We start from the raw sequence: 55,559 nt of genomic DNA, 5'->3' as shown, positions 1-55,559 counted from the left end.
TGCCACGGCGGAAAGCGTCGCGTAGCGCCAGTCTCGAAATGCAGCCAATCCCCAAACCTGACTCCACCGCGCGCTTGATCGCTTCGGTGTGTTCCAGTTCCAGGCGGATGTTCAGCGCGCTGCGATGATGACGCATGGCCTGGTCAAAGGTCAGCCGCGTGCCCGAACCTTGTTCCCGCAGAATCCAGGCCTCGTGGGTCAGTTCTTCCATGGTCGCCGTGCCGCGTTTGGCCAGTGGATGCTGGGGGGCGCAAAACACCACCAGCTCATCCTCGACCCAGCTCTGCACTTCGATGTCCGGGTGGCTGCAATCGCCTTCGATTAGACCCAGATCAATTTCATAGTGGGCGACTTGTTGCACAATGTTGGCAGTGTTCTGCACGTGCAGCTTCACCTGGCTTTCAGGATGGCGCTGCATGAAGCTACCGATCAACAACGTCGCCAGATAATTGCCGATGGTCAGGGTCGCGCCGACCGCCAGAGAACCGAAACCGGTCTTGCCGTTGAGCAGGTCTTCGATTTCCTTGGACTGGTCAAGCAACGCCACCGCTTGTGGCAACAACTGTTTGCCGAGGGCGTTGAGGCTCAGCCGTTTGCCGGCGCGGTCGAACAGCTGACAGCTGGACTGACGCTCTAGCTCGGTGATTGAGGTGCTCGCTGCCGATTGTGAGAGGTTGAGCAGACCCGCAGCACGGGATACGCTTTCCTGCTGGGCGACGGCGACGAATACTTGAAGTTGACGGAGAGTAAATCGCATATCTATATAACCGATAACCCTTATCTTAATAATCCAGTTAACAGATATTGTGGCTGCCATTAGAATGCGATGCAATTGCGCACGGCTGGTTCTATTTTCGTAGAGCAGGCGCAGACCAAATCTCCAGGAGTCCCACGTACATGAGCAACATGAACCACGAGCGTGTCCTCAGTGTTCATCACTGGAACGACACTCTGTTCAGCTTCAAGTGCACCCGTGATCCGGGCCTGCGCTTCGAGAACGGTCAGTTCGTGATGATCGGCCTGCAACAGCCCAGCGGCCGGCCGCTTATGCGCGCTTACTCGATTGCCAGCCCGAACTGGGAAGAGCATCTCGAGTTTTTCAGCATCAAGGTGCCTGATGGTCCACTGACTTCCCAACTGCAGCATTTGAAGGAAGGCGACGAGATCATCATCAGCAAGAAGCCTACCGGCACGCTGGTGCTGGATGACCTCAAGCCTGGTAAACATTTGTACCTGCTCAGCACCGGTACCGGCCTGGCGCCATTCATGAGCGTCATTCAGGACCCGGAAACCTACGAGCGTTTCGAAAAAGTGATCCTGTGCCACGGCGTGCGTTACGTCAACGAAGTCGCTTACCGCGAGTTCATTACCGAGCACCTGCCGCAGAACGAGTTCTTCGGCGACGCCCTGCGTGACAAGCTGATCTACTACCCGACCGTGACCCGCGAGCCGTTCGAGAACGAAGGTCGCCTGACCGACCTGATGCGCAGCGGCAAGCTGTTCAGCGACATCGGTCTGCCACCGATCAACCCGCAGGACGACCGCGCCATGCTGTGCGGCAGCCCGAGCATGCTCGACGAGACCAGCGAAGTATTGAACAGCTTCGGCCTGAAAGTTTCGCCGCGGATGCGCGAGCCGGGTGATTACCTGATCGAGCGTGCGTTCGTCGAGAAGTAAGCAGTTGTTTGGGTGACGCAGAGCGTCACTGGATGCATTCCCACGCGGAGCGTGGGAACGATCAGCCCGCGTTGCCTGAGAAGGCAGCGCGGGCTTTTTCGTTTTCGGCGTTCAAGCATTCACGGGGATAACTTCGAGGACGCGAATTACCCCGGCTTCGGGGTAATGCCAACGCACGTCCAGATCCCAGAACTGCGCACCGTATTCCCGTTCCGGTGCAGGATTCTGATACGCCGGACGTGGGTCTTGTGCCAGGCATTGCTCGATCAGTTCAACCAACGGCTCCTCAAGACGCTGAGCATGGGCATGAGCCTGTTGCAGCGCTGTATCCGTCCACTGCACGGGAATCAATTGTGGCGCGGCGCTGGCGATGCTGTTGGACGCTGTGTCGATGATGTCGGCATAGGGAACGTAGGGTTTGATGTCGAGAATCGGCGTCCCGTCGAGCAGGTCTATGCCCGATATCCACAGCCGATTGGCTTCGACCTTGTCCAGTTTCACCACTGACTGGCCGATGCCATTGGGCCGATGGGTCGCGCGGGTGGCGAACACGCCCATGGATTTGTTGCCGCCGAGGCGAGGCGGGCGAACTTTCAGCCGTGGCTTTTCTTCCAAAGCCTGATGGAACAGGAACAGCAGCCAGACATGGCTGACCTGCTCCAGCCCCTGCACCGCATCACCCTGATCGAACGGCGCCACCAGCTCCAGCACGCCGCGAGCGGCCGGAGCCAGTTGCGGTTGTCGCGGGATGGCGAATTTCTCCTTGAAGCAGGAGCGCACGAAGCCGATGGGGGAAACGCTGTAGGTCATGGTCTTGGTCGAAGCGGGATGAGGGCGGGCATGATAACCCGATCGACCGGAAGACCGGTGGCGCCTGACAATCCGCCATCGCGAGCAGGCTCGCTCCCACATTTGATTTGTGGCGGGCACAAATGTCGTGGTCACAGCAGACCCCTGTGGGAGCGAGCCTGCTCGCGATGGCCGCACCGCCAATCTCAGAGACTAAACCCACCATCCAGTGGAATGATGTTCCCGGTCATGTAAGCCCCGGCCTTGCTCGCCAGACTGATCGCCAGCGCCGCCATCTCTTCCTCCCGGCCCCAGCGTTTCATCGGAATCAGCGCCGTGTCGTCGGCCAGCGCCTGCTCATCATTGCCGATGTGCTGTGTCATCTTGCTCGGGAAGCGCCCCGGTGCAATGACGTTGACGTTGATGTGCTGGCTCACCAGTTCCCGCGCCAGAATCCGCGACAATTGATGCAGGGCGGCCTTGCTCGGCCCGTAGGCATAAGCCTGTTCGCCAAAGGAGGAAATGCCCGCCACCGAGCCGATGTTGATGATCCGCGCCGGATTGGCGTCGGAACCAGCCTTGCGCAACAGCGGCAAAAATTGCTGGATGCAGTTGAACACCGACGTCACGTTGAGCTGCATGACCTTCTCCCAGCCTTTGACCGGGTAACTCTCCAGCGGCGCGCCCCACGTGGTGCCGGCGTTATTCACCAGAATATCCAGATGAGTGATCTGCTCACCCAGGCGCGTGGCCAGTTGCTGCACCCCTTCTTCATGGGCCAGGTTGGCGGCCACGCCGTGGCAAACCCCGAAGGCGCTCAGCTCATTGGCGGTTTGCTGACAGGCTTCGGCATCCCGGGCGCAGACGTACACGGTGGCGCCGGCCTCGACATAGGCCTTGGCGATCATTTTGCCGATACCGCGAGTGCCGCCGGTCACCAGAGCGGTGCGGCCTTGCAGGGAAAAGTAGGAGTGCATGGCGAGTCCTGAGGGCTGAGGGTCAATACACCCTAGTCGTCAGCCGCCGGAAGCGGAGCCACTATTTTTGCGAGGAATGAGGGTCTATACGGCCAGGCCTTGAGCTGCATGTTGCAGCTTCAAGGCCGGCGCGCACTTATTGCGGGCGTACGCGCAGGGTCAGGCCCTTGAGGAAGTTGCGCAGCAACTGATCGCCGCACGCACGGTAGTTGGTGTGGCCGAACTTGCGGAACAGCGCGCTCAGCTCAGGCTTGGACACCGGGAACTCGGAGGCCTTGAGGATCGCGTGCATGTCGTCTTCCTTCAGTTCGAAGGCCACACGCAGTTTCTTCAGGATTATGTTGTTGGTCACCGGGGTTTCTATCGGCTGCGGCGGACGGCTTTCGTCCTTGCCGCGCTTGAAGATCACCAGGCCATCGAGGAAGTGCGCCATGACTTCGTCCGGGCAACGTACGAAGCCTTCCTCGTCTTCCTCTTTCTTGTCGAGGTACGTCAACAGGTCTTCCAGGCTGACGTCCATGCCGCCGAGCTTGATGATCTCGATGACTTTCTTGTCGCTGATGTCGAGCATGTAGCGCACGCTGCGCAGTACGTCGTTATGAATCATGGTGTGCAATCCTGGTATTCAGCAGTGGGCGCCGCATAAGCAGCGGCGCCGAAATGTGTGGCGGCGTGAAAAGTTCTTAAAACTTCTCTTTGCCGGACAGGTAGCGCCATTGCCCCAACGGCACTTTGCCGATGGACACGCCACCGATGCGGATGCGACGGATGGCGACAACCTTCAGGCCGACGGCCTGGCAGAACAGGGCGATCACGCCCGGTTGTGGGTTCTTCATCGCAAAACGCAGGCGGTTTTCGTTCTGCCAGCTGGCTTTGACCGGTGGCAGTTCCTTGCCCTTGTAGGTCAGACCGTGGTTCAGGCGGTTGAGGCCGTGAGCCACCATGTCGCCTTCGACCTCGACCACATACTCTTGCTCGATCTTGGCGGAGTCGGCAGTGAGTTTGCGCAGGATCTTCCAGTCCTGGGTGAACACCAAAAGACCGCTGGCGTTGGCCTGCAGGTCGGTGCTGGCGGTCAGGCGCAGGAAGTGGCCCTTGAGCGGACGTTTGCTGAAGCGGTGTTCTTCGCTCAGGGTCTCGGCGCTGATGGTCGCCATGGCGGTGTCCGCATCCATGCCCACCGGAACGTTGAACAGGATGGTCACCGGCTCCGGCGCGGTGGCTGTGGCTTGCGGATCGAGCTCGACTTTTTGGCTGTCGACCTTGAACTGCGGCTCGTCGATGACCTCACCGTCCACGGTGACCCAGCCGCCCTCGATGAACAGCTCAGCCTCCCGACGGGAACAGCCGACGAGTTCGATGAGGCGTTTGGAGAGACGAATCGGGTCAGTCATGACAGGGCCGTAACAAAAAAGGGGTGTGCATTGTACCTGCCTGGCGCCGGTTAATCGCGGGTCCATTTGCGCCAGGCGGCTTTTTGTGGGAGCTGGCTTGCCTGCGATGGCATCACCCCGGTACAAATGACACACCGCGTCGTCTGCATCGCAGGCAAGCCAGCTCCCACATTGTTCCGCGTTGTGTCAGCCATGTTGTGAATGCTGCTGGTTTTGGCGCAAGCGCATATGCAGCAGCGGATAAGGTTGGCCCATGCCGTCATGCTCGGAGCGACCGATCACCTCAAAGCCCTGTTTGAAGTAAAACCCCAGCGCTTGCGGGTTCTGTTCGTTGACGTCCAGTTCATTGGCATTCAGGTGTTCCATGGCATAGCGCAGCAACTGCTTGCCCAACCCCTGGCCGCGATGAGCCGGGTCGATGAAGAGCATTTCGATCTTGCCCGCCGCGACCCCGGCGAACCCGGTGATGCGCTGGCGCGGGTCTTTGGTGCAGATCAGCATCACCGCATCGAGGTAGCGCGTCAGCACCAGGTTCTTCAACAGTTCGATGTAGCTGTCCGGCAGAAAGTCATGGGTGGCGCGCACGGAGGCTTCCCAGACCTGAGTCAGTTCTTCGTAGTCGCTCTGTTTCGGCGTGAGGATGACCGAATGTTGGCGCATGGCCGGCTGCCCCTTTTCCTGTGAATGTCGAGAATCCTTTCCTCACAAAACGATAGACGTAAAAAAGCCCCGCATCTCGTCAAGAGAGCAGGGCTTTTCGTATTTTTTGCGTTTAGATCTGTTCAGCCCACAGGTCGTATTCGTCGGCGTCGGTCACTTTGCACCAGACTTTATCGCCTGGCTTGAGGTTGCTGCCGTTGTCGATGAATACGTTGCCGTCGATTTCCGGGGCATCGAAGAAGCAGCGGCCGACCGCGCCTTGCTCGTCGACTTCATCGACGAGCACTTCGATTTCACGGCCGACGCGCATTTGCAGGCGTGCCGAACTGATGGCTTGCTGGTGCGCCATGAAACGGTCCCAGCGGTCCTGCTTGACGTCATCCGGCACGATGGCTGCGTCCAGCAGGTTGGCTGGTGCGCCTTCGACTGGCGAGTACTGGAAGCAGCCAACGCGGTCCAGTTGGGCTTCAGTCAGCCAGTTCAGCAGGTACTGGAAGTCTTCTTCGGTTTCGCCGGGGAAGCCGACGATGAAGGTCGAGCGGATGATCAGGTCCGGGCAGATTTCGCGCCAGTTCTTGATGCGCGCCAGAGTCTTGTCTTCGAAGGCCGGGCGTTTCATGGCTTTCAGGACTTTCGGGCTGGCGTGCTGGAACGGGATGTCCAGGTACGGCAAGATTTTCCCGGCGGCCATCAGTGGAATCAGCTCATCGACGTGCGGGTACGGGTAAACGTAGTGCAGGCGAACCCAGACGCCGAGGGTGCTCAGGGCTTCGCAGAGTTCGGTCATGCGGGTTTTCACCGGCGCGCCGTTCCAGAAACCGGTGCGGTATTTCACGTCGACGCCGTAGGCGCTGGTGTCTTGCGAGATCACCAACAGCTCTTTGACGCCGGCCTTGACCAGGCGCTGGGCTTCGTCGAGCACGTCACCGACCGGGCGGCTGACCAGTTTGCCACGCATCGACGGGATGATGCAGAAGCTGCAGCTGTGGTTGCAGCCTTCGGAAATCTTCAGGTAGGCGTAGTGGCGCGGGGTCAGCTTGATGCCTTGCGGCGGCACCAGGTCGATCAGCGGGTTGTGATCCTGGCGCGGGGGCACGGCGTCGTGCACGGCGTTGACCACTTGCTCGTACTGCTGCGGACCGGTCACGGCCAGCACGCTCGGGTGAACTTTGCGAATGTTGCCTTCTTCGACGCCCATGCAGCCGGTCACGATGACCTTGCCGTTTTCCTTGATGGCTTCGCCGATCACTTCCAGAGACTCAGCCTTGGCCGAGTCGATGAAGCCGCAGGTGTTGACCACCACGACGTCAGCGTCCTGATACGTGGACACAACGTCATAGCCTTCCATGCGCAGCTGGGTAAGGATGCGCTCGGAGTCGACCAGTGCTTTGGGGCAACCCAGGGATACGAAGCCAACCTTTGGATTGGCCGGCGCAGGAGTGGTGGACATGTCTAACCTCGGTATTTGTGACGCCTCCAGCCGAGATCGGCAAGGCGACTGACGGGCGCTTTACTGCGCCTCTGATCAAAAAGTGCGCAATTCTAGCGATGAGAGGCGCACTTGACCAGCTTTATGCAGGGAAATACGACGAGTGCTGCGCTATGCTTCGCGCCGTTACGCTTTACCGATTTTTTACAGTCAATGAAACGTCTGTAACGTGATGTAAAACAGCGCATGCTGCACGGCAAAGCATAGTGCTTCTTATATGAGTAGTGGGAGTGGTGGATGGGTCAGGCAAGTAGTCACGCGGCGGGCGCCGAGCATTCGGCGGCGAAGCCGATCGGCATGCTGGTCGCGGCGGTCGGGGTGGTTTATGGCGATATCGGCACGAGCCCGCTGTACACCCTCAAAGAAGTGTTTTCCGGTGGCTATGGTGTGCCCGTCAATCATGACGGGGTGCTGGGAATTCTGGCACTGATCTTCTGGTCGCTGATCTGGGTTGTGACGATCAAGTACATGATGTTCGTGCTGCGCGCCGACAACCAGGGCGAAGGCGGGATCATGGCCTTGACCGCCCTCGCTCGGCGGGCTGCGGCCGGGCATCCGAAGTTGCGCACTTTGCTGGTGGTCTGCGGGCTGATCGGCGCGGCGCTGTTCTATGGCGACAGCATGATCACTCCGGCGATCTCTGTGCTCTCGGCGATTGAAGGCCTGGGACTGGCTTTCGAGGGTATCGACCATTGGGTGGTGCCACTGTCGTTGATCGTGCTGGTGGCACTGTTCCTGATTCAGAGTCACGGTACCGCGCGGATCGGCATCCTGTTCGGCCCCATCATGGTCACTTGGTTTGTGGTGCTGGGGGCGCTGGGTGTCTACGGCATCATGCAGCACCCGGAAGTGTTGAAAGCAATGAACCCGGTGTGGGGCGTGCGCTTCTTCATCGTGCACCCGGGCATGGGCGTGGCGATTCTCGGCGCGGTAGTGCTGGCATTGACCGGTGCCGAAGCGCTGTACGCCGACATGGGCCACTTCGGTCGCAAGCCGATTGCCCGTGCGTGGTTCATCCTTGTGCTGCCGGCGTTGGTGCTGAACTACTTCGGCCAGGGCGCGTTGCTGCTCGGTGACCCGGAAGCCGCGCGCAACCCGTTCTACCTGCTGGCACCGAGTTGGGCGCTGATTCCGTTGGTGGGGTTGTCGACCCTGGCCACGGTGATTGCTTCTCAGGCGGTGATTTCCGGTGCGTTCTCCCTGACCCGTCAGGCGATTCAGCTCGGTTACATTCCACGCATGCACATTCAGCACACCTCCAGTGCCGAGCAGGGTCAGATCTACATCGGCGCGGTGAACTGGGCGCTGATGGTCGGCGTCATCCTGTTGGTGCTGGGCTTCGAGTCCTCCGGCGCGCTGGCCTCGGCTTACGGCGTGGCCGTGACGGGCACGATGCTAATGACCACCGTCCTGGTGTCGGCGGTGATATTGCTGCTGTGGAAATGGCCACCGATCCTCGCGGTTCCGCTGTTGATCGGTTTCCTGTTGGTAGACGGTCTGTACTTCGCTGCCAACGTGCCGAAAATCGTTCAGGGTGGGGCGTTCCCGGTGATTGCCGGTATTGCGCTGTTTGTGCTGATGACCACCTGGAAACGCGGCAAGCAACTGCTGGTGGAACGCATGGACGAAGGCGGGCTGCCGCTGCCGATTTTCATCAGCAGTATCGCCGTGCAACCACCGCATCGCGTCCAGGGCACTGCAGTGTTCCTGACCGCGAGGCCAGACGCCGTACCTCACGCGTTGTTGCACAACCTGCTGCATAACCAGGTGTTGCACGAGCAAGTGGTGCTGTTGACGGTGGTGTACGAAGACATCCCGCGGGTGCCGGCATCAAGGCGTTTCGAGGTCGAATCCCACGGCGAAGGCTTCTTCCGGGTGATCCTGCACTTTGGCTTCGTCGACGAGCCGGACGTGCCGCAAGCGCTGAAGCTGTGTCATCTCGATGACCTGGACTTCAGTCCGATGCGCACCACCTACTTCCTCAGCCGCGAGACGGTCATCGCCTCCAAGCTTGAAGGCATGGCCCGTTGGCGCGAGGCGTTGTTTGCCTTCATGTTGAAGAACGCCAACGGCAATTTGCGCTTCTTCAACCTGCCGCTGAACCGGGTGATTGAGCTGGGTACTCAGGTAGAGATGTAAGCCACAACAAAAAGCCCCCGCTGCCTTGAGGTAGCGGGGGTTTTTTTGTGTCTGATGACTTGAATCCACTTGCTATCCCCCTGTGGGAGCAGCCTGCTCGCGATGAGGACCTGACATTCAACATTGATGTTGACTGGCAGAGCACTATCGCGAGCAGGCTCGCTCCCACAAGGGCTGTGGTGTTATTTGCTTTCGGGCCGCTATTTTTTAGATTCGGCTTTTGTCCGGGCAGGTGGCGGTGGCGGCGTCAGTACCTTCACCACATCATCAATCACGGCCTTACTCATTGCTGTCAGGTAATGCGCGGCCCAGGCATGTCGGTCGGTGTCTCGGGCGTAGGCAGCATCTTTGGTCAGCTCCTTGGCAAGGAACAGAAAATCAGAGGCCATGGCTAGCGCATTGCCGAGGGGTACGTCTCGACTGACACGGAACAGTGCCTGGTTCGAGCAGTAGATGAAGGGGGTGAGGCCTATGGTTTTCAGTTCGTCAGGTTCTGATGGATTTGTTTTGGTCATGGTTTTATTCCTGGGTTCGAGGAGCTGCCATTTCCGTTACCACACGGAAGGGAGGCAGCTGTACGCAGGGTGGTAAACCGGGAACCAAGGAAACCGGCACGCCCGAGGGCGTCCCACGCACAGCCGCCATAACTCGAGATCGCAGACATTAAAAATGCCTGTGTTCGGGATGAAGGCGCTGTTGCGCTGGTTTCGCCGGGTTACCACACCCGATCGCTGAATGGTCAGCGACGTCCGGAGAGTATCCCGTCGAAGAAAAGCGCAACAAGGCATCAAAGTGCCCAAAAGCGAAATTCGGAGTTTGCCTACAAGGTCTGCGGGTGTCATCCGATATGCGACACCTTGAAGTAAACAAAACAAAACTAAACGCGGCGGGGCAGGTTTCCCGGTGAAACCTGATAAATATCGGAAGGTCTTGACGGCTCGATATTCTCAATGAGACAAATGTCCACGTTTTATGGAATGTGGACACTTGGAGTTTTTAGCTTCATGAAGAGTCAAGATATTTTGCTTTTGTTTAAAATGGCCAGCCTGCACGCCCGGGAAGAAAACCTCTTTGGGAAGATGGAATCTGAGTCGAATTCGAACAGGGTTGAGGAATTGTTGAAGCCCCAGCAGATAAATCGAATGACGGCAGGGGGGCGAGTAGGGGAGTCGCTAGCCACCTACCTTACTGGTGGTGAAGACATGGTATTCCACCGCCGGGAGTTCGACTCACCCTTGGGCGAGGAGGATGGATGGGAGGGGTGGTCGGAATCCGTCCCTTCTGCGCCGCTGACGGGCTGGAGTGAAGCTTACTCGTTGCGTGCGTTGTCAGCGTCTCTTGGGCTAAGCAAAAGTGAGATTTCCAACTCCATGGCAAGATGTCGCGAGTCTGGATTGCTGACCAATGACTACGACACCGGGCTTGCGAAAGTTAATCGGCGAGAGCTGCTGAAAATCACCGAGCACGCTCTGAAATACTTTTTTCCCGTGAAGCCGGGCGCAATGGTTCGCGGTATTCCAACAGGCTTCGCAGCACCAGCGCTGTCCAAAAGCATCAAGAGCGCGGGCGGGCTGATTCCGGTTTGGCCTGATGCACTCGGAACTGAGCGTGGTCAGGCGATAGAGCCGCTCTACAAAACTGTGCCGGAAGCGGTGAAGAAGGACAGAATCCTTTATCACTATCTAGCGCTTGTTGATGCGATCCGTCTTGGCGGCCCGCGAGAGTGTGGTGTGGCGGTTGGCATTCTAAAAGCAGGGATGGGGCTGAAATAACATGTCATCAAATGCTGATCACAACTATGAGCTCATAGAGTTTGTTGCAGACGGCTTGGGGGAGGAGTTTCTCGCTGAGGTTGCCTTCGTCGGCGGTTGCACCACGGCCATGCTGGTTACTGACGCTTCTGTGCTGGACGACATTCGTTTCACCGATGATGTTGACTTGGTGATCGAGCTGGCAGGTATTGGCGCCTGGCAACACCTCACAGAACGGCTAGCGGCCAAGAACTTCAAGATCACCGGTGAGGATGAAGTTAACTGTCGTTTCCGCTTCAACGACGTCGTCGTTGACGTGATGCCTTCTGATCCCGAAGTTCTCGGATATGCCAACCGTTGGTTCGTGGAGGGGCTGTCGAGGGCTGATAAATTTACGTTGCCCAGCGGTACGGTCATCCAGATATTCAAACCGACTTACTTTCTTGCGACGAAGCTAGAGGCCTTTAGCGGTCGCGGTGAGGGCGATCCGTACCACAAAGACGTCGAAGACATCATCATCTTGATTGATGGTCGTACAGAGCTTTTGGAAGAAGTTCGCCAGGCTGAGTCTGAGCTCAAGGACTTCATCACCACTGGAATTCGAGAACTCACGGCGCTCAGTGGTATCGACTACGTGATTGAAAGCTCGGGCTCGGTGCAGGCTAATCCGGGTAGAGGGCGAATCATCCACATGCGCATGAAAGATCTGGGCAACGCATGAGATACGCCACCAGATCAGTAATCGGACGGAGCAGGAAAGCCAATCATGACTGTGCTGGAGCTCTCTGCGACGGCGACAGAGGGCTGTTCGTCATCACGGACGGTACGTCGAAGTCCGGCAGTGGCCAATTGGCTGAATATTTCGTAAAAGGTGTTTTAGCGGCCTACCCGAAACACATAGATCAGGGAGGCGATATCACTGAGCATGGATCAGTTGAGCAGGTTCTTGGTTCAGTGCTGGCCGAGCTTCACCCCACTTTGTTTGCGGACCAGACAGGGACCACGTGTTACCTGATCGGTTTCGCTGCTCATGGAAAGCTCACGCTTGCGTATGAGGGTGACTGTTCTTGCGGTGTAGTGACACCGGCAGGCACGATCGAGTGGATTACGCCGCCCCACTGCAAGACCAATTGGAGGCGCGACCGTTCGCACCGCGAGCTGGCGCAAGATCCGGCTCGAAACCGGGTAACCCGATGCCTGAAGGTTAATCGTGCCCCGGACCCTGACTTTGTTTTTCATCCATTGGCCGTCGGTGAGCGACTGGTGTTCGTAACCGATGGCTTCTGGGCGGAGTTGACGGAGTCGCAGCAAAGCAGCTTGCTGGCAGCATCGGATAGCGACTTTATCGCTGTTGAAGATGACGTAACGTGGATAGATGTTCAGCTTTAGCCTTGGAAGCACAGAGCATCGACATGAAGTCCGGCTAGCTGGTAGCACTTCATGTTTGTACATGTAAAAAAGCCCCCGCAGCCTTATGGCTGCGGGGGCTTTTTGTGGGCGGCGTTCAGATCACTCTTGAGCCGCCGTCTCCTTCGCTTGACGCTTCTCGATCACATCCACCAACCGCTGGGCCAGCGCCGGATAGTTCTCGTCGAAGTGATGTCCGCCAGGCAATTTCATTGCCTCTCCAACCGCGGTCTTGTCGGTGCAGCCGCTCTCGTCGACTTCTTCTTCACCGTAGATGCACACCACTTTCTCCGGCGGCAGCTTGGCCATTTCGGGGCCGGTGGCAGCTTCTTTGCCGGCGTTGCCGAGCCAGCCTTCGACTTCGATCTCGAAGCTGCCGGTGCGGGCGAAGGCCAGCAGGATAATTGCGTCGACGCGCTGCTGTTCCGAAGGCTCCAGGCGGTTGTAGATCGCCGGCAGGACGTCGGCGCCGAACGAGTAACCGGTCAGGATGAAGCGCTTGGTGCCCCATTTCTGTCGGTAGTGTTGCATCAGCTCGGCGAGGTCCAAAGCGCTTTGCTCCGGGCTCTTGTGCTGCCAGTAGTAGCGCAGGGTATCGATGCCGACCACCGGATAGCCAATCTTCGCCATCTCGCCCGCTACGTCACGATCGAGGTCGCGCCAGCCGCCGTCACCGGAAAGGAACAGGGTGACAGTGTCCTTGGCTTGACCGGCCGGGACTTCAACCACCGGAATCTGCAGACCGCCAGCGGCTTTGTCGCCGCCGACGAGGATCTTGCGCAGCTCGTTGTTCAGCACTTGCGGCAGATTGATGTCGTAGTCGCTGATGCTGGTTTCGGCGTTGGGTTGGTCGCGTACGAAGCCGGCGCTGGTGTCGTCCGGGTTGTCGTTCCAGGCCACCAGCCAGTGACCGTGGGCGGCGCTTTTGGGCAGCAAGTGCGTGCAGCCGGGTTTTTCCAGGGCCAGGTCCACAGAGACGGCCTGAGCCTTGTCGTCCTTCTGCTCGGACAACCAGCGCCACGCCAGCACGGCGCCAGGGCCGATGCCGCTGACCAGAGTTGCCGGGCCTTTGAGTTCTCTCAAACCCGATTGCAAGGCACGGCTTTGCAGCAGGCAGTCTGTGGGCAAAATCACCTGAACAATCTGCGCCGAACCAGTGCGGCTCAGGGTTATCAATTGTTTGTCGCTGAGTTTCTGGCCTTCATTGACCGCCACCAGCACATGGGCGCGCGGGGTGTTGCCGGGGGTGATACGGGTCATCGCGGCGCCATCGGCTGGCGTCAGCTGTTCGAGGGTCGGTTCGGGTGCCGGGCGTTTCAGGTACCAGTAACCGCCACCGAGAATCAGGGCCAGCACTACCAGTGTGGCCAGTACGTACCGCAAGGAGCGTTGAATCATCAGCGTTTCACCAATCCAGTCAAGCCGCCCGCAATCAGGGCAGCAGTGTCGGCCAGGGCAACCAGCGGATCGAGTCCGGCGGGCACGGCCATATAACGGGGTTCCCAGTCAGGCTGGAATTTGTCTTTGAAGCGGCGCAAGCCTTGAAAGTTGTAGAGCTGCTCACCACGGCGGAAAACCATCGAGCCCAGACGCTGAGTCAGTGGCGCGCCGCGACGGGGTTGTAGCCCCGACAACGGCACCATGCCCAGGCTGAAGCGCGCATATCCATGATTTTTATAATGTTGAATCAGGCCGACCATCATGAACTCCATGGTCAGCTTGGGGGCGTCCGGGTGTGCGCGCATCAGGTCGAGGCTGGCCAGGTCATGGCCGTAAGTCTCGAGCAAATTGGCAAACGCCACCGGACGTCCTTCGAAACGAATCACCGCAACGCGGAAATGCTTGAGGTAATCATCACTAAAGCGGCCGAGCGAAAAGCCTTTCTCGCGCACCTTCTTGCCGGTCAGCCAGGCATCGGAAATCACCTTGAGTTCATCCATCGGCGCATGCCCCGGCTCAAAAATCTCCAGCGACAGGCCGTCGCGGGTGCCACGGTTCCAGGTGTAGCGCAGGTCCTTCATCTCTTTGCCTTTGGCCTCGAGATCAAAGCGCCGCAGATCGACCCGGGCTTCTTCGCCGAGCTTGATCGCGGTCAGCCCGATGTCCATGTAGTACGGCAGGTTCTCGGCGCGCACTTGATAGAACACAGGGCGGGCGTGGTGGAGGTCGCAAAGGTCGCGGAACTGCCAGATCATTTCCGCCCGTTGCTGGGTCGGGCCGATCGGGTCGTACAGCGCCACCAGGCTGCGGCCACGGCGGGCGTACATCAGGAACGCCTCGTCGTTCGGGTGAAACAGCAACGCCTTGTCACCGGTCAGGGCCAGGCCACCATCCGGTTGGGCGGAAGCCATGAGGATTTTTACCGCGCGGTCCAGTTCATCGGGTGTCGGCAAATGAATCACCGGGCGCGCGGTACGCAGCAGCCAGGTCAGGGAAACCACCACCAGCAGCACCGCGGCACCGAGCAGTGAGCGCAAGCCACGCGGGGCGTCGGCGTCGAGGGTGAACTGCCACCAGAGCTGATGGCTGTACGGGACGTCCTGATAGGCGAACAGCAACAGCCAGATCGACGCGCCGAGTACGCACAGGCTCGCCACCAGATACAGCGGCGAGAACGGCACCTCAGTCAGACGGCTGGGGCGATAGAACGAGCTGCGGAAAACGCCCAATAAACTCGCCGTCAGCGTCAACAAGCAGGCTTCTTCCCAATCGAAGCCTTTGAGCAACGAGAGCAGGGCGCCGACCAGCAACAAGATGGTGGTCAGCATCCAGGCGGCCGACAGTCGGCGACGCAGCCCCTGGGCCAGCAGCAAGCACAGAACGCCGACCAGGCTGGCACCGAAGTGCGAGGCGTCTACCAGTCGATGCGGGATCAGAAAGCCGATGTGTTCCAGGCGCGTATCGATTTCCGGTGTCACACCGGAGAACAGCAGCACCACGCCGGACAGAAATACCAGCACCGCCAGAATCGGCGCGGCCAAACCCGATGCGGCGCGCAGTGACTGACGTGTCTGGAACACCCGCTGACCTTCGTTGATCAGCAGCAGCAAGCACGCCACCAACAACGGCAGGACCACATAGATCAGGCGATAGAGCAGCAGGGCGGCAGCCAGCGGTGCGGCGCCGAGTGTGTCGGAGAACGCGGCCAGCAGGATCGCTTCGAACACCCCGACACCGCCGGGTACGTGGCTGAGCACGCCGGCGGCCAGGGCCAGCAAGTACACCAGCAGGAACGCACCGAAGGGCGGCGCTTCAGGCAGTAATAGATAGAGCACGGTCGCGGCGGCGGCCACGTCCAGGGCTGTGATGATCAGTTGCAGGAATGTCAGGCGACGGCCCGGCAGGCGCAAGGTGCGACGGCCGACCTTGACCAGCAGATTATCCGGTAAGGGCTGTTCCGGCAGGCGGCGGCGGTAGATGCCGATGGCCAGTACCGAGAACAGCAGCAACACGGCCACTGCAATCGCGCCCAGCAACATCTCGGAAAGACCCAGCGCGGCGGAGGCGGCAGGCAGGTTGCTGAGAGTCGCCAGGGCGGCCAGCGGTGGCAGGGCGCAGCCGAGCGAGAGGCTGGCGAACAGCGTCATGTGGGCAACTTCGGTTGCCCCCAGGCCGTGACGTGCATATAGACGGTAGCGAACCGAACCTCCCGAGAGCATCGAAAGACCGATGGCATTGCCGATGGCGAACGCGGTGAAGCCCCCCAGCGCCAATGTTCGCGGCGCCAGTGTCACGCCGGCATAACGGCTGGCCGACCATTCGTAGCCCAGCAGAATAATGAACCCGGCCACGGTCGCACCCAGCGCACCGAGTAATGCCGGTTTCGGAACGTCGAGAATCGAGTCGTGCAGAGCGTACAGATCCAGTTCGCTCAGCAAATGACGACAGGCAATCAGCGCGATCGCGAACAACAGCAGGGTGACCGCCAGGCCGATGGGCTGACGATACTTGCTGACCAGATCCAACAAGCGCAAACGCTCGGCCTTGATCGGTTGTGTCGCTGTGACAGTGTCTTGTGGATCAGACGAGTTGGCGCGCATCAATCACCTCTTGGATTGTGCGCGACAGGATGGAGGTATCCAGCCAAGTTACCAATCCCTGTAGAAAAAATAATCACAAATATTAACGCCACTCACCGCAATCAGGCGACGGCGCTTCATCAGTCGTAGCGGGTTCTGTTCGCGATCCAGCATAGTTTGGACTCAGAGCTTTGGTGATCCCGCAGGCCTCACTACACAGTGACAGATCGTTGTTGCGAAAGGACTTTTTCAACAGACACAAAAAAGGCCACTCTTTCGAGTAGCCTTTTTTGATGTTTGGTTGCGGGAGCCGGATTTGAACCGACGACCTTCGGGTTATGAGCCCGACGAGCTACCAGACTGCTCCATCCCGCGTCTGTGTGGCGGCATTCTATAGAGATACGCCGGGGTGTCAACCGTTAATCTTCAATAGAGCCAAATAAGCGTAAATGAGCGGTGAACGGTCGCAAGGGAGAGCTAAGTTTCGGAAACAGAACGATTTCTCGTTTCGGTGCGGGGCAGGGGATGCGCGTCGCTTCGCCAAAACAGACGCGCACAAAAAAGGCCACTCTTTCGAGTAGCCTTTTTTGATGTTTGGTTGCGGGAGCCGGATTTGAACCGACGACCTTCGGGTTATGAGCCCGACGAGCTACCAGACTGCTCCATCCCGCGTCTGTGTGTCGGCATTCTACAGAGGATCTCAGGGCTGTCAACCTTAAATCCTGAGAAACCTGTTCAGGTTCAATCGCTTAGCTTGTTCAAGAGGTGGGTTGATGGCCCTGAGACGCAGGCATGGCAAGGCTTTCAGCTCTATTGGGCGGTGCTTTTCGATTGAGAAAATAAATTCATCCAGTGCTTTTCCTACAAGCGGGAAAGAAGATTCAGACTACTGGTGCTATATACAGGTGTCAGTGAGATACTGCCGATCCGGCTCGCAACAAGGCCGTTTCTTCACCATGAACAGCGCTTTTATATGACGCAGCGAAAAATCATCCACGTCGATTGTGACTGCTTCTACGCCGCCATCGAGATGCGTGACGACCCGCGCCTGGCCGGTAAGCCCCTGGCGGTAGGCGGTTCGGCGGATCGGCGCGGAGTGATCGCCACCTGCAATTACGAAGCGCGGGCTTATGGAGTGCGTTCGGCGATGTCTTCCGGGCATGCGTTGAAGCTGTGTCCGGACTTGATCATCGTCAAGCCGCGCATGGACGCCTATAGAGAAGCGTCGAAGGAAATTCATACGATCTTTCGCGATTACACCGACATGATCGAGCCGCTTTCCCTGGATGAGGCGTACCTCGACGTGTCGGATTGCGCACATTTGGGCGGCAGCGCCACGCGAATTGCCCAAGACATCCGCCGACGGGTATCCAATCAGTTGCACATCACGGTCTCGGCCGGTGTGGCGCCGAACAAGTTTCTCGCCAAGATTGCCAGCGACTGGAAAAAGCCCAATGGCTTGTTCGTCATTACGCCGGATCAGGTCGAAGATTTTGTCAGTGGGTTGCCGGTGAGCAAGCTGCACGGCGTCGGTAAAGTCACCGCCGACAAGTTGGGCAGGCTCGGCATTGTCGATTGTTCGCATCTGCGTGAATGGGGCAAGTTGGCCCTGGTGCGCGAATTTGGCAGCTTTGGCGAACGACTCTGGAGTCTGGCCCGTGGGATTGATGATCGAGTGGTCCACAACGACAGCCGTCGACAGTCGATCAGTGTTGAAAACACCTACGACGTGGATCTGCCGGATCTGGTGAGCTGTCTGGACAAACTACCCGAGCTGCTGGAAACACTGGCGGGCCGCATGGCACGTATCGACAACAGCTATCGACCGGGCAAGCCGTTCGTCAAAGTGAAATTCCATGATTTCACCCAGACCACGCTGGAGCAGGCCGGGGCAGGGCGGGATTTGGGCAGTTATCAGTTATTGCTGACCCAGGCCTTCAATCGTGGCGGAAAACCGGTGCGCTTGTTGGGGATTGGAGTAAGGCTGGAGGATTTGCGGGGCGGGTTCGAACAGATGGAGTTGTTTGAGCGGTAGGGATTTTATAGGGGCGGTTTGCTTCAGAATGCCATCGCGGGCGAGCCCGCTCCCACAGGGACGATGCAGTACCTGTGGGAGCGGGCTTGCCCGCGATGCTTTATAGGCCTTAATTCGGTCCCGGATCCGCCACCAGTCGCCCGGCATCCTTAGTCAATGACTTGAGGAATTCAGTCTGCAACTCAGGATCGTTGCGGGTCAGTTCGATCAGGCTCTGTTCCAGTTCGCTGGCTTCTTCTTCCAGGCCTAGCTCCGACAGGCGTTTGACCCGGTGTACCCACTGGCTCACTTCGTCGTCTTCGAGGTCGTCGTAAATCAGCCCGTGAGCTTCGAGCAGCTTGCCGCGCAACGAGCTACTGACTGCCAGGGACGAGTCGGTGTGCACATCGTCCTGGGCATCTTCGACACTGATCAGCAACCGGCTCAGATGATTGATGTCGTGCTCGGCAAACGGGCTGTCTAGCAGGTTCATGCGCAAGACGCCGTTCTTGTCGGTGGTCAGCTGGAACGTTTCCTTGCCGGCCTTGACTACCACCGGACGCTCGCTCCATGGCAGGCTCGAGTATTCAGTGCGCTTGTCCAGTTGGACCTCGTCGATACCCGCCAGATTTTGTTGCGCACGGCCGTTGGACTGCGCATTCATGAACGGGTTGAGCCCGGCAAAACCGTAGCTGAACCAGTCCTTGGTCACGCTATCCGGCAGATTGCCGAGGGCAAATACGTTGACCACGTTCGCGCCGACACCGCCCACCACGGCCACCGCGCCCAGCGGAATCTCGTAGACCTCCCGCCAGGGTTGGTAAGGCGTATAGCGATCATAGTGACGTGTGACTTCGAATTCTGTGACTTCGAAAGTCTTCTGCTCGTGGATTTTCACCCGACGCTGCGGCAGCTCAAGCACTTTGGGCTCGCCGACATCAATCTGCAGGCTGTGATCGAGCAATTTACGCTCGACACGTTCCTCGTGCTCGCTGCGTTGTGACATGTGATTGGCACAGCCGCTGACCAGCAGGGTGCCGCACAGGGCGGCACCACCGAGGCCTAAGGTGTTTCGCTTGAACATGACTTCTCTATCTGGTGTCAGCGGCGGATACGGGACTGAAGGAAGGACAGCACGTCTGCGACCGGCAGCGCTTGCGCTTCGGGCTCGGTGCGGCTCTTGTATTCCAGATTGCCTTCGGCGAGGCCGCGGTCACTGACCACGATCCGGTGAGGAATGCCGATCAGCTCCATGTCCGCGAACTTGATGCCCGGGCTGGTTTTCTTGTCGCGGTCGTCCAGCAGCACTTCGAAACCGGCCGCCGTCAGTTCTGCGTACAGCTTGTCGGTGGCTTCGCGAACCTGTTCGGTTTCGTAGCGCAGCGGCACCAGAGCGATCTGGAACGGAGCCAGCGTGTCGCTCCAGATGATCCCGTTGGCGTCGTTGCTCTGCTCGATGGCCGCAGCTACCACACGGGAGACGCCGATGCCGTAGCAACCCATTTCCAGAGTGACCGGCTTGCCGTTCTCGCCCAGCACTTCGCACTTCATCGCTTTGCTGTATTTGTTGCCCAGCTGGAAGATGTGCCCGACTTCGATGCCGCGCTTGATTTCCAGGGTGCCTTTACCGTCCGGGCTTGGGTCGCCGGCCACGACGTTACGCAGGTCGGCAACGGTCGGAACCGGCAGATCACGCTCCCAGTTCACGCCGAAGTAGTGCTTGTCGTCGATGTTGGCACCAATACCGAAGTCGCTCATCAGCTCGACCGAACGGTCGATGATGATCGGCAGCGGCAGGTTCAACGGGCCGAGGGAACCGGCACCGGCGCCAATGGCGTCGCGCAGTTCGCCTTCGGACGCCATGACCAGCGGGCTGGCAACGCCCGGCTGGTTGGCGGCCTTGATTTCGTTTAGCTCATGGTCGCCACGGATGATCAGGGCAATCAGCTTGCCTGCTTCTTCGGCGTGAACCACGAGGGTCTTGATGGTCTTTTCGATCGGCAGATTGAAGCCTTCGACCAGTTGCGCAATGGTTTTGGCGTTCGGCGTGTCGACCAGGCGCAGCTCTTCGGCAGGTGCTGCGCGGGAAGTCTCGCGTGGCACGGCTTCGGCTTTCTCGATGTTCGCCGCATAGTCGGAGCCGTTGCTGAAGACGATATCGTCTTCGCCGGATTCAGCCAGCACGTGGAACTCGTGGGAGCCGGCGCCGCCGATGGAGCCGTTGTCGGCTTCTACAGGACGGAACTTCAGGCCCAGACGGGTGAACACGTTGCAGTAGGCCTGGTGCATACGGTCGTAGGTGACCTGCAGCGATGGCTGGTCAGCGTGGAACGAGTAGGCGTCCTTCATGATGAATTCGCGACCGCGCATCAAACCGAAGCGTGGGCGGATTTCGTCACGGAATTTGGTCTGGATCTGGTACACGTTGATTGGCAGCTGTTTGTAGCTGCTCAACTCGTTGCGCATCAGGTCGGTGATCACTTCTTCGTGGGTCGGACCGGCGCAGAAGTCACGGCCATGGCGATCCTTGAAGCGCAGCAATTCAGGGCCGTACTCTTCCCAGCGACCGGATTCCTGCCAGAGTTCAGCTGGCTGGGTGCTCGGCATCAACACTTCGAGAGAGCCGGCAGCGTTCATTTCTTCACGAACGACGGCTTCGACCTTGCGCATCACTCGCAAGCCCATCGGGAGCCAGGTATACAGGCCCGAAGCGAGTTTGCGGATCATGCCGGCGCGCAGCATCAGCTGATGGCTGATCACGACCGCATCGGAAGGCGTTTCTTTCTGTGTGGCGAGCAAAAATTGACTGGTGCGCATGGTTGGCCGTTGTCGGTTGCTGATGACGAGAAATGACGGGCATTGTACGGGCGAGATCCGCTGGCGTACAGGCGTGCGGTCAGCTGTGTGGCAGGAGGGCGAGAATCACTCAGCCCTCGGTGATGCTTCCTATGTATAGAGCCTACGACTCTTCCGCCACCTGAGTCGGAATCGGTTCCGGCGTGGGGGTCGGGCCTTCGCGGCGGCTCTCCTGAAACCAGTGCAGGGCAATCAGCAATAGTGTCGGAACGCCGAGCAGGGCGGTGATCAGGAAGAAATTGTGATAACCGAATTTCTCCACCATGACCCCCGAGTAGCCGCCGATCAGGCGTGGCAGCAACAGCATGATCGAGCTGAGCAGGGCGTACTGGGTCGCGGAGAACTTGAGGTTGGTCAGGCTCGACAGGTAGGCGACAAACGCTGAGGTCGCCAGGCCTGAGCTGAAGTTATCCAGGGAAATGGTGGCGATCAGCATGTTCAGGTTGGCGCCCATGTCGGCGAGCATCAGGAACAGCAGGTTGGTGCCGGCGGACGTAACACCACCGATAAACAGGATTGGCAGGATGCCGAAGCGCACGATCAGCAGGCCGCCCATGCCGGCGCCGACCAGGGTCATGATCAGGCCGAAGATCTTGCTGACGCTGGCGATCTGATCCTTGGTGAAGCCCTGGTCGATGTAGAACACGTTCGCCATCACGCCCATCACCGTATCGGACATACGATAGGTGGCGATCAGTCCGAGCAACAGCAGCGCTTGCCAGCGATACCGCAGAATGAAGTCGTTGATTGGCGTCAGCACCGGCGCCAGGCCGCGGCGGCCCATGGCTGACAGGCACAGCGCGGTAAGGGTGGTGTAGAGGATCGCCCGCAGGAATGCGCGATCTTCGAGCAGCAGATCAAGCAGGCTCTCGCCTTCGAACAGCACACTGGCGAAGTCGGTGTTGTAGAACTGGGTGAACATGGCCGGTACGGACACCAGCAGCACGATCAGCACAAACACCGAAGCCAGTTGATGCACAAAGCTGTAGCGTCCGGCCTGCAGTTGCGTGCGCAGCGGCACCGGCGGTTCACGCATGAAGAAGGAGGTCAACAGTGCCGGAACCATCAAAGCGCCAAACAGTATGTAAGTGCCGGCCCAGGCCGAATGCTTATAGTTGAAACCAGTGGAGCCGAAGCCTTCGGCAAAGAACAGCGCGCCGGCGGTGGCCAGCAGCGCAGCAATCCGATAGCCGGACATATAACTGGCGGCCAGGGCGGCCTGGCGGCTGTCGTCGGCAATTTCCAGGCGATAAGCGTCGACTGCAATATCTTGAGTCGCCGAGGCAAAGGCCACGACCACGGCAATGGCGATCAACCAGGACAAATGCTTTTGCGGGTCGCAGAAACCCATCCCGACCAGGCCAAGGATGACCAGTGCCTGGGAAAGCACCAGCCAGGAACGTCGGCGACCGAGCTTGCCGAGCAAGGGCAGGCGCCATTGATCGAGCAGCGGTGACCAGACCCATTTAAAGGCGTAGGCCAGGCCGATCAGGCTTGCATAGCCGATGGTTTCGCGAGCCACGCCGGCTTCACGCAGCCAGACCGAAAGTGTCGAAAACACCAGCATGTAGGGCAGGCCGGCGGCGAAACCAAGCAGCAGCAGTACGAGCGTCGAAGGGCTGGCATAGGCGGCGAGCGCGGCGCGCCAGGTTTTACGGGGCATGGGCTGGAGTCTGCCTCAAGAATTACGGAAACAAAGCGCGCACTCTAACCGCTGTGCTCTACCGGGCGCCAGCCATGACGCTGAATATCAACACGATTATTCAGGATACTGACGCCCTCCATGCGCAATCGCGCGCGTTGTTCATCCCCCGAAGGACTGCCCGCGGGCAGGCTTATGCGCCCGCCGGCGCCGAGTACACGGTGCCAGGGTAATTTGCTGTCGCCCGGCAGTTGGCTCAGTGTCCGCCCGACGAAGCGGGCGGCGCGACCCAGTCCCGCCAGTTCGGCGAGTTGGCCGTAACTCACGACTTTGCCCTCGGGGACCTGCGCGAGAGTCAGATAGAGCGCCGCGCGTCGGATTTGCGCCGCGCTTTCGGTTTCAGTGGTTGAGTCGGTCACGTGCGCTGTCCTGATGAAGTTCGGGTTACCGTCTGTAGAGTAATTCCTGGATCACCAATTGAGAAATGAACTCAATAGAAATAGTCGGGTCAGTCCTTGCTAGGGTCTTATTCGTATGGATAATGCCGACTTTTTTTCGCGAACTTGAGCCTGTATTTGCTTATGTTGTCCAGAACTCTGCTGTGCCTCGCTGTCGTCAGTGCTTCCACGCCCTTGCTCGCCGATACCGTCTGGTTGAAGAACGGTGACAAGCTGAGCGGCAAGATCACCGTTTTCGATGGCGGCAAGCTGTTGATCCAGACCGAATACGCCGGTGCCGTTCCGATCGACTGGACGCAAGTCAAAACCCTGGAAAGCGATCAGCAATTGCTGGTCAAGCAGGATGCCTACACCGGCGAAAAAGCCAAAGCGCTGCATGCAGCGGAAGATGGCAAGGTCACCTTGGCGAATGGCGACGCTCCCAAAACCGTCGAACTGGCCAGTATCCAGCAAATCCTCAAACCCAAGCCGGTCGTCGAGGATTTGGTGTGGAAGGGCAATGTCGACGTCGCGCTGGATTATCAGCGGGCGGAAAAAGACACTGATGACTATGATGTCGACTTCAAGACCAGTGCGCGTCATGGCAGATGGCGGCACACCGCGGAGGGCGAGTACAACCGCGAATTCCAGGATGACGTGGTCACGACGGACAACTGGCGGGGCGAATACTCTCTCGACCGTTTCCTGACCGATAAATGGTTCTGGCAAGGTCGTCTTGTCTATAAACGCGACAAGGTCGAAGACCTTGCCCGCCAGCGCACCGTCGGTACCGGTCCCGGTTATCAATTCTGGGATGACGAGCTGGGCGCATTCTCCTTGGGCTCACTCATCAATCGCACCGATTACGAGTACAGCGATGGCGGCAAGGACAACTTCTACTCGGTCGCCATGAAGTGGGACTACAACCGCTACCTGATTGGCAAGAGGGTGGAGTTCTTCACCAACGGCGAAGTTGGCAAGCCTCTGTCGGGCGTTGCCGATTACGCGCTCGATGCCGAAGTCGGGCTGCGCTACAAGGTGACGGATTGGGCGTCGCTGAACCTGAAGGCCGAGAAAGACATCATCACCGGTAGCGATGAGGCTGACTTGAGCAAGACCCGGTACACCGCAGGCTTTGGCGTGACTTGGTAAGACGCAAAAAAATCGCAGCCAACAGGCTGCGATTTTTTTTGCCTGCAAAACAGACAGGCACAAAAAAGCCCCGCTTTTGAGGGCGGGGCTTTTTACTAAAGCAAGTACAAGTTAGATAACTTGAACTTCTTCAGCTTGCATGCCTTTCTGACCGCGGGTAGCGATGAAAGAAACCTGTTGGCCTTCTTTCAGGCTTTTGAAGCCGTCGGATTGGATAGCTTTGAAGTGAACGAACAGGTCGTCACCGGATTGTGGAGTGATGAAGCCGAAGCCTTTTTCATCGTTGAACCACTTAACGGTACCAGTTTGGCGATTAGACATGGTGTAACTCCTTGAACAAAGATAACTGCGACGCAGGAAGAACCCTGGCCGAGACTGAGTGCAAAGAGCAGGAAAAATTCTTGTAGATGGTTGGATCGAAATTCAACATATCGTGTAGAGATTCTCAGTGACACAAGCAGCACAGTGGCGCCACCTTAACCCTTTTTCCGGAACGTGCCAATGCTTCCTGCGAAGGTTTCTCTGTTTTCATGACTGACGGTGCACCTGTTTGCGACAAAGACCCGGCAATCACGGGGGATCGGCGAGAATTGCGTCCCGGACTTTGAACCCGGCGGCGCGCCCCGGTAAGATGCCGGACAGAATTTTTCCACCTCGCTATTCAGGACACCCCCGCCATGAGCATCAAATCGGACAAGTGGATTCGCCGCATGGCGCAAGAGCACGGCATGATCGAACCGTTCGTCGAGCGCCAGATGCGTGGTGAAGGCGCCGAGCGGCTGATTTCCTACGGTGTGTCGAGCTACGGCTACGACGTGCGCTGCGCCGGTGAATTCAAGGTATTCACCAACATCAACTCGGCGATCGTCGATCCCAAGAACTTCGATGAAAAGAGCTTCGTCGACGTCACGAGCGACGTTTGCATCATCCCGCCGAACTCCTTCGCCCTGGCGCGCACCGTGGAGTTCTTTCGTATTCCGCGCAACGTGCTGACTATCTGCCTCGGCAAAAGCACCTACGCTCGCTGCGGCATTATCGTCAACGTGACGCCGCTTGAGCCTGAATGGGAAGGGCACGTAACGCTGGAGTTCTCCAACACCACCACACTGCCAGCGAAAATCTACGCCAACGAAGGCGTGGCTCAGATGCTGTTCTTCGAATCCGACGAAGAGTGCGAAGTCTCCTACAAAGACCGTGGCGGCAAGTATCAGGGTCAGCGCGGCGTGACGTTGCCACGGACCTGATCCATCCATCTGGCAGATAGCGGGAATTCTTGAGCGGGTAGACACTCTATTGGGTGTACTGCCCGGTTCGCGCAATGCGGACGGGGCCATCGCTCAGGAGTGCTCTATGAAGATCGATCCGCGAATAAGTGCCGAACTGGCCAGGCTTGAGCCCAATCAGGTTGGCGTCTTGGCCTGGTCCTTGTTGGCACATCCGCCAATCAGCATGGCAGGGGGCATCCCCGGTCAGCCTGATCCCGATACCCCCAACGAACAACCCACCGAACCCGGTGAGCCAACCCTGCCGGATGAGCCGCCTCCGGCGCCTGTAGCCTGATCCTCTGTTGAAATGAATGGTCAGTCAGCTGATGTCCCGAAAGACTTCAGCTGACTGGCCATATTTCGTTGTCGCCGATGACAAAGATCCGACAGCTGTCGTCGTTTTCTACTTGATACCCGCCGGTAAACGCACCGAAGGCCGGTAGCAGGCTGATGGCCATGCCCAGTCTGAAACACCTCAATCGCAAACGTTGTCGACCTCTGCCGTTCAGCCGATAAACCGGATGCACATGGCCCGCCAGCACGTGCCGGGTCGGGTGCGGGTCGGGTTCATGTTGTAAGGCAAAGGGTCCCAGCAGCAACGGCTCAGGCACCACGCGAATGTTCAGCGAGGCTGGCGGATCTCCGGCACGCTTGTCGTGGTTGCCGCGGATCAGCGTCATGGCCACCTCCTGATGCCGTGCTCGCCAATCAGCCAAGGCGCTCAGCGTGGCGGTTGCGTGCGAGCCAGGCCCGTGAAGAAAGTCGCCGAGGAAAATCAGTTGGCGACAGGGCAGGGATGCCAGCAATTGGTCCAGTACCGCGATATTGCTGGTGGTGGTGCCTTGAGGCACAGGTTGACAAAGGCGTCGATAGGCCGCGGCCTTGCCGAAATGCACATCGGCGATCAACAGTGCTTGCTGGTCGGGCCAGTAGATGGCTTTTTCTGGCAACAGCCACAATTCTTCGCCAGCCAGTCGCACGGGATACGGCGTACTCATCAGGTTTTCCCGGTTTCGGCAGTTTTCTCAAGGTCGGTAACCATGCGTCGGATACGGTCCGCGAGTTTTTCCGAACTCATGCTTTCCCGCATGCGCTCCACCAACAATGGAAACCCCAGCGGTGTAGGACGTTTGACCGGGTGCAGGTCCAGTTTCAACCGATTGATGCGCGCCAACGTCTGTTCCAGGCGATGAATATCCAGTTCTTCCCGTAGGACTTCTTCCCCAGCCTGGGCCAACAACAGATTCCCGGCGTCGTACTGTTTAAACACTTCAAAAAACAGTCCGCTGGATGCCTGAACCTGGCGTGTGCTTTTCGGCGCGCCGGGATAGCCGGCAAACACCAGCCCGGCAATCCGCGCAATCTCCCGAAAGCGACGAAGTGCAAGTTCACCGGCATTCAAACTGGCCAGTACATCCTTCAGCAAATGCTCGGGGCTCAAGAGTCCGGGAGTCAAAACCTGCGACCAGTCCACATAAGTAGCGCTGAGCAACTCCAGTCCGTAATCGTTGACCGCGATGGAAAACGTTACCGCCTGCTGCTGGCTGACGCGCCACGCCAGCAGACTCGCGAGCCCCAAATGCACCTGGCGCCCGGCAAAGGGATAAAGAAATAGATGCCAGCCTTCGCGCGACTTCAGTGCTTCGGCTAGCAAAGTATTCGAGGTTGGTAGTCCGGACCAGCGTTGTTGCACCTCTAGAAGAGGGCGCAGCGCCTGCATTTGCGGACCAATGAATTCGCCGTGCGCCGCCGCGTCAAAGCGCTCGACCACCGCACTGGCCAGTTCGTTGGAGAGTGGCATGCGCCCGCCATTCCAGCGCGGCACCGCAGCTTTTTTCGCGGTGCTGCGCTTTACATAGGCGGTCATGTTCTCCACCCGAACCAACTCCAGCAAGCGTCCCGCAAATAGAAAACCGTCACCGGGTTTGAGTCGTGCGATGAAACCTTCCTCGACACTGCCCAGTTGCTTGCCGCCGCCGCCCTTGCTCCAGAACTTCAACTGAACGCTCGCATCGCTGACGATGGTGCCGATGCTCATGCGATGTCGGCGAGCCAATCGCGAATCGGGTACGCGCCAGACGCCATGTTCATCCGGTTCGACCCGGCGATAGTCCGGATAAGCTGTCAGGGAAAGTCCTCCGTGCCGTACGAAAGCCAGCGCCCAGGTCCAGTCTTCCACCGTGAGATCACGATAGGCCCACGCTCCGCGTACCTCTTCGTACAACTCATCGGGCAGAAAACCACCCCCCAGCGCCATGCTGACAAGATGCTGAACGAGCACATCCAGCGGTTTATGCGGCGACTCGCGGGGTTCGATCCGTCGCTGCTCCACGGCATCCCGGGCCGCTGCCGCTTCGATCAACTCCAGGCTATGAGTCGGCACCAGCGTTACCCGCGAAACCCGCCCCGGCGCATGACCCGAGCGGCCGGCACGCTGCATCAGCCGCGCCACGCCTTTGGCCGAGCCGATTTGCAGCACCCGTTCCACCGGCAGGAAGTCCACCCCCAAATCCAGACTGGACGTGCAGACCACCGCCTTCAGTTGACCATCCTTGAGTGCACGTTCGACCCAGTCACGGGTGTCCCGGGACAACGAACTGTGATGCAAGGCGATCAACCCTGCCCACTCTGGACGGGCATCGAGCAACGCCTGATACCAGATCTCAGATTGCGCGCGGGTGTTAGTGAAGACGAGGCTGCTGGCGCTGGAATCGATCTCGGCGACAACCTGCGGCAACATCTTCAACCCGATGTGCCCGGCCCATGGAAAACGCTCGATGGCGGGAGGCAGCAGCGTATCGACCCGCAGTTCTTTGCCGGTCTGGCCCTGGACGCTGATGCCGCCACCCTGTGGGATTAATACCTGCTCGGCGTGGGACTGATTACCCAGCGTCGCGGAAACACCCCAGACGATCAGCTCGGGATGCCAGCGGCGCAAACGGGCGAGAGCCAATTGCAATTGCACGCCGCGCTTGTTGCCCAGCAGTTCGTGCCATTCATCGACGACTACCATGCGCAAGGTCGAGAGCGCTGTTTGCGCATCGGCTCGGGCCAGCATCAGGGTGAGGCTTTCCGGCGTGGTGATCAGGGTGGTGGGCAGTCGTCGACTCTGACGTGCCCGTTCGCTGCTACGGGTGTCGCCGGTGCGCAGGCCAACGCTCCACGGAATCTGCAGGTCGAGCAGCGGCGCTTCCAGCGCACGAGCGGTGTCGGCGGCCAACGCGCGCATGGGCGTTATCCACAGCACCGTCAGCGGTTGGGCGACCGGTCTTCTTTTGCGAGGCATTTCTACAGGTGGGACAGAAGAGGCGTATCGATTGAGTGCGCCAAACCAGATCGCATAGGTTTTACCGGCGCCGGTGCTGGCATGCAGCAATCCGGACTCACCGCGTTTAACCGCCGTCCATACCTTTTTTTGAAAGGCGAACGGCTTCCATCCGCGAGCGGTGAACCATTGTTTTGCGTAGTCGGAGGAGGTTCCCATGCCGGCGTCGCGCGCTCTGAAAGTCTTCTTTCAGTGACCGCGGCGCAATGCGACAAGTTTTAATTGCTTTGCTTTTTTGTGGGAGCGACTCATATCCGGAAATAACTGTGTTTGTCGCTGAAACCTATCGGCAGGCTGGCCGTGTTTTTATCGCCACGTCGTTCGTCCTGCGACCTTTGGAAAGGTCGGCGGCGGGCAGTTATCGATGACTATGAAAAAGGAATTTCAAATGAGTACAAATCGAGTGGGGCGTTTGAGTGCCGATGTCGGTTCGTTGGCATTTCGTGTGACCCAAGGGCTCTATTATTACGAGCGGCCGGGCATCCACTGCATCGAGGCGAATAATGGTGACGGCGCAGAGTTTTACGTCTATCTGCCGGTTGGAATCGAGAGTGGTACTTTCAATTTGGGACTTGGCGGGCAGTCCCCCATGATCATCCATGTGACAGGCAACTCCGAAGCGGAGCTTCATCCAGGCAAGCTTGAGTTGACGGTGGGCGGCGATGCGCAGTTTTCAGGAAGCTTCAGCGGGATAGATGCCGATGGTTTGGCGGTGGAAAATGGCAGTTTCAGGCTCGAACTCCAAGCAGCTGTCTGACATTTGAGCGACGGGAGCCTGGTGGCTCCCGTTGCAAGGGGTAACGACTACTTCAGGTTACCGCTGAGGAACTGCTTCAGCCGTTCACTCTTCGGATTGCCCAGCACATCTTCCGGTGCACCTTCTTCCTCCACCAGCCCCTGGTGCAGAAACAGCACCTGGCTCGACACCTTGCGGGCGAAGCTCATTTCGTGAGTGACCATGATCATCGTCCGGCCTTCCTCGGCCAGGCCCTGGATCACTCGGAGTACTTCACCCACCAGCTCCGGGTCGAGCGCCGAGGTCGGTTCATCGAACAGCATGACTTCCGGTTCCATGGCCAGCGCGCGGGCAATGGCGACCCGCTGCTGCTGGCCACCGGACAGGAATGCCGGATACTGGTCCGCCACGCGCGCGGCCAGACCGACCTTGTCCAGGTAACGCCGGGCACGGTCTTCGGCTTCTTCCTTGCTGCAACCCAACACCCGGCGCGGGGCCATGGTGATGTTTTCCAGCACCGTCATGTGGCTCCACAGGTTGAAGTGCTGGAACACCATCGCCAGGCGCGTGCGGATCCGTTGCAGTTCATCGGGGTCGGCCACGTGGATGCCGTGGCGATCCTTGGCCATGCGGATGTCCTGGCCGTCGAGGCTCATGCTGCCTTCGTTGGGTTGTTCGAGAAAATTGATGCAACGCAGGAAAGTACTTTTGCCCGAGCCGCTGGCGCCGATCAGGCTGATAACGTCGCCGGTGTTGGCCTTGAGCGAAACGCCTTTGAGCACATGATGGTCGCCATAGCTTTTATGCAGGCCTTCGATGGTCAGTTTGTACATGGGGCATGCATCCTCAAGGCGAAAGTAGGTAGCCGCTGCGATAGGCTTCGGTGCCCGCGACGTGGGCGATCACCATGCCGGCAGTGGCCATGCGCCGTAGCGAGCGGGCGTACAACAACCCGGCGACGGTGCAATGGACAGGAGTGACCCGATCACATATCGGATCAATGATTTCGGCGATCAATTGCCCGGCTTCGAGGTATTCCCCTGGCAGCGCGGTGAACACCAGCAGTCCGCCGACGGGCGTCGCTATGGGTTCGACTCCGGCCAGCGGTGTGGCCGGATAGGGCAGTTCGGGCAGTGGCGCAGGTGTGCCGGCAATGGCGCCAAAGTGAATCAGGTAATCGATCAGCGCCTGGCAGTCGAGGCTGGCCAGTGGGTGATTGACGTCCCCCTGGCCGCGCAGTTCGACGGTGACCGAAAAACTCCCCAGCGGAATATCGAAGTGTTCGCCGAAGCGTTCCTTCAACTGCCACCAGAGCAGGGTGAAGCATTCATCGAACGACTGGCCGCCAGAATCGGTGGCCAGCAGGCTGGCTTCGGCGCCGATGTAACGGGCCAGCGGCTCGACCTGTGGCCAGGCCTCGGGCGTGGAGTAGAGGTGCGCGACCGCTTCGAAGTCGCAGTGCAGGTCCAGCACCATGTCCGCATCGCAGGCCAGCCGTTGCAGGGTCAGGCGCTGGGATTGCAACTGAGTGCCGGCGGTCTGCCTGGCCAGCGCATTGCGCAGGCTGCTGCGGATCAGTTCGAGGTTGCGCTGCGGATCGTCGCCGAGTTGGCCTTCGATCGCGTTGCCGACCTCTTCACTCAAGTCGACGAACCAGCGGTTGAAGTTCTGCCCGCTTTCGAGCTCGTAGCGGCCCAGCGGTACATCCATCAGCACTTGTTCCAGGCCGACCGGGTTGGCCACCGGTACCAGCACGATTTCGCTGCGCAGCCGGCCGGCGGCTTCCAGCTCCGCCAGACGTTGCTTGAGGTGCCAGGCCACCAACATGCCGGGCATTTCATCGGCGTGAAGGGACGACTGGATGTAGATCTTGCTCTTGGCCGACGTCGGGCCGAAGTGGAAGCTGTGGATTTGTCGTGCGGTCCCCGGCAGCGGGGCCAGCAGGTCATGAATCTGATGGCGCATTGCAAAAAATCCTAGTGGGTCGGCCCGAGGAAGGCCAGCCATCGGCGTTCGGCGAGGCGGAACAGGCCGACCAGGGCAAAGGTAATGGTCAGGTAGATCAGCGCAGCGATGCCGAACGACTGGAAAGTCAGGAAGGTCGCCGAGTTGGCGTCCCGCGCGACTTTCAGGACATCCGGGATGGTCGCGGTGAAGGCCACGGTGGTCGAGTGCAGCATCAAAATCACTTCGTTGCTGTAATAAGGCAACGAACGACGCAGGGCCGAAGGCATGATCACGTAGGCATATAGCTTCCAGCCTGTCAGACCGTAAGCCTTGGCCGCTTCGACTTCACCGTGAGCCATGCTGCGAATCGCCCCGGCGAAAATCTCCGTGGTGTAGGCGCAAGTATTCAGGGCAAAGGCCAGAATTGTGCAGTTCATCGCGTCGCGAAAGAACGCATCGAGCACTGGCTGGGCACGTATCGCGGCCAGGCTGTAGATCCCGGTGTAGCAAATCAGCAGTTGGATATACAGCGGCGTACCGCGAAACAGGTAGGTGTAGAACTGCACCGGCCAGCGGATGTAGAAGTGTGGTGAAACCCGGGCGATGGACAGCGGGATCGACACCAGGAAACCGATGAAGATCGACGCACTGAGCAGCCACATGGTCATGGCCAGGCCGGTGATGTTGTAGCCGTCGGTATAAAGGAAGGGTTTCCAGTATTCCTGCAAGAGTTCGATCATCGTACGGCCTCCCGGGAACCGGCGGCGTAGCGGCGTTCGAGCCAGCGCAGGACGAAGTTCGACGCGCTGGTGATCACCAGGTAAATCAGCGCGGCAAGCACCAGGAAGTAAAACAGTTGATAGGTGCTTTTACCGGCGTCCTGCGCAGCCTTGACCAGGTCGGCGAGGCCGATGATCGACACCAGCGCGGTGGCCTTGAGCATCACCATCCAGTTGTTGCCGATACCCGGCAAGGCAAAACGCATCATTTGCGGGAACACCACGATACGAAAACGCTGACCGCGTTTAAGGCCATAAGCCGTAGCGGCTTCGACCTGGCCACGCGGTACCGCGAGGATCGCGCCACGGAAGGTTTCGGTGAAATACGCGCCATAAATGAAGCCCAGGGTGATGACCCCGGCGCTGAACGGGTTGATCTCGATGTATTCCCATTCCATGAAATCGGTAAACGACGTCAACCAGGTTTGCAGGCTGTAGAAGATCAACAGCATCAGCACCAGGTCTGGCACGCCGCGGATCAGCGTGGTGTAGAGCTGGGCCGGTACGCGCACCAGTTTGACTTTTGACAGCTTGGCACTGGCGCCGAGCAAGCCGAGCAATACGGCGACCAACAGCGACAACACCGATAATTTGATGGTCATCCAGGTGCCTTCCATCAGCAACGGACCGAAGCCCTGGAGGCTGAAGGCTGAGAGCCCCAGATTTTGTAGTAGGTTTTCGAACATAAATCAGCAACCTGATCGGATGAAAAAAGCGCCCATCGCAAGATGGGCGCCGGGCATTATTTGCCGCTGTACAGATTCAGATCGCCAAAGTGTTTCTTCTGAATGGTGGCGTAGGTGCCATCGTCGTGTAACGCTTTGATACCTTTATTCAAAAGGTCTTTGAGGTCTTTGTTACCTTTAGAGATACCGATAGCTGTTTTGGCTGGCAGCAATTCGCTGTCCACCGGCTTGCTGACTTCGTAACCGTCACCTTTTGGCGACTTCAAAAAGCCCAGTTCGGCTTGCAGCATGTCCTGGATCGCCGCGTCGAGGCGACCGGAAGTCAGGTCGGAATACACCTGGTCCTGGTTCTGATAGGCCTGGGTTTTCACCCCGGCCTTGTCCAGAACGGCTTTGGCATAGGCTTCCTGGATAGTGCCTTGCTCGTAGCCGACGGTTTTGCCCTTCAGCGAAGCGACGTCTTCGGTCAGGCCGGAACCTTTCTTGAACACGTAAGCGGTTGGGCCGGAGAACAGCTCGTTGGAGAAGTCGATGACTTTTTCGCGAGCCGGGGTGACGGTCATCGAAGAGATCACACCGTCGAATTTATTGGCCTTGAGGCCCGGAATCATGCCGTCGAAATCGCTTTCGACCCATTTGCACTTGACCTTCAGCTCGGCGCAAATTGCGTTACCCAGATCGATGTCGAAACCTACGAGGCTGCCGTCGGCCGCTTTCGACTCGAACGGTGCATAGGAAGGGTCAACGCCAAAACGCAATTCTTTGTATTCCTTGGCCAGCGCGGAGCCGGCAGCCATGCACAACGCCAGTGCAGAAAGGGTCAGCAATGCTTTTTTCATTATTCAATCCCTAAGAACCAATATGAGCGCTTGTGGCGCAGAATTATTGTTACTGGAAAGCGTAAGACCTAATGAAAGTAGCAATTTCCGAACCAGAGTGCCGAACAAGCGTTTTAAAAGGTGATTCAAGAAATGGCTGGAGGGGATTTATGCACGGAAACGGGCATGAAAAAAAGCCTGCACTGAAGAGGTGCGTAACTGATCATTTCCGCGTGTTGATCGTTCCCACGCTCTGCGTGGGAACGATCGGAGGAGGACTAGCCGAGCAAATCCTGAAGGGTTCCCAGATTGTCCGCCTCCTCAACCGACTTATCCTGACGCCACCGCAACATCCTCGGAAACCGCACCGCAATCCCGCTCTTGTGCCGTTTTGACAGAGCAATCCCTTCAAACCCCAGTTCAAATACCAGACTCGGTTTAACACTGCTCACCGGACCGAATTTCTCTACGGTGGTTTTACGCACAATGCTGTCGACCTGACGCATTTCTTCGTCGGTCAGCCCTGAATAGGCTTTGGCAAAGGGCACCAGCGTTCGGTCGCTGGCGTCGGGCGGGCCATCCCAGACGGCGAAGGTGTAATCGCTGTAGAGACTGGCCCGGCGGCCATGCCCGCGTTGCGCGTAGATCAGCACCGCATCGACGCTGAACGGGTCGACCTTCCATTTCCACCACACGCCCATGTCTTTGGTTCGACCGACGCCATACAGCGCTTCGCGCGCCTTGAGCATCATGCCTTCGACACCGAGGCTGCGGGACGCTTCCCGTTGTCGGGCGAGGTCAAACCAGTCTTCGCCGGTCAGTACGGGCGAGGTGAGCAGCACCGGATTCGCGCAGGTTTTGACCACTTGTTCCAGCTGAGTGCGACGCGTGGCCTGAGGTTGATTGCGCCAGTCTTCGCCCTGCCATTCCAGCAAGTCATAGGCGAGGACCACCACCGGCACGGCATCGAGAATTTTCTTGTCCAGGGTTTTACGGCCGATCCGCTGTTGTAACAGAGCGAACGGTTGCACCGAGGGTGACGCCGGCGACTGCGGGTCGAAGGCATCTTCGGTAGCGATTGGCGCGGATTTCCAAACGACAATTTCACCGTCGATCACCGTGCCATCGGGCAAGCCATGCACCAGACTATCGAGCTCGGGAAAGCGCTCGGTCACCAGCTCTTCGCCTCGTGACCAGACCCACAGTCGCCCGTCACGCTTGACCACCTGCGCGCGAATACCGTCCCACTTCCATTCCACTTGCCAGTGGCTGGCCGGGCCGAGCAGCGCTTCGAACTGTTCAACCGGTTGCGATAGGGCATGGGCAAGGAAAAACGGATAAGGCTGACCACCCCGTTGGGCATGCTCATCGGACGATTCGGCGGCGATCAGTTTCAAGTAGCTGGCCGCGCTGGGGCGGTTGGACAGGTCGGTATAACCCACCAGCCGCTGGGCGACGCGTTTGCTGTCCAGGTGCGCCATGGACGCCAATGCCCGGGTCACCAGCAGCTTGGAAACCCCGACGCGGAAGCTGCCGGTGATCAGTTTGATGCAGAGCATCAGGCTCGGGCGGTCCAGTTGCGACCACAGTGTGGGCAGTCGTTCGGCGAGAATTTCAGGGGATTCGCCTCGCAGCGGCAGCAGTTTGTCTTCAATCCACACTGCCAGTCCGTCGGTAGAACTGTGCAGCGCTTCGGGCAGCACCAGCGAGATGGTTTCCGCCAGATCCCCGACCGCCTGATAACTCTCTTCGAACAGCCACGGTGACAGGCCGGAAATTTCCACCGCCAACTCGCGCAGGATGCGTACCGGCACCAATTGCCGAGGCCGCCCGCCGGACAAAAAGTACACGGCCCATGCGGCATCTTCCGGTGCGGCATTTGTGAAGTAGTTTTGCATCGCCGCCAGTTTGGCGTTGCTCGAGGTGGTGGCGTCGAGCTCGGCGTATAACCCGGCGAAGGCTTTCATGGCAGCACCTCGGCGCTTTCAGGTTCGTTGACCTGGTTCTCCTCCTCATCGTCGCCGTATTCGGTGTTGAAGCTCTGGGCATCAAGACCCTGTTCACGCAGATGCCGTACCAGCACCCCGACCGAGCCGTGGGTGACCATCACGCGTTCCGCACCCGTCTGTGCGATGGCCCATAACAAGCCGGGCCAGTCGGCGTGGTCGGACAACACGAAGCCGCGGTCCACACCGCGACGCCGACGCGTGCCACGCAAGCGCATCCAGCCGCTGGCGAACCCGTCGCTGTAGTCGCCGAAGCGACGCATCCAGGCGCTGCCACCCGCAGAAGGCGGGGCGATGACCAAGGCGTTGCGCATCATGGGATCGCTTTTAGTTACCTCGCCGGCGTAGATCGTTGGCGGCAAATAAACGCCGCTCTCGCGATAAACCTGGTTGAGCGGTTCCACAGCGCCATGCACCAGAATGGGGCCGAGGCTGGCGTCGATACCGTGGAGAATTCGTTGAGCCTTGCCGAAGGAATAGCAAAACAGCACGCTGGTTTTGTCGGCGGCGGCATTGGTTTGCCACCACTGATTGATCTCGGCAAAGACTTGCTGCTGAGGTTGCCAGCGATAGATCGGCAGGCCGAAGGTCGATTCGGTGATGAAGGTATGGCAGCGCACCGGTTCGAACGGCGCACAGGTGCCGTCGGGTTCGATCTTGTAATCTCCCGAGGCGACCCAGACTTCGCCGCCATATTCCAGTCGTACTTGGGCCGAACCAAGAACATGGCCTGCCGGGTGAAAGCTCAGGGTGACGCCGTGGTGAATCAGCGGTTCACCGTAGGGCAGGGTTTGCAGGTTGATGTCCTGACCCAATCGCACGCGCAAAATCCCTTCGCCGGGAGCGGCTGCCAGGTAATGCTGATTGCCGGTACGGGCATGGTCGCCGTGTGCATGGGTAATCACCGCGCGCTCGACGGGCCGCCACGGGTCGATGTAGAAATCCCCGACCGGGCAGTACAAACCTTCGGAACGAGCGATAACAAGGTCCATGCTGTTACCCAAATGGGGGGACTTGTTAGCTATGAGGTTTGCGGCAGGGGAGAAGTTCTATCGATTTTTGCGCGCTGATCGTTCCCATGCGCAGCAAAGGAATACAGCCCGTGACGCTCCGCGTCCCTAGAGGCATTCCCCACGCAGAGCGTGGGAACGATCAGTCGCGAAAGGGGTTACTTGCCGGGTGTCAGCGTCAACCGCGTCTTGCCATACACCTTGTCAAAGTTCTGCGGCTGCATTGGCAAACTCATGTATTGCCCCTTGAGCCACGGAGCGATGCTGTCGAGGTAGTTCGGGCTGGCCGGGTTGCCAGACTGGCCGGTGCTGTTCTGGCCCATCAGCGGTTCGGCCTGGCCGAAGTCGACGATAAAGCGCATGGCCGGCGCCAGGGTGGTGTTGAAATCCTGACCCCAGGTGAACGCCGCAGTATTGAGCGTGGTGTGATCGCCGCCGGCCGCCAATGGACCGCGCACGGTCTGGCCACTGGCATTCTTCCATTCGTAGCGGAGCAGTTTGCCCCACTGCCAGGCTTTGTGATCACCGCCCAACTGACTGTCGCCAGTGCTGATCGCCGCCGCCAGGCTGCGGGCGAGGATCGCCGGTTTGTCTTCTTTCTGCGGCGTGCGCGCGTCATCCCAGAACGGACTGTCTTCACGCCCCAGCAGATGATCGGCCTGAGCCGCGTAAGACAACTTGCCGTTAGCGATAAAGGCTTTCCACGCCGGGCTGCTTTGCGGACCCAGTTCGTCGAGGAAGATCTGCTGGGTACTTTGTTGAAGGAACAGCTCATAGATCGCCGCGTCGGCGGAGGTCGGGCTGAGCTTGCCGTCAAACGCCATCAAACGGGTATACGCTTCGCGGGCCTTGCCACGATCTGCCTCAGGCAAGGCTTCGATGGCCTGCTTGAGCGGTTGGGCCATCCCCGGAGCCTCGAACATTTTCTTCAGTTTGGCGGCGAACGTGGTGGTCTGGTCGTATTGCATGGCGATCAGGCTGCGCGTGTCGTGTTTGCCCACGCCAGCCAGTTCGGCCATGCGTTCACCGCGCTCAGGTGCCGACCAGGAATTGGACAGCTGCATGCCGTAGCCGTGGGGAATGACCCGTTGGTTGGCGGTGCCGAGCCAGCCTTGGGCCGGGTCCTGATCATAGGGGTGGAGCATCGGGTCGGCGTATCCGTCCCAATCGTATCGACCTTCCCAGCCCGGCGATGGCAACAGGCCTTCGCCTTCGCGACGGTTCGGGTAGCGCCCGGTGACTTGCCAGCCGATGTTGCTGGCGTCGGCAAATACCAGGTTCAGCGCGATGGCGCGGATTTCGCGGCTGGCATCCGAGGCTTTCTCGACGGTCTGGGCGCGGGACAGGTCGAAAAACGCATCCAGGGTCTTGTCATCGGTGAAGTTCGGCGTTTGTAACGCCAGGCCAAAACCATTGGCCATCGTCATGCCTTGGGCACTGTTGAGCAGCGGCCCGTGGCGGGTTTCGTACACCACTTCGCGAATCGGCCGCTGGCCTTTGACGAAGTAGGTTTCGTTACGCACGATTGCCGGCTGCCACTTGCCGCCGACCTCGTAGGAAAGTCCGTTGCCCTGGCGTTTGATTTTTTCCAGGAACAGGTCCTGGTTGTCGCCCATGACGGTGGTCATGCTCCACGCCACTTTGCCGTTGAAACCGCCGAGCACCATCGGCAAACCGGCGATGGTTACGCCAGAGGCCTGGTATTTCGGCGCGCGAATCTGCACGTAACTGAACAACGACGGCACGCCCAGCGACCCGTGGCTGTCGCTGGCCAGCAGGCTTTTACCGCTGCGGCTGCGTTGCGGGGCGATCGCCCAGTTGTTCGATGACGTGGCGCCCAGCAGATTCAGGTCCGACAGTTGGCTCGTGGCTTTGTTGATTTCCGCCAGGCCCGGAATTTGCCCGTTGAGCTTGATCCCCTGAAGTTTTTCGCTTTCGGCCAGCGGCAGTTTTTCGTCAGGGGCGGATGGCGACAGCCACGCGAGTTTGTCGCTGGTGACGGTCTGGGCCAGCACCAGCGAGGAAATTTCTTCCGGCAGGTTGGCCGATTGGCTGAAGTTCAGCAGGCAGAAAATCAGCGCCGAATCTTCTGGCTTCCAGTATTCAGGCTTGTAGCCGGTGGCCGCGAGGTCCGCCGGCAACTTGTCGCGGTAGCGGAACAGGTAGGCGTTGACCCCGCGCGCATAGACTTCAAAGAAGCGCTTGAGGCGAGGCGACGACGCCTTGTACAGCTCGCCGGCGCTTTTTTTCAGATTGACGGCGCGCATGTAGCGGTCAGCGTCCAGCAAGTCAGAGCCGGACATCTCCGACAAACGGCCCTGTGCCAGCAGGCGCAGGGTGACCATTTGCGTGATGCGGTCGCTGGCGTGGACGTAACCGAGGGTGAACAGCGCGTCGTGGAAGCTGTTACTTTCGATCAGCGGCATGCCCATGGCATTGCGGCGAATCGAAACGTTCTGCGCCAGGCCCTTGAGCGGCTGCACGCCGGAGGCCGGCGGGAGGGTGTCCTGAGTGTTCCAGGTCTGACAACCGGTCAGGCTCAAAACACCGGCCACTGCTGCGGCAACGCCGAACCGGGGAAGAAAATGTGTGAGGGCTGGCGAGGCCATGGCAAAGCTCCTGCGGGGGTAGCGTCATTAAAGGCGCTACGTTAGAGAGCAGGAGGAGGCCGCGCAAGCGGGGTGTCGGGTTATTTCAGGATTTGTCTGTCGCTGATCATTCCCACGCTCTGCGTGGGAATGCAGCCCGGGACGCTCCGCGTGCCATCCACAGCCGAACGCAGAGCGTCCGTCGAGGCCGCCCACGCAGAGCGTGGGTGCTCGGGAGAACGGGTCAGGATTTAGGCGGGTTGATTTTGGCCACCAGCGCATACGCCTTCACTGTCGCCGGGCGGTTCTGGATGTGAGTGAACCAGCGCAGCACGTTAGGGAAGTCTTCCAGGTTCTGGCTCTGCCACTTGTGGGAAACGATCCACGGGTAGATCGCCATGTCGGCAATGCTGTACTCGCTGCCGGCGACAAAGTCGTTATTCGCCAGTTGCTTGTCCAGAACCCCATATAAACGAGCGGTCTCATCGATGTAGCGCTTGATCGCGTAAGGGATTTTCTCCGGGGCGAACTGGCTGAAGTGATGATTCTGCCCGGCCATCGGCCCCAGCCCGCCCATTTGCCAGAACAACCATTGCAGTGCTTGCTGGCGACCGCGCAGGTCTTTGGGCAGGAACTTGCCGGTTTTCTCCGCCAGGTACAGCAAAATCGCGCCGGACTCGAACAGCGCCAACGGCTCACCGCCATCGGCCGGTTCGGGATCGACAATGGCCGGGATTTTGTTGTTCGGGGAGATTTTCAGAAAGTCGGGTTTGAACTGGTCGTTCTGGCTGATGTTGATCGGATGCACGTTGTACGACAGGCCGGCTTCTTCCAGGAATATCGAGATTTTGTGGCCGTTGGGGGTGGTCCAGTAATACAGGTCGATCATGGAGTACTCCAAATCAAGAGACGTCGTTACTTGCGGACAGCAAACGCCGGCATCAGGTCGTCCTGTTTGCGTCGATAGCTTGCCTGTAGGAAGAGGTGATGCTGAAGTGCGGGGAATTCAATGGCCAGCATGAGAAAAACCGGCATGGAGCTCAAAACAAACGCGGCACTGATCGTCATCGATCAACAAAAGGGCATTCTGCATCCCAAACTCGGTCGTCGAAATAATCTTCAGGCCGAGCAGCGGATCCTCGATTTGCTAACGCATTGGCGTCGAACCGGGCGACCGGTCATTCATGTGCAGCACCTGTCCCGTTCACCTGACTCAGTGTTCTGGCCGCAACAATCGGGGGTGGAATTTCAGGAGCGGTTTCAGCCACAGACTGGTGAGCAACTGATTCAGAAGCAGGTCCCGGATGCGTTTTGTGCCACGGGGCTTGAGAAAAGTTTGCGAGAGGCGGGGATCGATCAGTTGGTCATTGTCGGCGTAGCGACCCACAACTCAGTGGAATCCACGGCGCGAACGGCCGGGAATCTGGGGTTTGAAACGTGGGTCGTGGCGGATGCGTGTTTTACCTTCGACAAGGCTGACTACTTTGGTAAAACCCATACAGCCGAGGAAGTGCATGCGATGTCGCTGGGTAATCTACAGGGCGAATACGCGACGGTCGTGAGCGCTGGGCAGATCCTGAAGTGAGGGTGACTTTGAGAGCCTCTTCGCGGGCAAGCCCGCTCCCACAGAGGATTTGCAGTGGCCGCAAAATTGGGCCTGGCGCAATTCAAATGTGGGAGCGAGCCTGCTCGCGAAGGCGATTCAACAGGCGAAGATAATCTCCACCCGAAGCATCAAGCGCCGTGGCACTTCTTGAATTTTTTGCCATTGCCGCAGGGGCAAGGATCGTTGCGGCCGACGTCTTTCAGGGCATTGCGCACCGGTTCCTGGTGGGCGTGGCCGCAGTTCGGGCCGTGGACATGGCCATGGTCGTGATCATGGTGTTCGTGATGGTCATGATCGTGATTGCAGTCAGGGCCATGGACATGGGGTTGCTGGGTCATCGGTTTTGCTCCGGAATTAAATCGGCGGGGATTATCACGCCATTGCGCGCCAGGTGCACGTAGTGCGCGATGAATAAACCGGTTTCGAGTTCACCTTCCAGACGATAGGGAATGGGTTGATCGGATTTTTTCAGCATTTTCATCAGATCCCGAACCTTGGGCCAAAGATTGGTGCGGATCGGAACCTTGAAGTAGGCACTGCGCTTGGGTCCGACGGTGAACCAGTGTTCATGCTCGCCTTCGGTCAGCAGTATGTCGCCCAAGTGAATGCGGTACTCAATGCCCCGCACCGTCAGATCACTGTCGTTGCGGTTGTCGACGCGAAAGTGCAGGAGGAATCGTTGCTGCATCAGTTTGGCCTGGACGACTTCGACCTTGACCAGATGCACTTGAGGGTCCGGCGCATCGTCGCTGAACCATGACGCACAGCCGCCGAGCCCGAGAAACAGGAGCAAGGCAAACATCTGTAAGGCGCGCCGTTGGGTGGCCATGGTGATGTTCCTCCCTTGTAGCAGCCGAACGCAGCCTTCGGCAGTTGCTACAGGTCACTCAACTGCCGAAATACCCCGCGCAACACTTCTTGAATTTCTGTCCGCTGGCGCAAGGGCATGCGTCGTTGCGCCCGGCCTTGAGTTGTACGGTGGGGTCGATGAAGTACCAATGCCCGGCGTTCTGAACAAACGATGAACGCTCGCGGTGGCTGTGCTCGCCGCTGCCGTCATGCCAGCGCGCGGTGAAGGTCACGAAGGCGTGTTCCGGCTGACCGCCGAGCACTTCGGAGCTTTCCACCTCAAGACCCAGCCAGGTGCTTTGGGCGCTCCAGTCGCTGATGGACTGACGATCCAGACCCGTCTGTTGCGCGGGCAGGGTGGTCGCCACCAGATAGTCGATCAGCCCCAGCACATAAGCGCTGTAGCGCGAACGCATCAAGGCTTCTGCGCAGGGCGCCGGATGTCCGGCGTGGTAATGACCGCAGCAGGCATCGAGCAGGGTGCCGCTGCCGCAAGGGCAAATAGATGTACTCATGCGTTACCACCAGTATTTCCCGAAGTTTTCCGGATTGGCCCAAAACCGTGAGTTGAGCCAATCGGGTACCTGTTTGTAGTCAAGCAGATCATAGGTGAACAGCGTCAGCACTTGATCGTCGCGCTGGAAGCGTTCGCTGGCTTGCAGGGCCAGGGAGAAAAAATCGGTCTCCTGCCAGCCGCTTGCCGGTAAATCCGCGAGTACCGCAATGCGACTGGCATTGAGGTTTCGGATCCCGCCTAACAGGTTCAGGCCATCGCGCTTGGGTAAATGTTCCAGGCAATCGACCACCAGCGCCAGGTCGAACCGTCGTGCCGCCAGTTCGACAGGCAATGGCCCGGGTGCAGCGAAGGCGACACTAGTGTCCGGGTGCGCGAGTTTGAAGGCTTCCAGCGCGGGAAACTCACTGGCGCCTATCAGCAGCAGACGCGCGGGGGCGTAACGATCAAGCAATGCGGCCAACGCCTGCTGGGGCGTGCGCGAAGAAATACCTGCAATCATCAAAGATCCTCAATCAGAGCGCCAAGACTAGCCTGCCCAAACGTCCGGGCCTAGAGCGGCATTCAGCCAAAATCGCCGATCTGCCGTGAATACGGGGTAAAACAGCCGTGGCCTATTGCTGGCGGAGATTAAAACTCGGGTCTTTACTACCTGAATCGGTTCTAAGCCGATCCCCTCAGGAGAAAACTAGATGAGCATAGTTCGCACAGCATTACCCTTGGTTCTGCTAACCAGTGTGTTGACTGGTTGCGCAGGTTTGCAGAAAACCGACTGGCCGACCTGTGCGGCGGTCGGTGGTGTCGTGGGTGCAGGTCTCGGCGCGACCGAGAGCTCGGCATGGGCAGGGTATGGCGCGTTGATCGTCGGCGGCACGGCTGCGGCCTATTGCTGGGTTCACGGTGATGGCGATGAAGACGGCGATGGTGTACCGGACAGCCGCGACAAGTGCCCGGGTACGCCTAGAGGCGTGCAGGTCGATGCCGATGGTTGCCCTCCACCCGTGCCTGCGCCAGTGGTCGAAGAGGCCGTTGTCGTCAAGGAAGAAGTCATTGTCATCCGCGATGTGCACTTCCAGTTCGACAAAGCCACGCTGACCCCTTCTGATAAAGATGTGCTCAACACCATCGCCACGCGCCTGAAACAGGAAGCCGCCTCAGCCCAATTGACCGTGACCGGTCATACCGACAGCGTGGGCAGTGATGCCTACAACCAGAAACTGTCGGATAAACGCGCCCACTCTGTCGTGGATTATCTGATTTCCCAAGGCGTACCACGCAGCAGCTTCGTGTCCGTGGCCGGTGCCGGTGAAAGCCAGCCGGTAGCCGATAACAAAACCGCTGACGGCCGTGCGCTGAACCGTCGCACGGAAATCAAAATCAACCGCTAACCCCCCGCGCGCTCCGCGGCTTGTGCAGTCGCGGATGCGGGTCTTTACTCCTGTGTAACCGGTATTGGCCGGTAATACAGGAGCTTTCACCATGAGCGTACTCACAAGGACCGTCTTGCCGGTTCTGCTGCTTGGCAGCCTGTTGACCGGCTGCGCTACTCACAGCGATGGCACTGCCCCCCTCAATCAACGTACCTGGCCGATCTGCAGCGTCATTGGCGGACTGGTCGGTGGAGGTCTGGGCGCTCTGCAAAGTAGCGGTTGGGCGGCCGGCGGAGCAGCGCTCGGAATCTTGTCCGGCGGCTTGATCTGTTACGCCCAGGATGGCGATGAAGACGACGATGGCGTCTTCGATCGACGTGATCGTTGCTCTGATACGCCCGCCAATACACCTGTCGAGCATCACGGTTGTCCGTTGCCGCAGTACCCGGTCAGCGTAAAACCTGTCGAACCTGTGCAACCCGAAGTCATCTCCCTGCCCAGTGACGTGCTGTTTGCCTTCAACAAGTCCGACCTGAGTCCCGCCGCGCAGAGTCAGCTGGATTCGCTGATGGCCAAACTGCAAAACGCCGATGTGGTGAGCATCAAGGTCGTGGGTCATACCGACAGCCAAGGCACGGATGCCTATAACCAGGCACTCTCGGAACGTCGCGCCAGTAGCGTGGCGGCCTACCTGTTGAGCCAGGGCCTGGCGTCGAACAAACTCACCAGTGAAGGCAAGGGCGAAAGTCAGCCTGTGGCCGACAACGAAACGGACGAAGGACGAGCGCAAAACCGCCGGGTGGAATTGCACATCAATCGCTGAACCCCGTGATAGAGCCATCGGACAACGATTGCGGTTGCTCCGACGGCCTTTCGGCGGCCTCCATGAAGAATTTTCTGTTGCCCTCTGGCTTATCTCGCGTGTAAGCCGTTACTGTGCGCGCAAAGAATAATTCTCATCGGGGGAGCGTATGAAGGTGTTTTGGGGGCTGGGAAAGCTGTTGACCCTGTTGTTCTGGCTGGTGGTGCTGGCCAATCAGCTCATGCCGTTTGTCAATCCGCTGCGCCTGTTGGTCGATCTGGCCGGCATTCTGTTGGCATCCCTTCATCTGCTTGAGGCGGTGTTCTGCTTCCGCAGCCTCAGAGGTCGCGCCAATCCTTGGCGTGATCGCCTGAAGATCCTCTTCTTCGGCGTTTTCCACCTGCAAACCATCCCGGCTCCCGCACCTAAGGCTTCCCATGCGTAAACTCTGTCTGCTTGCCGCACTCATCAGCCCATTGGCCTGCGCACAGGTGGTGAGCGTCGAAACCAACTCGCTGATGCGCTTGCCCAACACCGCCAGCACTTTGCAGCTGGAACGCCTGGAAGTCGCCGATTACGGCACGTTGCTGATTCCTTCGAACGTGACCGAAGTCACCATCGGCGAATTGCATCTGGGCCGTGAAGCGCGGATCGCTATCGTGCCGGGCGAACAGGCGCTGGAGCTGAAGGTCAGTCGTGCAGAGTTGTCTGAAGGCAGCCAGATCACGGCTCGAGGTGCGCCGGGGACTTACCTCAAGGCTGCCCGCTCCGGGCGCAATTTGAATGTGCAGATCAAAGCACTAAGCGCGCCGCAATTGTTGGTAGACGCGCGCGGTGGTGCGGGTGCGCCGGGATTCGTCGGCCTCGACGGCGCCAACGGTCAGCCACCGGGTTGCACGTGGGGCCAGGCCGGTCGCGGTGCCGATGGCAGTAATGGCAGCGACGGCCAACCGGGTGCGCCCGGGGCACTGTACGGTTGGCAGTGCCAAGTGATTATCCGGCGGAACAGATCAAGGTCCAGGTGGCCGGCGGTGCCGGTGGTATCGCGGGGCCTGGCGGCAAGCCGGGGGCGGGCGGTAAAGCCAAGGGCTGTTTCGTCTACAAGGCCGATGGCGGCAAGAGCGGCCGTCCAGGTGCTGACGGCCAGCCCGGACCTGCGGGTGCGGCGGGTTCGGTGACCGTCCAAAGGTTGTAACCCTGTAACTGATCGTTCCCACGCTCTGCGTGGGAACGATCATGAAGCCCTAAAACATCGGCCGAGCCGCAGCGATCGCCACCAGCACCAACCCGACAATCAGGTTAATCCCCACCAACTTGCGAATTTTCCCAAGCGTAGCAGCCCCGGTCGGCCAGTCCTGCGCCGCCACTGCCGTGCGCAACTCCGGCAATAACAACGCCTGAATCCGGATAAACAGCGCGGTCATCACCACGTACAACCCCATCATTACCTGCACATACCGCGGTGCCGCTTCAAAACCGCTGTACTGCAAATGAATCATGCCCACGCCGCTGATCGGCAACAACACCACCGCGACCCAGACCCAGCGGAAAAAACCCTGAAACACTTCTACCCACAACTGCAAACGGGCAGGGCCTTCCAAAGCCTTCATTGCCGCGGGGCGCAAGACCATCCAGGCGAAAAACATTCCGCCGACCCACACTAGGGCTGACAGTACATGCAGGGTATAAACAAGGCCAAAGGGTGTCATTGGGTTACTCCGTTCTGCGCGGGATTAATTAGCGCGGTATGATAGCCGCCGATCCGAACCACTGAAAATTTATCCAGCGTTTTTTGCGCCCGACAATCCATGATCAGCACCGAACTCAAAACCACGATCCAGGGCGCCTACTCGCGTTTTCTTGAAGCCAAGAGCCTCAAACCGCGCTACGGCCAACGCCTGATGATTGCCGAAATTGCCAAAGTCCTCGGTGACATCGACACCGACGACGAAGGCCGGCGCAGTGGCGACCCCGCGATTGTCGCGGTGGAAGCCGGCACCGGTACCGGTAAAACCGTGGCCTACAGCCTGGCGGCGATTCCTACCGCCAAGGCCGCCGGCAAACGTCTGGTGATCGCCACGGCCACCGTGGCCCTGCAAGAGCAGATCGTCTACAAGGATTTGCCCGACCTGATGCGCAACAGCGGGCTGAATTTCAGCTTCGCCCTGGCCAAGGGCCGCGGGCGCTACATGTGCCTGTCCAAGCTCGACATGTTGCTCCAGGAAGGCCACGCGCAAACCGCCACGGCGCAGCTGTTTGAAGAAGAAGGCTTCAAGATCGAGGTCGATGAGGCCAGTCAAAAGCTGTTCACCAGCATGATCGAAAAGCTGGCCGGCAATAAATGGGACGGCGACCGCGACAGCTGGTCCACCGCCCTGGAAGACGCCGATTGGGCGCGCCTGACCACCGATCACAGCCAGTGCACCAACCGTCACTGCCCGAACTTCGGCCAGTGCGCCTTCTACAAGGCCCGCGAAGGCATGGGCAAGGTCGACGTGATCGTCACCAACCACGACATGGTTCTGGCCGATCTGGCGTTGGGCGGCGGCGCCGTACTGCCGGACCCGCGCGACACGATCTACGTGTTCGACGAAGGGCACCACCTGCCGGACAAGGCCATCGGCCACTTCGCCCACTACACACGCCTGCGCTCCACCGCCGACTGGCTGGAAACCACCGCCAAGAATCTCACCAAGCTGCTGGCCCAGCACCCGCTGCCGGGCGATCTGGGCAAGTTGATCGAACAGGTGCCGGAACTGGCGCGAGAGATCAAAACCCAGCAGCAATTCATGTTCAGCGCCTGCGAGCAGGTCGCCGATTTCAAACCCGGTGAAGACGTCGAAGGTCGCGAGCGGCCGCGTCACCGTTTCGTCGGTGGGGTGATTCCCGAGCACATGCGCGAGATGGGCGTCGAGCTGAAAAAAGCCTTCGCTCGCCTGACCGATCTGTTCACTCGCCTCACCGAGCTGCTCAAGGAAGGCATGGACGGCGAGGTCAACATCGGCATCGCCAGCAACCAGGCCGAAGAGTGGTATCCGTTGTTCGGCAGTCTGTTGTCGCGTTCCTCGGGCAATTGGGAGTTGTGGACCGCGTTCACCGCCGAAGACCCGGAAGACAACCCGCCGATGGCTCGCTGGCTGACCCTGGCCGAAAGCGGTTCGCTGTTCGACATCGAGGTCAACGCCAGTCCGATCCTCGCGGCGGAAATGCTCCGTCGCAATCTGTGGAACGTGGCTTATGGCGCTTTGGTGACCTCGGCCACGTTGACGGCGCTCGGTACTTTCGACCGTTTCCGCATGCGCGCCGGCCTGCCAAAAAAAGCCGTGACCGCCGTGGTCCCGAGCCCGTTCCATCACGCTGATGCTGGCGTGCTGCGAGTGCCGGACCTGAAAGCCGATCCGCGTGATGCGCCGGCCCACACCGCGGCGATCATCCGTGACCTGCCACAACTGGTGGAAGGTTCGCGCGGTACGCTGGTGCTGTTCTCCTCGCGTAAACAGATGCAGGACGTGTTCGACGGTCTGGACCGCGACTGGCGCAAGCAAGTGTTCATTCAAGGCAACCTGTCGAAACAGGAAACCCTGAACAAGCACAAGGCACGGGTCGATGGCGGAGATTCCAGCGTGTTGTTCGGCCTCGCGAGTTTCGCTGAAGGTGTCGACTTGCCCGGTGCGTATTGCGAGCATGTGGTGATCGCGAAGATTCCATTCTCGGTGCCCGATGATCCGGTCGAAGCGGCTTTGGCCGAGTGGATCGAGGCCCGTGGCGGCAATCCGTTCATGGAGATCTCCGTGCCGGACGCCTCGCTCAAACTCGTCCAGGCCTGCGGTCGTTTGCTGCGCACTGAAGAAGACCGCGGCACCATCACCTTGCTCGACCGGCGTCTGGTCACCCAGCGTTATGGCAAGGCGATCCTCAATGCGTTGCCGCCATTCCGTCGTGAAATTTCCTGAAACAGGGCTGGGCATTTTTGCCCAACCCGTTGTCTATCTCTCAACCATCGCTTTTCCACTGACCCTTTGAAGGTCGTTAGGGAGAACCTCGTTCCTATGATTCGCCGTTCGTTGCCCGCTGTTTTTGCCCTGATGTTCGCAGCTCCTTTGCTGGCGGCTCCTGCCAGCCAACAAACACTGTTCAACTTTGTGCGCCCCGCTGATGTGGTCCAGGTGGCGACTCAGGACGCCAGCCTGCCGCAATCCAACGCCGAGCAAACGGCCGAAGGTGAAGTGCTGCGCCGGGTGACCTTCAATCCTGTCGCCCAGCCGACCTTGCGCCTGACCCCGCAAACCGGAGCCTGGGACTGGTCGCAGTCGGGCGTCATGAGTCTGCGGATCCAGAGCGCAATGAATTGGGCCGTGACCCTGTACGTGAAAATCCAGAGCAACGACGGCAAGACGTTGATCAGCCGCGTCGATTTGCCGGCCGGCCCGGCGCAAACCCTGCTGGTGCCGCTGCAGCCGAGTTCGCCGCTGAGCCTGGGGATGAAAGCCGGCCCGCCGATGCCAATGACGGTCGACGGTCAGCGCATTTTGCTGGCCAGCAGTGCCGGTGAGCTGGATCGCAGCCAAGTGGTGTCGGTGACGTTGTCGATGGATCAGCCGAAAGTCGCCCAGAGCATCCTGCTGGAACGTTTTGGCGTGCAGAACGGCGAGGCTATTAATCAGGCCGTTTATGGCGGGCTGGTAGACGCTTACGGTCAATCGACCCGGGCCAAATGGCCAGAAAAAGTCAGCAGCGACGAGCAACTCAAAAGCGCCGCAGCCAAGGAACAACAGCAAACGAAAACCTGGCTTGCCGAACGTAAGAAGTCGTCCCTGGACAAGTTCGGTGGCTGGATCAAAGGCCCGGCGTTCAAGGCCAGCGGCTTTTTCCGCACCGAGAAACGTGATGGTCGCTGGTACCTGGTGACGCCAGAAGGGCATCCGTTCTACTCGCTCGGCGTCAACACCGTCACCCCAAGCGTCAACCAGACCTACGTCGCCGGTCGCGAGTGGATGTTCGAGTCCTTGCCAAAACCCGACGAGGCGCTGGCCAACCACTTTGGCGAAGGCGACAACCGTGGCGGCAACGGCGCCGATCAGGGCCGTGGCTATAACGCCGGTCGCTGGTATGACTTCTACGGTGCCAACTTGCAGCGCGTCTATGGCGAACCTTGTGCGTTGGGCAGCGACACCAAAGCCGGCGTCGCCGAAGCCGCCAAGACCGATGCCGCTGAGGCGACAGTCGAGAAGGCCGCTGAGCAACCTGTCGTTCCTTCGACTGCCGAATCCGGTGTCGCGGAAGCCGCCAAGACCGGTGCAGTCGACGCGACAGCCGCAAAAACGGCTGAGCAACCACAAACACCTGTCGAACCCTGCAAAACGGTTGTTGATGAACAACGCTGGGCCAGCCACACCCTTGATCGCCTGCAAGCCTGGGGCTTCAATACCATCGGCAACTGGAGCGCTCCGGCGCTGGCCAATGCGGACCGCGTGCCCTACACCTTACCGCTGTCGATCGTCGGTGATTACGCCAGCATCAGCACCGGCACCGACTGGTGGGGCGGTATGCCTGACCCGTTCGATCCGCGTTTCGCCATGGCCACCGAGCGTGCTGTGGCTATTGCCGCCCGTGACCATCGCGACGATCCGTGGCTGATCGGTTACTTCGCCGACAACGAACTGGCCTGGGCCGGCCCCGGCGACGACCCGAAAGCCCGCTACGCCCTGGCCTACGGCACCTTGAAAATGACCACCGACGTGCCGGCCAAACGCGCGTTCCTCAAGCAGCTTCGAGACAAATACCGCAATCAGGCGGGCCTTTCCAAAGCCTGGGGGATTGACTTGTTAGCCTGGGAATTGATGGAAGATCCGGGCTTCGTGCCGCCAATGCCCAGCGCCGAACACCCGGAAATCGAAGCCGACTTCAAATACTTCCAGAAAGTCTTTGCCGATACGTACTTCAAAACCATCTCCGACTCGCTCAAGTGGCACGCGCCAAATCAGCTGTTGCTGGGCGGCCGGTTCGCCATCAGCACGCCGGAAGCGGTGGAGTCCTGCGCGCAGTATTGCGACGTGATGAGCTTCAACATGTATACCTTGCAACCTCAGGACGGTTACGACTTCGCCAAATTGCGCAGTCTGGACAAACCGGTGCTGATTACCGAGTTCAACTTCGGCTCGGCAGATCGCGGCCCGTTCTGGGGTGGTGTGACGCAGTTGGCGAAGGAAGAAGACCGCGCCCCGGCCTACGCCAATTTCCTCAAACAGGCGATGAGTGAACCGTCGATCGTCGGGGTGCACTGGTTCCAGTACCTCGATCAACCGGTGACCGGGCGTCTGATGGATGGCGAAAACGGTCACTTTGGTCTGGTGGGTATTACCGATCTACCGTTCCAGGGTTTCGTCGACAGCGTGCGCAAGAGTAATTTGCTGACCGTCGATCAGCTCGGCAAGGAAGCCGAAAAGGCCAGGGCCGAAGCGGACAAAGCCCGCCACGAAGCCGAGGGCGGCAGAAAAGGCGACGCCGGCAAAGGCGCAGGGCAGGGCGCTGGCCATGCGAGTGGGCATTCCGGGAATGGCCATTAACATCATCTGAGACCGCGTTATCGTTCATCTCGAGCAGGCTCGCGCCCGCAACGTTCTGTGGGCGCGAGCCTGCTCGCGAAGGCGTCCGCCAAGGCACCACAAGTTTCTGATCCAATCCATGGGCGACCGACCGCCCAGCCCGCCCCTGTTTCCAAAACCTTCAATGGCTGGAACAATGCGGCCACTTTGTAGAACGTTTATCCGAGGGAGTTGCGGGTGCAGATTCAGGGTCATTACGAGCTTAAGTTCGAAGCGGTGCGCGAAGCTTTCGCGGCGCTGTTCGACGATCCTCAGGAGCGTGGCGCAGCGTTGTGCATTCAGATCGGCGGTGAAACCGTCCTCGACCTCTGGGCCGGTACCGCCGACAAGGATGGCCTTGAGACCTGGCATAGCGACACCATTGCCAACCTGTTTTCCTGCACCAAGACTTTCACCGCCGTCACCGCCCTGCAACTGGTGGCCGAAGGCAAGCTGCAACTCGATGCGCCGGTTGCCCGCTACTGGCCCGAGTTCGCCGCTGCCGGCAAGGAATCCGTCACCTTGCGTCAATTGCTCTGCCATCAGGCCGGTCTGCCGGCGCTGCGCGAATTGCTGACCCCGGAAGCCCTTTACGACTGGCAAACCATGGTTGACGCCCTGGCGGCTGAAACGCCTTGGTGGACGCCCGGTCAAGGCCACGGTTATGCGGCGATCACCTACGGCTGGCTGGTCGGCGAATTGCTGCGTCGTGCCGACGGTCGCGGGCCGGGTGAATCCATCGTGGCGCGGATAGCGAAACCTTTGGGGCTGGATTTTCACGTCGGCCTGGCGGACGAAGAGTTCCATCGCGTGGCGCACATCGCCCGTGGCAAGGGTAACGTCGGCGATGCCGCGGCCCAGCGCTTGCTGCAAGTGACGATGCGCGAGCCGACGGCCATGACGACCCGGGCTTTCACCAATCCGCCGTCGATCATGACCAGCACCAACAAACCCGAGTGGCGGCGGATGCAGCAGCCGGCTGCTAATGGCCACGGCAATGCCCGTAGCCTGGCCGGGTTCTATGCCGGTCTGCTCGACGGCAGCCTGCTGGAAAGCGAAATGCTCGACGAGCTGACGCGCGAACACAGCCTCGGCGAGGACAAGACATTACTGACCCGGACCCGTTTCGGCCTGGGTTGCATGCTCGATCAACCGGATGTTCCCAATGCGACCTACGGCCTTGGCCCTCGGGCGTTTGGCCATCCTGGCGCTGGCGGCTCAATCGGTTTTGCTGACCCGGAACACGATGTCGCCTTTGGCTTTGTGACAAATACGTTGGGGCCGTACGTCTTGATGGATCCGCGCGCACAAAAGCTTGTGCGAGTACTGGCCACTTGTCTGTAAAACCCGCTTAAAGGTTCCAGAACCGGAACCTGAAGGCCTTTTTGGTTTCAAAGCGTCTGTTTATGCGGGCCTGTCCGGTCTGATTTTTTCATTACTTCATTTTTTGTGGATAACTATGTCAACCAAACAAACCCTCGCCTTGGCCCTGTGCTTCGCTATCACCGGTTGTGCACAGACCCCAAAAAATGATGCAGACGGCGGCAGCTGGTGGCCGTTCGATTCCTCCGACAAAGTTGCAGCCAAAGACCCGGCTAAAGGCCCGTCTCCAACTCCCGCTCCGGCCCCGCTCAAGCCTGCCGCCACCGCGCCGGTGGCCAAGACTGAAAGCTCCAGCCCTTGGTATTGGCCGTTTGGCTCGGAGGAAGTCCTCGACAAAAAACCAGAGGTAAAACCTGAAGTCAAACCTGTCGAAGTGGCCAAGGCTGAGGCCGCTGAAGGCGGCAAGTGGTGGTGGCCGTTCGGTGGCAAGGAGCAAAGCACCGCCAAAGTCGTGCCAATGCCAGATCCGAAGGTCACCCAAGCCTGGCTCGACGACTATGAACCGCGTCTGCGCGCGGCGATCAAGGACAGCAATCTGCAACTCGAGCGTCGTGAAAACGTCTTGGTGGTCACAGCGCCAGTAGAAGGTTCGTTCAACCCGGATCGTCCGTCCATGCTGTTGCCGGTGACCCTTGGCCCGTTCACTCGCGTCGCGAAAATCCTCGAAGTCGATCCGAAAACGGCCGTGCTGGTACTGGGTCACAGCGATACGTCGGGTGCCGCACCGACCAACGTGAAACTGAGCCAGGAACGCGCCCAAGCCGTGGCCGCCATTTTCCGTCTCAGCGGTCTGCAGCGTGATCGTCTGATGCTGCGCGGCATGGGCGGCGAAGCCCCGCGTGCTGCCAACGACAGCAATGAAGGCCGAGCCTTGAACCGTCGTGTCGAACTGCTGGTGACTCCGCAAAACACCATGGTCGCGTTGCTGAGCAAGTACAACATGCCGGCTCCGGCGCCAGTGCGCTTGGTTGCAGCCCAGGACGTCAAGCCAGTGGTCAAGCCTGTTACGCCAGCGCCAGCCGCGAAAAAAGCGGATGTACCTGCAGCGAAAAAGGCGCCGGCCAAAAAAGCCGCTAAAGCTCCAGCCAAGAAGGCGCCTGCTAAAACCGCGACGCCAGCGAAAAAGACTGCTCCGGCCAAAGCCGCTACCGACTCGAAAAAAGTCGCCGCCGCTGACGCCACAAAGAAGTGATTCGTTAACCAAAAGGAATGCACCATGACCCAGGGCCTGGCTGATATGCGTCGCGACTACACCCGTGATGGCCTGACCGAGGCACAAGCCCCGGCCGAGCCATTCGGGTTGTTCCATCAGTGGTTTGCCGACGCGGTGAAAACCGAGCAACCGCCGGTGGAGGCCAATGCCATGACCCTGGCCACCGCCGATCAGGACGGACGGCCGCATTGCCGCATTCTGCTGCTCAAGGGGCTGGACGAGCAGGGCTTCACCTTCTTCACCAACTACGACAGCGCCAAGGGCCAGCATCTGGCCGCGAATCCGTTCGCGGCCATGACCTTTTTCTGGCCAGCCCTGGAGCGCCAGGTGCGCATCGAAGGGCGGGTGGTGAAGGTTACGCCTGAAGAATCCGACGCCTACTTCCAGGTTCGTCCACTGGGCAGTCGTCTCGGTGCCTGGGCATCGCCCCAGAGCCGGGTGATCGCCGATCGTGCCGAGCTGGAAGCGCTGCTCAAGAACACCGAGCAACGTTTCAGCGACACGCAACCTCATTGCCCTGAGCACTGGGGTGGTTACCGTTTGTTACCGGAGCGCATCGAGTTCTGGCAAGGCCGTCCGAGCCGCCTGCATGATCGCCTCAACTACCGCTTTCAGGGCGCCGACTGGGTTCTTGAACGTCTGGCACCTTAAGCCGTCTACCGATTGGGATAACCTGCCGCAGCGGCTTCAAGCCACTGGGGCAGGTCTCGGCGCTTGATCTTCTGCGCTTGAGCGTTCGCCAGTTGCTGGAGCATGAAAGCCTTTTTCTGCTCGTCTTTACCCGCCAGAGCCAACGCCAGATCGCGGTCCATCCAGCGTTTGATCCGAACGTATAGCCACCAGTGGAAATACAATCCGGCAACGGTAGTGACGACAATGATGAAGTAATCCATGACAATCCTTGGGGCAGCGACGCAGATTCCGGAATTTGCCGCTACTGTGTGGTGAGTTCGTGGAGGTGTCTGTACCGGGCCTGAATCAAACCAATTTTATCCGGGCAAGGCCGTGACAGGCGTCAAGCTGCGGAGTTTAATGAATACCTGTCCTTTGGAGTTGATGCTATGCGTAAGTCTGTTCTGCTGGTTGCTTCTTTTTCCACGATGGCGATGTTGCTCACGGGTTGCCAGTCCAGCCTGACCGGTGACTCTTACTCCCGTGACGAAGCGCGTCGCGTGCAGACCGTTCGCATGGGCACCATCGAATCGCTGCGACCGGTCAAAATCGAAGGTACCAAAACCCCGATCGGCGGCCTTGCCGGTGCGGCGGTTGGCGGTGTTGGCGGCAGCGCTATCGGTGGCGGTCGCGGCAGCATCGTTGCTGCCGTTATCGGCGCCGTCGCTGGCGGCCTGATCGGCTCGGCCACAGAAGAAGGTCTGACCCGCGCCCAAGGCGTGGAAATCACCGTTCGCGAAGACGACGGCAGCATGCGCGCCTACGTGCAACAGGTTCAGGAGAATGAAGTGTTCCGTGTGGGTGAGCGGGTGCGGATTGCTACTGTTGATGGGACTAGCCGCGTTTCGCATTAAGCGGGAATACGGGTAAAAAAAAGGTTCATCACGGATTACCGGGAAAGACGCTCTTGATCTTCATGAAAAAGAATTCGCTATCCCGGTAACCGTACGCCATCCGCTTGATGACCTTTATTCGATTGTTTATTCCTTCCAACTGACCAGTG

General features: G+C 59.3%; 53 protein-coding genes, 2 tRNA genes and 1 pseudogene (1 of these 56 running past the window's edge). 21 read left to right on the top strand and 35 right to left on the bottom strand.

The genetic code is table 11. The features are described from left to right. On the bottom strand, window positions 1-757 hold the 5' portion of the coding sequence (locus FQ185_RS24365) for a LysR family transcriptional regulator (RefSeq protein WP_149419652.1). The gene continues 170 nt to the left of window position 1, outside the view; the window shows 757 of its 927 coding nt (coding positions 1-757); its start codon is at window positions 755-757; its stop codon lies off the left edge, out of view. A 140-nt stretch (window positions 758-897) separates the two neighbouring features. Here FQ185_RS24365 and fpr point away from each other — a divergent pair, with 140 nt between their 5' ends. Further along, window positions 898-1,677, top strand: coding sequence for a ferredoxin-NADP reductase (fpr, locus tag FQ185_RS24360; RefSeq protein ID WP_149419651.1), 780 nt, complete (start codon window positions 898-900; stop codon window positions 1,675-1,677). Between the two features lie 111 nt (window positions 1,678-1,788). Here the strand turns inward: fpr and tsaA are convergent, their stop codons facing one another. From tsaA to rimO, 6 genes are all read right to left on the bottom strand, one after another. Further along, window positions 1,789-2,487 (bottom strand): tRNA (N6-threonylcarbamoyladenosine(37)-N6)-methyltransferase TrmO, encoded by a 699-nt coding sequence (gene tsaA / locus FQ185_RS24355; RefSeq protein WP_149419650.1) that lies wholly within the window; start codon window positions 2,485-2,487, stop codon window positions 1,789-1,791. 185 nt (window positions 2,488-2,672) lie between these two features. Beyond that, the gene (locus tag FQ185_RS24350; protein ID WP_149419649.1) at window positions 2,673-3,443 is read right to left on the bottom strand and encodes an SDR family oxidoreductase; all 771 of its coding nucleotides are present in this window, start codon (window positions 3,441-3,443) and stop codon (window positions 2,673-2,675) included. Window positions 3,444-3,579: 136 nt separating this feature from the next. After that, complete coding sequence (locus FQ185_RS24345) at window positions 3,580-4,050, bottom strand: DUF1456 family protein (protein WP_149419648.1); 471 nt, start codon at window positions 4,048-4,050, stop codon at window positions 3,580-3,582. A 76-nt stretch (window positions 4,051-4,126) separates the two neighbouring features. Then, window positions 4,127-4,837 (bottom strand): rRNA pseudouridine synthase, encoded by a 711-nt coding sequence (locus tag FQ185_RS24340; protein ID WP_149419647.1) that lies wholly within the window; start codon window positions 4,835-4,837, stop codon window positions 4,127-4,129. Window positions 4,838-5,023: 186 nt separating this feature from the next. Then, on the bottom strand, window positions 5,024-5,497 hold the full coding sequence (locus FQ185_RS24335) for a GNAT family N-acetyltransferase (RefSeq protein WP_149419646.1): 474 nt from the start codon (window positions 5,495-5,497) through the stop codon (window positions 5,024-5,026). Window positions 5,498-5,609: 112 nt separating this feature from the next. Next, window positions 5,610-6,947 (bottom strand): 30S ribosomal protein S12 methylthiotransferase RimO, encoded by a 1,338-nt coding sequence (gene rimO, locus FQ185_RS24330; RefSeq protein WP_064676142.1) that lies wholly within the window; start codon window positions 6,945-6,947, stop codon window positions 5,610-5,612. Between the two features lie 276 nt (window positions 6,948-7,223). On the opposite strand from rimO, the gene FQ185_RS24320 reads away from it, so the two are divergent. Continuing rightward, the gene (locus tag FQ185_RS24320; RefSeq protein ID WP_149419644.1) at window positions 7,224-9,125 is read left to right on the top strand and encodes a potassium transporter Kup; all 1,902 of its coding nucleotides are present in this window, start codon (window positions 7,224-7,226) and stop codon (window positions 9,123-9,125) included. A 200-nt stretch (window positions 9,126-9,325) separates the two neighbouring features. Here FQ185_RS24320 and FQ185_RS24315 read toward each other — a convergent pair whose 3' ends face one another. Next, a complete protein-coding gene (locus tag FQ185_RS24315) occupies window positions 9,326-9,640 on the bottom strand; it encodes a DUF3077 domain-containing protein (RefSeq protein WP_149419643.1) in 315 nt (104 codons plus the stop codon). Between the two features lie 489 nt (window positions 9,641-10,129). Between FQ185_RS24315 and FQ185_RS24310 the strand changes: the two genes are divergently transcribed. From FQ185_RS24310 to FQ185_RS24300, 3 genes are read left to right on the top strand one after another with little or no spacing between them, the layout of a single operon-like run. Continuing rightward, window positions 10,130-10,897, top strand: a complete 768-nt coding sequence (locus FQ185_RS24310; RefSeq protein WP_149419642.1) for a MarR family transcriptional regulator — start codon at window positions 10,130-10,132, stop codon at window positions 10,895-10,897. 1 nt (window position 10,898) lies between these two features. Then, a complete protein-coding gene (locus FQ185_RS24305) occupies window positions 10,899-11,597 on the top strand; it encodes a hypothetical protein (protein WP_149419641.1) in 699 nt (232 codons plus the stop codon). Further along, a complete protein-coding gene (locus FQ185_RS24300; protein ID WP_149419640.1) occupies window positions 11,594-12,265 on the top strand; it encodes a PP2C family serine/threonine-protein phosphatase in 672 nt (223 codons plus the stop codon). Before FQ185_RS24305 ends, FQ185_RS24300 begins: the two co-directional genes overlap by 4 nt. Window positions 12,266-12,385: 120 nt before the next feature. Here FQ185_RS24300 and FQ185_RS24295 read toward each other — a convergent pair whose 3' ends face one another. The 4 genes from FQ185_RS24295 to FQ185_RS24280 all read right to left on the bottom strand — a co-directional run bounded on the left by FQ185_RS24295 (window position 12,386) and on the right by FQ185_RS24280 (window position 16,974). Beyond that, window positions 12,386-13,681: a virulence factor family protein gene (locus FQ185_RS24295; protein ID WP_149419639.1), complete on the bottom strand. Its 1,296-nt coding sequence runs from the start codon at window positions 13,679-13,681 to the stop codon at window positions 12,386-12,388. Beyond that, a complete protein-coding gene (gene mprF / locus FQ185_RS24290) occupies window positions 13,681-16,323 on the bottom strand; it encodes a bifunctional lysylphosphatidylglycerol flippase/synthetase MprF (RefSeq protein ID WP_149419638.1) in 2,643 nt (880 codons plus the stop codon). The genes FQ185_RS24295 and mprF overlap by 1 nt, the downstream gene beginning before the upstream one ends. 277 nt (window positions 16,324-16,600) lie before the next feature. After that, a tRNA-Met gene (locus tag FQ185_RS24285) sits at window positions 16,601-16,677 on the bottom strand. A gap of 220 nt (window positions 16,678-16,897) precedes the next feature. Beyond that, window positions 16,898-16,974: transfer RNA gene (locus FQ185_RS24280), tRNA-Met, on the bottom strand. Window positions 16,975-17,275: 301 nt separating this feature from the next. Between FQ185_RS24280 and dinB the strand changes: the two genes are divergently transcribed. Next, the gene (dinB, locus tag FQ185_RS24275) at window positions 17,276-18,337 is read left to right on the top strand and encodes a DNA polymerase IV (RefSeq protein ID WP_149419637.1); all 1,062 of its coding nucleotides are present in this window, start codon (window positions 17,276-17,278) and stop codon (window positions 18,335-18,337) included. 109 nt (window positions 18,338-18,446) lie between these two features. On the opposite strand, the gene FQ185_RS24270 is transcribed toward dinB, so the two are convergent. The 4 genes from FQ185_RS24270 to FQ185_RS24255 all read right to left on the bottom strand — a co-directional run bounded on the left by FQ185_RS24270 (window position 18,447) and on the right by FQ185_RS24255 (window position 23,233). After that, window positions 18,447-19,400, bottom strand: a complete 954-nt coding sequence (locus FQ185_RS24270) for a hypothetical protein (protein WP_149419636.1) — start codon at window positions 19,398-19,400, stop codon at window positions 18,447-18,449. 17 nt (window positions 19,401-19,417) lie between these two features. Next, the gene (locus FQ185_RS24265; RefSeq protein ID WP_149419635.1) at window positions 19,418-21,133 is read right to left on the bottom strand and encodes a proline--tRNA ligase; all 1,716 of its coding nucleotides are present in this window, start codon (window positions 21,131-21,133) and stop codon (window positions 19,418-19,420) included. A gap of 142 nt (window positions 21,134-21,275) precedes the next feature. Then, a complete protein-coding gene (locus FQ185_RS24260; protein ID WP_149419634.1) occupies window positions 21,276-22,835 on the bottom strand; it encodes an AmpG family muropeptide MFS transporter in 1,560 nt (519 codons plus the stop codon). A gap of 44 nt (window positions 22,836-22,879) precedes the next feature. Continuing rightward, a complete protein-coding gene (locus FQ185_RS24255) occupies window positions 22,880-23,233 on the bottom strand; it encodes an MGMT family protein (RefSeq protein WP_149419633.1) in 354 nt (117 codons plus the stop codon). A 162-nt stretch (window positions 23,234-23,395) separates the two neighbouring features. Between FQ185_RS24255 and FQ185_RS24250 the strand changes: the two genes are divergently transcribed. Continuing rightward, window positions 23,396-24,403: a DUF481 domain-containing protein gene (locus FQ185_RS24250; RefSeq protein WP_149419632.1), complete on the top strand. Its 1,008-nt coding sequence runs from the start codon at window positions 23,396-23,398 to the stop codon at window positions 24,401-24,403. Between the two features lie 111 nt (window positions 24,404-24,514). Here FQ185_RS24250 and FQ185_RS24245 read toward each other — a convergent pair whose 3' ends face one another. Next, on the bottom strand, window positions 24,515-24,724 hold the full coding sequence (locus FQ185_RS24245; protein WP_002554837.1) for a cold-shock protein: 210 nt from the start codon (window positions 24,722-24,724) through the stop codon (window positions 24,515-24,517). Between the two features lie 356 nt (window positions 24,725-25,080). On the opposite strand from FQ185_RS24245, the gene dcd reads away from it, so the two are divergent. Beyond that, window positions 25,081-25,647: a dCTP deaminase gene (gene dcd / locus FQ185_RS24240; protein WP_054047011.1), complete on the top strand. Its 567-nt coding sequence runs from the start codon at window positions 25,081-25,083 to the stop codon at window positions 25,645-25,647. Window positions 25,648-25,753: 106 nt separating this feature from the next. Then, window positions 25,754-25,963 (top strand): hypothetical protein, encoded by a 210-nt coding sequence (locus tag FQ185_RS24235; protein ID WP_017336784.1) that lies wholly within the window; start codon window positions 25,754-25,756, stop codon window positions 25,961-25,963. Window positions 25,964-26,009: 46 nt separating this feature from the next. On the opposite strand, the gene pdeM is transcribed toward FQ185_RS24235, so the two are convergent. Both pdeM and FQ185_RS24225 read right to left on the bottom strand, forming a co-directional pair. After that, entirely contained in the window at window positions 26,010-26,666 is a 657-nt protein-coding gene (gene pdeM, locus FQ185_RS24230) for a ligase-associated DNA damage response endonuclease PdeM (protein ID WP_149419631.1), read from the bottom strand. Further along, window positions 26,666-29,152 (bottom strand): ligase-associated DNA damage response DEXH box helicase, encoded by a 2,487-nt coding sequence (locus FQ185_RS24225; RefSeq protein ID WP_149419630.1) that lies wholly within the window; start codon window positions 29,150-29,152, stop codon window positions 26,666-26,668. The genes pdeM and FQ185_RS24225 overlap by 1 nt, the downstream gene beginning before the upstream one ends. 205 nt (window positions 29,153-29,357) lie before the next feature. Between FQ185_RS24225 and FQ185_RS24220 the strand changes: the two genes are divergently transcribed. Then, window positions 29,358-29,750: a hypothetical protein gene (locus tag FQ185_RS24220; protein WP_149419629.1), complete on the top strand. Its 393-nt coding sequence runs from the start codon at window positions 29,358-29,360 to the stop codon at window positions 29,748-29,750. Between the two features lie 47 nt (window positions 29,751-29,797). Here the strand turns inward: FQ185_RS24220 and FQ185_RS24215 are convergent, their stop codons facing one another. The 9 genes from FQ185_RS24215 to FQ185_RS24170 all read right to left on the bottom strand — a co-directional run bounded on the left by FQ185_RS24215 (window position 29,798) and on the right by FQ185_RS24170 (window position 40,452). Next, on the bottom strand, window positions 29,798-30,562 hold the full coding sequence (locus tag FQ185_RS24215; protein ID WP_149419628.1) for an ABC transporter ATP-binding protein: 765 nt from the start codon (window positions 30,560-30,562) through the stop codon (window positions 29,798-29,800). A gap of 13 nt (window positions 30,563-30,575) precedes the next feature. Continuing rightward, entirely contained in the window at window positions 30,576-31,694 is a 1,119-nt protein-coding gene (locus FQ185_RS24210; RefSeq protein ID WP_149419627.1) for a succinylglutamate desuccinylase/aspartoacylase family protein, read from the bottom strand. Between the two features lie 11 nt (window positions 31,695-31,705). Continuing rightward, a complete protein-coding gene (locus FQ185_RS24205) occupies window positions 31,706-32,416 on the bottom strand; it encodes an ABC transporter permease (protein ID WP_149419626.1) in 711 nt (236 codons plus the stop codon). After that, the gene (locus FQ185_RS24200; protein WP_149419625.1) at window positions 32,413-33,141 is read right to left on the bottom strand and encodes an ABC transporter permease; all 729 of its coding nucleotides are present in this window, start codon (window positions 33,139-33,141) and stop codon (window positions 32,413-32,415) included. The genes FQ185_RS24205 and FQ185_RS24200 overlap by 4 nt, the downstream gene beginning before the upstream one ends. 56 nt (window positions 33,142-33,197) lie before the next feature. Beyond that, window positions 33,198-33,980 carry a transporter substrate-binding domain-containing protein gene (locus FQ185_RS24195; protein ID WP_149419624.1) on the bottom strand — a complete coding sequence of 261 codons (783 nt, stop codon included), beginning with the start codon at window positions 33,978-33,980 and terminating at the stop codon, window positions 33,198-33,200. Window positions 33,981-34,237: 257 nt separating this feature from the next. After that, window positions 34,238-35,926, bottom strand: a complete 1,689-nt coding sequence (locus tag FQ185_RS24190; protein ID WP_149419623.1) for an ATP-dependent DNA ligase — start codon at window positions 35,924-35,926, stop codon at window positions 34,238-34,240. Beyond that, on the bottom strand, window positions 35,923-36,957 hold the full coding sequence (locus FQ185_RS24185; protein ID WP_149419622.1) for a ligase-associated DNA damage response exonuclease: 1,035 nt from the start codon (window positions 36,955-36,957) through the stop codon (window positions 35,923-35,925). The genes FQ185_RS24190 and FQ185_RS24185 overlap by 4 nt, the downstream gene beginning before the upstream one ends. A gap of 176 nt (window positions 36,958-37,133) precedes the next feature. Beyond that, a complete protein-coding gene (locus FQ185_RS24180; protein WP_149419621.1) occupies window positions 37,134-39,584 on the bottom strand; it encodes a penicillin acylase family protein in 2,451 nt (816 codons plus the stop codon). A 223-nt stretch (window positions 39,585-39,807) separates the two neighbouring features. Next, entirely contained in the window at window positions 39,808-40,452 is a 645-nt protein-coding gene (locus FQ185_RS24170) for a glutathione binding-like protein (RefSeq protein WP_149419619.1), read from the bottom strand. 144 nt (window positions 40,453-40,596) lie between these two features. Here FQ185_RS24170 and FQ185_RS24165 point away from each other — a divergent pair, with 144 nt between their 5' ends. Then, the gene (locus FQ185_RS24165) at window positions 40,597-41,148 is read left to right on the top strand and encodes a cysteine hydrolase family protein (protein WP_149419722.1); all 552 of its coding nucleotides are present in this window, start codon (window positions 40,597-40,599) and stop codon (window positions 41,146-41,148) included. 149 nt (window positions 41,149-41,297) lie between these two features. Here the strand turns inward: FQ185_RS24165 and FQ185_RS24160 are convergent, their stop codons facing one another. From FQ185_RS24160 to FQ185_RS24145, 4 genes are read right to left on the bottom strand one after another with little or no spacing between them, the layout of a single operon-like run. After that, on the bottom strand, window positions 41,298-41,507 hold the full coding sequence (locus tag FQ185_RS24160) for an SEC-C metal-binding domain-containing protein (protein ID WP_064676164.1): 210 nt from the start codon (window positions 41,505-41,507) through the stop codon (window positions 41,298-41,300). Beyond that, complete coding sequence (locus FQ185_RS24155; protein WP_149419618.1) at window positions 41,504-41,998, bottom strand: LEA type 2 family protein; 495 nt, start codon at window positions 41,996-41,998, stop codon at window positions 41,504-41,506. Before FQ185_RS24155 ends, FQ185_RS24160 begins: the two co-directional genes overlap by 4 nt. 58 nt (window positions 41,999-42,056) lie before the next feature. Continuing rightward, window positions 42,057-42,533 (bottom strand): YchJ family protein, encoded by a 477-nt coding sequence (locus tag FQ185_RS24150; RefSeq protein WP_149419617.1) that lies wholly within the window; start codon window positions 42,531-42,533, stop codon window positions 42,057-42,059. A 3-nt stretch (window positions 42,534-42,536) separates the two neighbouring features. Further along, window positions 42,537-43,034 carry a DUF6231 family protein gene (locus FQ185_RS24145; RefSeq protein WP_149419616.1) on the bottom strand — a complete coding sequence of 166 codons (498 nt, stop codon included), beginning with the start codon at window positions 43,032-43,034 and terminating at the stop codon, window positions 42,537-42,539. A 190-nt stretch (window positions 43,035-43,224) separates the two neighbouring features. Here FQ185_RS24145 and FQ185_RS24140 point away from each other — a divergent pair, with 190 nt between their 5' ends. The 4 genes and pseudogenes from FQ185_RS24140 (at window position 43,225) to FQ185_RS24125 (ending at window position 45,899) form a co-directional block, all read left to right on the top strand. Continuing rightward, a complete protein-coding gene (locus tag FQ185_RS24140) occupies window positions 43,225-43,920 on the top strand; it encodes an OmpA family protein (RefSeq protein ID WP_149419615.1) in 696 nt (231 codons plus the stop codon). Window positions 43,921-44,011: 91 nt separating this feature from the next. Next, on the top strand, window positions 44,012-44,725 hold the full coding sequence (locus tag FQ185_RS24135) for an OmpA family protein (protein ID WP_149419614.1): 714 nt from the start codon (window positions 44,012-44,014) through the stop codon (window positions 44,723-44,725). A gap of 148 nt (window positions 44,726-44,873) precedes the next feature. After that, window positions 44,874-45,149 carry a DUF1145 domain-containing protein gene (locus FQ185_RS24130; RefSeq protein ID WP_149419613.1) on the top strand — a complete coding sequence of 92 codons (276 nt, stop codon included), beginning with the start codon at window positions 44,874-44,876 and terminating at the stop codon, window positions 45,147-45,149. Then, window positions 45,142-45,899, top strand: a pseudogene (locus tag FQ185_RS24125) (collagen-like protein). Before FQ185_RS24130 ends, FQ185_RS24125 begins: the two are co-directional and overlap by 8 nt. A gap of 49 nt (window positions 45,900-45,948) precedes the next feature. Here FQ185_RS24125 and FQ185_RS24120 read toward each other — a convergent pair. Then, entirely contained in the window at window positions 45,949-46,413 is a 465-nt protein-coding gene (locus tag FQ185_RS24120) for a CopD family protein (RefSeq protein WP_149419612.1), read from the bottom strand. Between the two features lie 99 nt (window positions 46,414-46,512). Here FQ185_RS24120 and dinG point away from each other — a divergent pair, with 99 nt between their 5' ends. The 5 genes from dinG to pdxH all read left to right on the top strand — a co-directional run bounded on the left by dinG (window position 46,513) and on the right by pdxH (window position 54,535). After that, window positions 46,513-48,657 (top strand): ATP-dependent DNA helicase DinG, encoded by a 2,145-nt coding sequence (dinG, locus tag FQ185_RS24115; protein ID WP_149419611.1) that lies wholly within the window; start codon window positions 46,513-46,515, stop codon window positions 48,655-48,657. A gap of 96 nt (window positions 48,658-48,753) precedes the next feature. Then, entirely contained in the window at window positions 48,754-51,270 is a 2,517-nt protein-coding gene (locus FQ185_RS24110) for a beta-galactosidase (protein WP_149419610.1), read from the top strand. Window positions 51,271-51,486: 216 nt separating this feature from the next. Then, window positions 51,487-52,632: a serine hydrolase domain-containing protein gene (locus FQ185_RS24105; RefSeq protein ID WP_149419609.1), complete on the top strand. Its 1,146-nt coding sequence runs from the start codon at window positions 51,487-51,489 to the stop codon at window positions 52,630-52,632. Window positions 52,633-52,747: 115 nt separating this feature from the next. Continuing rightward, window positions 52,748-53,863, top strand: a complete 1,116-nt coding sequence (locus tag FQ185_RS24100; RefSeq protein WP_149419608.1) for an OmpA family protein — start codon at window positions 52,748-52,750, stop codon at window positions 53,861-53,863. A 24-nt stretch (window positions 53,864-53,887) separates the two neighbouring features. Continuing rightward, entirely contained in the window at window positions 53,888-54,535 is a 648-nt protein-coding gene (gene pdxH / locus FQ185_RS24095) for a pyridoxamine 5'-phosphate oxidase (protein ID WP_149419607.1), read from the top strand. Window positions 54,536-54,540: 5 nt separating this feature from the next. Here pdxH and FQ185_RS24090 read toward each other — a convergent pair whose 3' ends face one another. Further along, a complete protein-coding gene (locus tag FQ185_RS24090) occupies window positions 54,541-54,777 on the bottom strand; it encodes a hypothetical protein (protein ID WP_149419606.1) in 237 nt (78 codons plus the stop codon). Window positions 54,778-54,945: 168 nt separating this feature from the next. Here FQ185_RS24090 and FQ185_RS24085 point away from each other — a divergent pair, with 168 nt between their 5' ends. Further along, on the top strand, window positions 54,946-55,410 hold the full coding sequence (locus FQ185_RS24085) for a glycine zipper 2TM domain-containing protein (protein WP_017336812.1): 465 nt from the start codon (window positions 54,946-54,948) through the stop codon (window positions 55,408-55,410). Between the two features lie 28 nt (window positions 55,411-55,438). On the opposite strand, the gene FQ185_RS24080 is transcribed toward FQ185_RS24085, so the two are convergent. After that, window positions 55,439-55,559: transposase (locus FQ185_RS24080; protein WP_141228961.1), on the bottom strand; the 121-nt coding region annotated here is incomplete at its 5' end.

Origin of the sequence: Pseudomonas sp. ANT_H12B, assembly GCF_008369325.1 — a bacterium.
In the GTDB taxonomy this organism is placed as follows: domain Bacteria; phylum Pseudomonadota; class Gammaproteobacteria; order Pseudomonadales; family Pseudomonadaceae; genus Aquipseudomonas.
The sequence above is the reverse complement of the archived record's forward strand: the minus strand, read 5'-3'. Positions and strand labels throughout refer to the sequence as shown.

Excerpts from the sequence above, each read along its gene's own strand:
- fpr (WP_149419651.1), top strand. The coding sequence starts at position 898 with ATGAGCAACATGAACCACGAGCGTGTCCTCAGTGTTCATCACTGGAAC.
- tsaA (WP_149419650.1), bottom strand. The coding sequence starts at position 2,487 with ATGACCTACAGCGTTTCCCCCATCGGCTTCGTGCGCTCCTGCTTCAAG.
- FQ185_RS24350 (WP_149419649.1), bottom strand. The coding sequence starts at position 3,443 with ATGCACTCCTACTTTTCCCTGCAAGGCCGCACCGCTCTGGTGACCGGC.
- FQ185_RS24345 (WP_149419648.1), bottom strand. The coding sequence starts at position 4,050 with ATGATTCATAACGACGTACTGCGCAGCGTGCGCTACATGCTCGACATC.
- FQ185_RS24340 (WP_149419647.1), bottom strand. The coding sequence starts at position 4,837 with ATGACTGACCCGATTCGTCTCTCCAAACGCCTCATCGAACTCGTCGGC.
- FQ185_RS24335 (WP_149419646.1), bottom strand. The coding sequence starts at position 5,497 with ATGCGCCAACATTCGGTCATCCTCACGCCGAAACAGAGCGACTACGAA.
- rimO (WP_064676142.1), bottom strand. The coding sequence starts at position 6,947 with ATGTCCACCACTCCTGCGCCGGCCAATCCAAAGGTTGGCTTCGTATCC.
- FQ185_RS24320 (WP_149419644.1), top strand. The coding sequence starts at position 7,224 with ATGGGTCAGGCAAGTAGTCACGCGGCGGGCGCCGAGCATTCGGCGGCG.
- FQ185_RS24315 (WP_149419643.1), bottom strand. The coding sequence starts at position 9,640 with ATGACCAAAACAAATCCATCAGAACCTGACGAACTGAAAACCATAGGC.
- FQ185_RS24310 (WP_149419642.1), top strand. The coding sequence starts at position 10,130 with ATGAAGAGTCAAGATATTTTGCTTTTGTTTAAAATGGCCAGCCTGCAC.
- FQ185_RS24305 (WP_149419641.1), top strand. The coding sequence starts at position 10,899 with ATGTCATCAAATGCTGATCACAACTATGAGCTCATAGAGTTTGTTGCA.
- FQ185_RS24300 (WP_149419640.1), top strand. The coding sequence starts at position 11,594 with ATGAGATACGCCACCAGATCAGTAATCGGACGGAGCAGGAAAGCCAAT.
- FQ185_RS24295 (WP_149419639.1), bottom strand. The coding sequence starts at position 13,681 with ATGATTCAACGCTCCTTGCGGTACGTACTGGCCACACTGGTAGTGCTG.
- mprF (WP_149419638.1), bottom strand. The coding sequence starts at position 16,323 with ATGCGCGCCAACTCGTCTGATCCACAAGACACTGTCACAGCGACACAA.
- dinB (WP_149419637.1), top strand. The coding sequence starts at position 17,276 with ATGACGCAGCGAAAAATCATCCACGTCGATTGTGACTGCTTCTACGCC.
- FQ185_RS24270 (WP_149419636.1), bottom strand. The coding sequence starts at position 19,400 with ATGTTCAAGCGAAACACCTTAGGCCTCGGTGGTGCCGCCCTGTGCGGC.
- FQ185_RS24265 (WP_149419635.1), bottom strand. The coding sequence starts at position 21,133 with ATGCGCACCAGTCAATTTTTGCTCGCCACACAGAAAGAAACGCCTTCC.
- FQ185_RS24260 (WP_149419634.1), bottom strand. The coding sequence starts at position 22,835 with ATGCCCCGTAAAACCTGGCGCGCCGCGCTCGCCGCCTATGCCAGCCCT.
- FQ185_RS24250 (WP_149419632.1), top strand. The coding sequence starts at position 23,396 with ATGTTGTCCAGAACTCTGCTGTGCCTCGCTGTCGTCAGTGCTTCCACG.
- FQ185_RS24245 (WP_002554837.1), bottom strand. The coding sequence starts at position 24,724 with ATGTCTAATCGCCAAACTGGTACCGTTAAGTGGTTCAACGATGAAAAA.
- dcd (WP_054047011.1), top strand. The coding sequence starts at position 25,081 with ATGAGCATCAAATCGGACAAGTGGATTCGCCGCATGGCGCAAGAGCAC.
- FQ185_RS24235 (WP_017336784.1), top strand. The coding sequence starts at position 25,754 with ATGAAGATCGATCCGCGAATAAGTGCCGAACTGGCCAGGCTTGAGCCC.
- pdeM (WP_149419631.1), bottom strand. The coding sequence starts at position 26,666 with ATGAGTACGCCGTATCCCGTGCGACTGGCTGGCGAAGAATTGTGGCTG.
- FQ185_RS24225 (WP_149419630.1), bottom strand. The coding sequence starts at position 29,152 with ATGGGAACCTCCTCCGACTACGCAAAACAATGGTTCACCGCTCGCGGA.
- FQ185_RS24220 (WP_149419629.1), top strand. The coding sequence starts at position 29,358 with ATGACTATGAAAAAGGAATTTCAAATGAGTACAAATCGAGTGGGGCGT.
- FQ185_RS24215 (WP_149419628.1), bottom strand. The coding sequence starts at position 30,562 with ATGTACAAACTGACCATCGAAGGCCTGCATAAAAGCTATGGCGACCAT.
- FQ185_RS24210 (WP_149419627.1), bottom strand. The coding sequence starts at position 31,694 with ATGCGCCATCAGATTCATGACCTGCTGGCCCCGCTGCCGGGGACCGCA.
- FQ185_RS24205 (WP_149419626.1), bottom strand. The coding sequence starts at position 32,416 with ATGATCGAACTCTTGCAGGAATACTGGAAACCCTTCCTTTATACCGAC.
- FQ185_RS24200 (WP_149419625.1), bottom strand. The coding sequence starts at position 33,141 with ATGTTCGAAAACCTACTACAAAATCTGGGGCTCTCAGCCTTCAGCCTC.
- FQ185_RS24195 (WP_149419624.1), bottom strand. The coding sequence starts at position 33,980 with ATGAAAAAAGCATTGCTGACCCTTTCTGCACTGGCGTTGTGCATGGCT.
- FQ185_RS24190 (WP_149419623.1), bottom strand. The coding sequence starts at position 35,926 with ATGAAAGCCTTCGCCGGGTTATACGCCGAGCTCGACGCCACCACCTCG.
- FQ185_RS24185 (WP_149419622.1), bottom strand. The coding sequence starts at position 36,957 with ATGGACCTTGTTATCGCTCGTTCCGAAGGTTTGTACTGCCCGGTCGGG.
- FQ185_RS24180 (WP_149419621.1), bottom strand. The coding sequence starts at position 39,584 with ATGGCCTCGCCAGCCCTCACACATTTTCTTCCCCGGTTCGGCGTTGCC.
- FQ185_RS24170 (WP_149419619.1), bottom strand. The coding sequence starts at position 40,452 with ATGATCGACCTGTATTACTGGACCACCCCCAACGGCCACAAAATCTCG.
- FQ185_RS24165 (WP_149419722.1), top strand. The coding sequence starts at position 40,597 with ATGGAGCTCAAAACAAACGCGGCACTGATCGTCATCGATCAACAAAAG.
- FQ185_RS24160 (WP_064676164.1), bottom strand. The coding sequence starts at position 41,507 with ATGACCCAGCAACCCCATGTCCATGGCCCTGACTGCAATCACGATCAT.
- FQ185_RS24155 (WP_149419618.1), bottom strand. The coding sequence starts at position 41,998 with ATGGCCACCCAACGGCGCGCCTTACAGATGTTTGCCTTGCTCCTGTTT.
- FQ185_RS24150 (WP_149419617.1), bottom strand. The coding sequence starts at position 42,533 with ATGAGTACATCTATTTGCCCTTGCGGCAGCGGCACCCTGCTCGATGCC.
- FQ185_RS24145 (WP_149419616.1), bottom strand. The coding sequence starts at position 43,034 with ATGATTGCAGGTATTTCTTCGCGCACGCCCCAGCAGGCGTTGGCCGCA.
- FQ185_RS24140 (WP_149419615.1), top strand. The coding sequence starts at position 43,225 with ATGAGCATAGTTCGCACAGCATTACCCTTGGTTCTGCTAACCAGTGTG.
- FQ185_RS24135 (WP_149419614.1), top strand. The coding sequence starts at position 44,012 with ATGAGCGTACTCACAAGGACCGTCTTGCCGGTTCTGCTGCTTGGCAGC.
- FQ185_RS24130 (WP_149419613.1), top strand. The coding sequence starts at position 44,874 with ATGAAGGTGTTTTGGGGGCTGGGAAAGCTGTTGACCCTGTTGTTCTGG.
- FQ185_RS24120 (WP_149419612.1), bottom strand. The coding sequence starts at position 46,413 with ATGACACCCTTTGGCCTTGTTTATACCCTGCATGTACTGTCAGCCCTA.
- dinG (WP_149419611.1), top strand. The coding sequence starts at position 46,513 with ATGATCAGCACCGAACTCAAAACCACGATCCAGGGCGCCTACTCGCGT.
- FQ185_RS24110 (WP_149419610.1), top strand. The coding sequence starts at position 48,754 with ATGATTCGCCGTTCGTTGCCCGCTGTTTTTGCCCTGATGTTCGCAGCT.
- FQ185_RS24100 (WP_149419608.1), top strand. The coding sequence starts at position 52,748 with ATGTCAACCAAACAAACCCTCGCCTTGGCCCTGTGCTTCGCTATCACC.
- pdxH (WP_149419607.1), top strand. The coding sequence starts at position 53,888 with ATGACCCAGGGCCTGGCTGATATGCGTCGCGACTACACCCGTGATGGC.
- FQ185_RS24090 (WP_149419606.1), bottom strand. The coding sequence starts at position 54,777 with ATGGATTACTTCATCATTGTCGTCACTACCGTTGCCGGATTGTATTTC.
- FQ185_RS24085 (WP_017336812.1), top strand. The coding sequence starts at position 54,946 with ATGCGTAAGTCTGTTCTGCTGGTTGCTTCTTTTTCCACGATGGCGATG.